The 56,954-nt window shown below is 45.0% G+C and carries 47 protein-coding genes and 1 tRNA gene; 18 read left to right on the top strand and 30 right to left on the bottom strand.

Annotation, left to right across the window (positions count from 1 at the left end; translation table 11 throughout):
• The first annotated feature begins 535 nt into the window (after positions 1-535).
• The gene (locus F0364_RS26160) at positions 536-2,983 is read left to right on the top strand and encodes a glycoside hydrolase family 3 N-terminal domain-containing protein (protein ID WP_153800772.1); all 2,448 of its coding nucleotides are present in this window, start codon (positions 536-538) and stop codon (positions 2,981-2,983) included.
• A 342-nt stretch (positions 2,984-3,325) separates the two neighbouring features.
• Complete coding sequence (locus F0364_RS26155; protein ID WP_153800771.1) at positions 3,326-3,619, top strand: hypothetical protein; 294 nt, start codon at positions 3,326-3,328, stop codon at positions 3,617-3,619.
• Between the two features lie 332 nt (positions 3,620-3,951).
• Here F0364_RS26155 and F0364_RS26150 read toward each other — a convergent pair.
• Positions 3,952-4,038 (bottom strand) — tRNA-Leu (locus tag F0364_RS26150).
• 92 nt (positions 4,039-4,130) lie between these two features.
• Entirely contained in the window at positions 4,131-5,144 is a 1,014-nt protein-coding gene (locus F0364_RS26145) for a LuxE/PaaK family acyltransferase (RefSeq protein WP_235921296.1), read from the bottom strand.
• On the opposite strand from F0364_RS26145, the gene F0364_RS26140 reads away from it, so the two are divergent.
• Positions 5,143-5,610: a hypothetical protein gene (locus tag F0364_RS26140; protein ID WP_153800770.1), complete on the top strand. Its 468-nt coding sequence runs from the start codon at positions 5,143-5,145 to the stop codon at positions 5,608-5,610. The genes F0364_RS26145 and F0364_RS26140 overlap by 2 nt on opposite strands.
• A 159-nt stretch (positions 5,611-5,769) precedes the next feature.
• On the opposite strand, the gene F0364_RS26135 is transcribed toward F0364_RS26140, so the two are convergent.
• Both F0364_RS26135 and F0364_RS26130 read right to left on the bottom strand, forming a co-directional pair.
• Complete coding sequence (locus tag F0364_RS26135) at positions 5,770-6,216, bottom strand: GNAT family N-acetyltransferase (RefSeq protein ID WP_153800769.1); 447 nt, start codon at positions 6,214-6,216, stop codon at positions 5,770-5,772.
• A gap of 1 nt (position 6,217) precedes the next feature.
• Positions 6,218-6,637, bottom strand: coding sequence for an OsmC family protein (locus F0364_RS26130; protein WP_153800768.1), 420 nt, complete (start codon positions 6,635-6,637; stop codon positions 6,218-6,220).
• A 79-nt stretch (positions 6,638-6,716) separates the two neighbouring features.
• Here F0364_RS26130 and F0364_RS26125 point away from each other — a divergent pair, with 79 nt between their 5' ends.
• On the top strand, positions 6,717-7,058 hold the full coding sequence (locus F0364_RS26125) for a tRNA-binding protein (protein ID WP_153800767.1): 342 nt from the start codon (positions 6,717-6,719) through the stop codon (positions 7,056-7,058).
• A gap of 169 nt (positions 7,059-7,227) precedes the next feature.
• Positions 7,228-7,725, top strand: coding sequence for a methylated-DNA--[protein]-cysteine S-methyltransferase (locus tag F0364_RS26120; protein ID WP_153800766.1), 498 nt, complete (start codon positions 7,228-7,230; stop codon positions 7,723-7,725).
• Here F0364_RS26120 and F0364_RS26115 read toward each other — a convergent pair.
• Entirely contained in the window at positions 7,722-8,849 is a 1,128-nt protein-coding gene (locus tag F0364_RS26115; protein ID WP_235921295.1) for an agmatine deiminase family protein, read from the bottom strand. The genes F0364_RS26120 and F0364_RS26115 overlap by 4 nt on opposite strands.
• 48 nt (positions 8,850-8,897) lie before the next feature.
• Here F0364_RS26115 and F0364_RS29355 point away from each other — a divergent pair, with 48 nt between their 5' ends.
• Entirely contained in the window at positions 8,898-9,029 is a 132-nt protein-coding gene (locus tag F0364_RS29355) for a hypothetical protein (RefSeq protein ID WP_262885419.1), read from the top strand.
• Between the two features lie 117 nt (positions 9,030-9,146).
• Here F0364_RS29355 and F0364_RS26110 read toward each other — a convergent pair whose 3' ends face one another.
• From F0364_RS26110 to F0364_RS26090, 5 genes are all read right to left on the bottom strand, one after another.
• Positions 9,147-10,022: a carbon-nitrogen hydrolase gene (locus tag F0364_RS26110; protein WP_153800765.1), complete on the bottom strand. Its 876-nt coding sequence runs from the start codon at positions 10,020-10,022 to the stop codon at positions 9,147-9,149.
• 189 nt (positions 10,023-10,211) lie between these two features.
• The gene (locus F0364_RS26105) at positions 10,212-10,679 is read right to left on the bottom strand and encodes a hypothetical protein (protein ID WP_153800764.1); all 468 of its coding nucleotides are present in this window, start codon (positions 10,677-10,679) and stop codon (positions 10,212-10,214) included.
• 353 nt (positions 10,680-11,032) lie between these two features.
• Positions 11,033-12,100 (bottom strand): fatty acid desaturase family protein, encoded by a 1,068-nt coding sequence (locus F0364_RS26100; RefSeq protein WP_153800763.1) that lies wholly within the window; start codon positions 12,098-12,100, stop codon positions 11,033-11,035.
• A 78-nt stretch (positions 12,101-12,178) separates the two neighbouring features.
• On the bottom strand, positions 12,179-12,907 hold the full coding sequence (gene bshB1, locus F0364_RS26095; protein WP_153800762.1) for a bacillithiol biosynthesis deacetylase BshB1: 729 nt from the start codon (positions 12,905-12,907) through the stop codon (positions 12,179-12,181).
• A 132-nt stretch (positions 12,908-13,039) separates the two neighbouring features.
• Positions 13,040-13,678 carry a DUF4294 domain-containing protein gene (locus F0364_RS26090; protein ID WP_153800761.1) on the bottom strand — a complete coding sequence of 213 codons (639 nt, stop codon included), beginning with the start codon at positions 13,676-13,678 and terminating at the stop codon, positions 13,040-13,042.
• Between the two features lie 38 nt (positions 13,679-13,716).
• On the opposite strand from F0364_RS26090, the gene F0364_RS26085 reads away from it, so the two are divergent.
• Positions 13,717-13,950 (top strand): hypothetical protein, encoded by a 234-nt coding sequence (locus tag F0364_RS26085; RefSeq protein ID WP_153800760.1) that lies wholly within the window; start codon positions 13,717-13,719, stop codon positions 13,948-13,950.
• Positions 13,947-14,186 carry a hypothetical protein gene (locus tag F0364_RS26080; RefSeq protein WP_153800759.1) on the top strand — a complete coding sequence of 80 codons (240 nt, stop codon included), beginning with the start codon at positions 13,947-13,949 and terminating at the stop codon, positions 14,184-14,186. Before F0364_RS26085 ends, F0364_RS26080 begins: the two co-directional genes overlap by 4 nt.
• A 287-nt stretch (positions 14,187-14,473) precedes the next feature.
• Here F0364_RS26080 and F0364_RS26075 read toward each other — a convergent pair whose 3' ends face one another.
• Together F0364_RS26075 and F0364_RS26070 are read right to left on the bottom strand one after the other, a co-directional pair.
• Positions 14,474-16,732 (bottom strand): PKD domain-containing protein, encoded by a 2,259-nt coding sequence (locus F0364_RS26075; RefSeq protein WP_235921298.1) that lies wholly within the window; start codon positions 16,730-16,732, stop codon positions 14,474-14,476.
• A 679-nt stretch (positions 16,733-17,411) separates the two neighbouring features.
• Complete coding sequence (locus F0364_RS26070; protein WP_153800757.1) at positions 17,412-19,112, bottom strand: GMC family oxidoreductase N-terminal domain-containing protein; 1,701 nt, start codon at positions 19,110-19,112, stop codon at positions 17,412-17,414.
• A gap of 492 nt (positions 19,113-19,604) precedes the next feature.
• Here F0364_RS26070 and F0364_RS26065 point away from each other — a divergent pair, with 492 nt between their 5' ends.
• Both F0364_RS26065 and F0364_RS26060 read left to right on the top strand, forming a co-directional pair.
• The gene (locus F0364_RS26065; RefSeq protein WP_153800756.1) at positions 19,605-20,675 is read left to right on the top strand and encodes a DUF2652 domain-containing protein; all 1,071 of its coding nucleotides are present in this window, start codon (positions 19,605-19,607) and stop codon (positions 20,673-20,675) included.
• A gap of 205 nt (positions 20,676-20,880) precedes the next feature.
• Positions 20,881-23,286, top strand: a complete 2,406-nt coding sequence (locus F0364_RS26060; protein WP_153800755.1) for a 3-hydroxyacyl-CoA dehydrogenase/enoyl-CoA hydratase family protein — start codon at positions 20,881-20,883, stop codon at positions 23,284-23,286.
• Between the two features lie 81 nt (positions 23,287-23,367).
• On the opposite strand, the gene F0364_RS26055 is transcribed toward F0364_RS26060, so the two are convergent.
• The 4 genes from F0364_RS26055 to F0364_RS26040 all read right to left on the bottom strand — a co-directional run bounded on the left by F0364_RS26055 (position 23,368) and on the right by F0364_RS26040 (position 26,616).
• Positions 23,368-23,619: a hypothetical protein gene (locus tag F0364_RS26055; RefSeq protein WP_153800754.1), complete on the bottom strand. Its 252-nt coding sequence runs from the start codon at positions 23,617-23,619 to the stop codon at positions 23,368-23,370.
• Positions 23,620-23,953: 334 nt separating this feature from the next.
• On the bottom strand, positions 23,954-25,225 hold the full coding sequence (locus tag F0364_RS26050; protein ID WP_153800753.1) for an alpha-amylase family glycosyl hydrolase: 1,272 nt from the start codon (positions 25,223-25,225) through the stop codon (positions 23,954-23,956).
• Positions 25,226-25,561: 336 nt separating this feature from the next.
• Complete coding sequence (gene aat / locus F0364_RS26045; RefSeq protein ID WP_153800752.1) at positions 25,562-26,206, bottom strand: leucyl/phenylalanyl-tRNA--protein transferase; 645 nt, start codon at positions 26,204-26,206, stop codon at positions 25,562-25,564.
• Between the two features lie 113 nt (positions 26,207-26,319).
• Positions 26,320-26,616: an ATP-dependent Clp protease adaptor ClpS gene (locus tag F0364_RS26040; RefSeq protein WP_153800751.1), complete on the bottom strand. Its 297-nt coding sequence runs from the start codon at positions 26,614-26,616 to the stop codon at positions 26,320-26,322.
• Positions 26,617-26,954: 338 nt separating this feature from the next.
• Here F0364_RS26040 and F0364_RS26035 point away from each other — a divergent pair, with 338 nt between their 5' ends.
• Complete coding sequence (locus tag F0364_RS26035) at positions 26,955-27,896, top strand: SPFH domain-containing protein (protein WP_153800750.1); 942 nt, start codon at positions 26,955-26,957, stop codon at positions 27,894-27,896.
• Positions 27,897-27,922: 26 nt separating this feature from the next.
• On the opposite strand, the gene F0364_RS26030 is transcribed toward F0364_RS26035, so the two are convergent.
• The 4 genes from F0364_RS26030 to F0364_RS26015 form a co-directional block, all read right to left on the bottom strand.
• Positions 27,923-28,288, bottom strand: a complete 366-nt coding sequence (locus F0364_RS26030) for a response regulator (protein ID WP_153800749.1) — start codon at positions 28,286-28,288, stop codon at positions 27,923-27,925.
• 3 nt (positions 28,289-28,291) lie between these two features.
• Positions 28,292-31,429 (bottom strand): PAS domain-containing protein, encoded by a 3,138-nt coding sequence (locus F0364_RS26025; RefSeq protein ID WP_153800748.1) that lies wholly within the window; start codon positions 31,427-31,429, stop codon positions 28,292-28,294.
• A 308-nt stretch (positions 31,430-31,737) separates the two neighbouring features.
• Positions 31,738-33,297, bottom strand: a complete 1,560-nt coding sequence (locus tag F0364_RS26020; protein ID WP_153800747.1) for a hypothetical protein — start codon at positions 33,295-33,297, stop codon at positions 31,738-31,740.
• Positions 33,298-33,508: 211 nt separating this feature from the next.
• Complete coding sequence (locus tag F0364_RS26015) at positions 33,509-34,282, bottom strand: hypothetical protein (RefSeq protein ID WP_153800746.1); 774 nt, start codon at positions 34,280-34,282, stop codon at positions 33,509-33,511.
• Positions 34,283-34,587: 305 nt separating this feature from the next.
• Here F0364_RS26015 and proS point away from each other — a divergent pair, with 305 nt between their 5' ends.
• Complete coding sequence (proS, locus tag F0364_RS26010; protein ID WP_153800745.1) at positions 34,588-36,066, top strand: proline--tRNA ligase; 1,479 nt, start codon at positions 34,588-34,590, stop codon at positions 36,064-36,066.
• A 45-nt stretch (positions 36,067-36,111) separates the two neighbouring features.
• On the opposite strand, the gene F0364_RS26005 is transcribed toward proS, so the two are convergent.
• The 3 genes from F0364_RS26005 to F0364_RS25995 all read right to left on the bottom strand — a co-directional run bounded on the left by F0364_RS26005 (position 36,112) and on the right by F0364_RS25995 (position 39,301).
• Positions 36,112-36,558 carry a DoxX family protein gene (locus tag F0364_RS26005; RefSeq protein WP_153800744.1) on the bottom strand — a complete coding sequence of 149 codons (447 nt, stop codon included), beginning with the start codon at positions 36,556-36,558 and terminating at the stop codon, positions 36,112-36,114.
• A gap of 15 nt (positions 36,559-36,573) precedes the next feature.
• Positions 36,574-37,665, bottom strand: coding sequence for an LptF/LptG family permease (locus F0364_RS26000; RefSeq protein WP_153800743.1), 1,092 nt, complete (start codon positions 37,663-37,665; stop codon positions 36,574-36,576).
• A gap of 199 nt (positions 37,666-37,864) precedes the next feature.
• Positions 37,865-39,301 carry a Gfo/Idh/MocA family protein gene (locus F0364_RS25995; protein ID WP_153800742.1) on the bottom strand — a complete coding sequence of 479 codons (1,437 nt, stop codon included), beginning with the start codon at positions 39,299-39,301 and terminating at the stop codon, positions 37,865-37,867.
• Positions 39,302-39,660: 359 nt separating this feature from the next.
• On the opposite strand from F0364_RS25995, the gene F0364_RS25990 reads away from it, so the two are divergent.
• Positions 39,661-40,425 (top strand): class I SAM-dependent methyltransferase, encoded by a 765-nt coding sequence (locus F0364_RS25990; protein WP_153800741.1) that lies wholly within the window; start codon positions 39,661-39,663, stop codon positions 40,423-40,425.
• Between the two features lie 23 nt (positions 40,426-40,448).
• On the opposite strand, the gene F0364_RS25985 is transcribed toward F0364_RS25990, so the two are convergent.
• Complete coding sequence (locus F0364_RS25985; protein ID WP_153800740.1) at positions 40,449-41,681, bottom strand: spore maturation protein; 1,233 nt, start codon at positions 41,679-41,681, stop codon at positions 40,449-40,451.
• A gap of 412 nt (positions 41,682-42,093) precedes the next feature.
• Here F0364_RS25985 and F0364_RS25980 point away from each other — a divergent pair, with 412 nt between their 5' ends.
• The 3 genes from F0364_RS25980 to F0364_RS25970 all read left to right on the top strand — a co-directional run bounded on the left by F0364_RS25980 (position 42,094) and on the right by F0364_RS25970 (position 46,087).
• Positions 42,094-42,477, top strand: a complete 384-nt coding sequence (locus tag F0364_RS25980) for a BlaI/MecI/CopY family transcriptional regulator (protein ID WP_153800739.1) — start codon at positions 42,094-42,096, stop codon at positions 42,475-42,477.
• A gap of 6 nt (positions 42,478-42,483) precedes the next feature.
• Entirely contained in the window at positions 42,484-44,679 is a 2,196-nt protein-coding gene (locus tag F0364_RS25975; protein WP_153800738.1) for a M56 family metallopeptidase, read from the top strand.
• 217 nt (positions 44,680-44,896) lie between these two features.
• A complete protein-coding gene (locus F0364_RS25970; protein ID WP_153800737.1) occupies positions 44,897-46,087 on the top strand; it encodes a pyridoxal phosphate-dependent aminotransferase in 1,191 nt (396 codons plus the stop codon).
• 78 nt (positions 46,088-46,165) lie between these two features.
• Here the strand turns inward: F0364_RS25970 and F0364_RS25965 are convergent, their stop codons facing one another.
• On the bottom strand, positions 46,166-46,441 hold the full coding sequence (locus F0364_RS25965; protein ID WP_153800736.1) for a YtxH domain-containing protein: 276 nt from the start codon (positions 46,439-46,441) through the stop codon (positions 46,166-46,168).
• 112 nt (positions 46,442-46,553) lie between these two features.
• On the opposite strand from F0364_RS25965, the gene F0364_RS25960 reads away from it, so the two are divergent.
• A complete protein-coding gene (locus F0364_RS25960) occupies positions 46,554-47,501 on the top strand; it encodes a class I SAM-dependent methyltransferase (protein WP_153800735.1) in 948 nt (315 codons plus the stop codon).
• Positions 47,502-47,743: 242 nt separating this feature from the next.
• On the opposite strand, the gene F0364_RS25955 is transcribed toward F0364_RS25960, so the two are convergent.
• The 5 genes from F0364_RS25955 to F0364_RS25935 all read right to left on the bottom strand — a co-directional run bounded on the left by F0364_RS25955 (position 47,744) and on the right by F0364_RS25935 (position 54,138).
• Positions 47,744-49,009: a toll/interleukin-1 receptor domain-containing protein gene (locus F0364_RS25955; RefSeq protein ID WP_207632889.1), complete on the bottom strand. Its 1,266-nt coding sequence runs from the start codon at positions 49,007-49,009 to the stop codon at positions 47,744-47,746.
• Between the two features lie 139 nt (positions 49,010-49,148).
• Positions 49,149-50,444, bottom strand: coding sequence for an MFS transporter (locus F0364_RS25950; RefSeq protein WP_153800733.1), 1,296 nt, complete (start codon positions 50,442-50,444; stop codon positions 49,149-49,151).
• A 219-nt stretch (positions 50,445-50,663) separates the two neighbouring features.
• Positions 50,664-51,323 carry a bifunctional 4-hydroxy-2-oxoglutarate aldolase/2-dehydro-3-deoxy-phosphogluconate aldolase gene (locus tag F0364_RS25945; protein WP_153800732.1) on the bottom strand — a complete coding sequence of 220 codons (660 nt, stop codon included), beginning with the start codon at positions 51,321-51,323 and terminating at the stop codon, positions 50,664-50,666.
• Between the two features lie 41 nt (positions 51,324-51,364).
• Positions 51,365-52,393 carry a sugar kinase gene (locus F0364_RS25940; protein WP_153800731.1) on the bottom strand — a complete coding sequence of 343 codons (1,029 nt, stop codon included), beginning with the start codon at positions 52,391-52,393 and terminating at the stop codon, positions 51,365-51,367.
• 227 nt (positions 52,394-52,620) lie between these two features.
• Positions 52,621-54,138 carry a tagaturonate reductase gene (locus F0364_RS25935; RefSeq protein WP_153800730.1) on the bottom strand — a complete coding sequence of 506 codons (1,518 nt, stop codon included), beginning with the start codon at positions 54,136-54,138 and terminating at the stop codon, positions 52,621-52,623.
• Positions 54,139-54,740: 602 nt separating this feature from the next.
• Between F0364_RS25935 and F0364_RS25930 the strand changes: the two genes are divergently transcribed.
• Entirely contained in the window at positions 54,741-56,288 is a 1,548-nt protein-coding gene (locus tag F0364_RS25930) for a Do family serine endopeptidase (protein WP_153800729.1), read from the top strand.
• Positions 56,289-56,954 lie beyond the last annotated feature (666 nt).

Here is a 56,954-nt window from a genome sequence, read left to right as displayed (position 1 = left end):
GTACAATCCATCATGCAATTTTAAGTGCACACAGGCCAATGAAGATGAAAGGTGCTGAAGCGAGCCTATAAAAACATGGTTTTTTGTTCTAATTTTGGGAACAAAAACAATGGCCTACAGGGCTGCTTTGTAATTTAAAATATAAAGGGACGGCACTCTTGTAATAAGACTTGACGTACAATCTGCCACGACTCTCCGGAGTACACAGGCATAGGCAACTCACTGTAAAAGGTGACATGGCTTGCAGAGGAAGAATCAATTATTTAAAATCCACGTATCCATTTATTGTTGTTTTAGCTGCTGCCAGAAAAAATCATTATTTTTTTGGAGATGATTATGTTTTGCTACCACAGTGGTTTTAGCAGGCTAAAGCCTTGCTAAAACCACAATCTTCAGAGGAAGAGTGCGACGCAAGTAAAGCCTCATCCCTGTTCCTCCTGCCGGGCCCATAATACTTTTCACCATTGCACACAAAAGAGAATTTTGTACTTACTTTGACCGCATTACCACCCATAAGAATAATCACAAACACCAAATGAAGCATCGCTCAAGCATCAAAAAAGCACTATTTCTTTTCAGTTCAGCATTAATTGTTAGTCCCGTAATAACGCAGGCAAAATTCAGTCCTTCAGATACAGCTTCCGTACAACAAACGTACAGTGCGCCGCCGCTCTACAAAAACCCGTCAGCTACCACAGACGAGCGTGTGGCAGACCTGCTGGGCCGCATGACCATTGAAGAAAAAATCGGCCAGCTATCCACCCTGTTGGGCTGGGATATGTACGACAAAAAAGAAGGTACAGTTACAGTTAGTGAAAAATTTACAACAGCGCTTCAACAAAATCATATTGGCATGCTATGGGCAACGCTGCGTGCAGACCCGTGGACAAAGAAAACACTGACTACCGGGCTTAATCCCCGCCTGGCTGCGATTGCTACCAACGCCATTCAAAAATACGCGGTAGAGCAAACACGCCTTGGCATACCCATGATGCTGGCAGAAGAATGCCCTCACGGCCACATGGCCATCGGCACCACCGTGTTCCCCACGTCTATTGGCCAAAGCAGCACGTGGAACCCGGCACTGATACAGCAGATGGCCGCCGTTATTGCAAAGGAGGCAAGGCTGCAGGGCGCACATATTGGGTATGGCCCCATACTTGACCTGGCAAGGGAACTGCGCTGGTCCCGCATGGAAGAAACTTACGGCGAAGACCCGGTGCTTAACGGCGTTATGGGAAAAGCAGTTGTACAGGGCTTGCAGGGCAGCGATATAAACAGCGGCGTGAATGTTATATCTACCCTTAAGCATTTTGCAGCCTACGGTATACCGGAAGGCGGCCACAACGGCGGCAATGTAAACATTGGCCAGCGGGAGCTGCTGCAATACTACATGCCGCCATTTAAAGAAGCTGTTAATGCAGGTGCGTTATCGGTAATGTCTTCTTATAATTCCATTGACGGTGTACCCTGCACGGGCAGCAAATACCTGATGGATGAATTGCTGCGCAAACAATGGGGCTTTAAGGGCTTTGTGGTATCAGACCTTGGCAGCATCGAAGGCATCAGGAACAATCATTACGTAGCTGAAACACCGGCTGATGCCGCGGCAATGGCCCTGAATGCCGGGGTTGATGCAGACCTTGGGGGCAATGGTTTTGGCAAGGCACTAACCGCCGCCATACAGGAAAACAAAGTTGATACGGCAGCGCTTAACCAGGCTGTTGGCCGGGTACTGCGCCTAAAGTTTAACATGGGGCTTTTTGAACATCCTTATGTAGATGTAGAGAAAGCAAGTACCCAAGTAAACACACAACAGCACAAAGCGTTGGCTGCGCAGGTGGCCCGGGAAGCAATTGTTTTGCTGAAGAATGAAAAAGCTACTTTACCGTTAAGCAAAGGCCTTAAAAAAGTAGCAGTGATAGGCCCTAACGCCGACAACATGTATAACCAGCTTGGCGACTATACTGCACCCCAGCCCGATAGCAATGTTACCACGGTGCTGGAAGGCATACGCAAAAAACTGGGCAACACTACGCAGGTAACTTATGTAAAGGGTTGCGCCATACGCGATACCGCCAACGCCAACATAGCAGAAGCTGTAAAAGCCGCACGCCAGAGCGATGTAGTTATTGTGGTGCTCGGCGGCAGCAGCGCCAGGGATTTTGAAACGGAGTTCAGCAATACCGGCGCTGCTAATGTAAGTAAACAACAAAAAGCAAAAGTTAGTGATATGGAAAGCGGCGAGGGCTTCGACAGAATTTCGCTTGACCTGCTGGGCCGCCAGTTAGAGCTGCTGCAAAAGGTAGCGGCAACCGGCAAACCCGTTGTACTGGTTATGATTGAGGGCAGGCCGCTTAACATAAACTGGGCAGCAGAACATATACCAGCCATCATAAACGCATGGTACCCCGGTCAGGAAGGTGGCAATGCTATAGCGGATGTGCTGTTTGGAGATTACAACCCTGCAGGCAGGTTACCGGTTTCTATACCCAAATCTGTTGGCCAGCTTCCTGTTTATTATGATTATAAGCGCCCTTACAAACATGACTATGTAGAAAGCGACGCCAGGCCCCTGTACCCCTTTGGACACGGCCTTAGCTACAGCAGCTTTACTTACAGCAATATGCAGGCAACGCTAAACGAAAATGCGGATAATCTTTCTATCAATGTGTCACTTAACATAAACAACAGTAGCAAAACAACTGGCGATGAGGTAGTGCAATTGTATGTAACCGATGAGTATAGTTCTGTAGTAACGCCGGTAAAACAATTAAAGGCTTTTAGCCGTGTTGAAATAAAGGCTGGCGAAAGTAAGTCTGTGTCGTTTACCTTAACCAGTAACGATTTAAAGCTGCTTAACAACAACATGCAGTGGGTGGTTGAACCCGGTAACTTTATCATCATGGCCGGCGCTTCGTCAGAAGATATAAGATTGAAACAAACTGTACGGGTTAGCAAACTGTACCAGGTAAAAGAATAAACTAAAGCAACCGGTTTTGCTGTGGTGTTGAAGTTGGTATTTTGGGGGTGTCCCTCGTACCTCGGGCCGGGCAGAACTACGTTCGCAACCTTCGTCAAAGCAACATTTAGTTGCTTTTCCTCGGTTGTGCTCATACTCCGGCACAAAGCCCTGCTGCGATGGCCTCACCGGGGTAACCGCTTCAATCCCTCACCCATAGGTGCAGCACACTGCGCTTTTTGCAGGCAGTTGCATACACACAAGCACCGTTGGCCGAATTTACGGCTGCTGCAAACCAAACAACTCATAAATTAACCTAAAAACCAATGATGCCGGCGTAGCGTCAGTTCAACCAGAAAGTAAATGAAAAAAATCCCAAAGCTTTTAATACTACTTATACCCGGCATTATACTAACATTTGGCGTATGCCTGTTTGTGATAATTGCCGAACCTGATGAAATAGACACAGAAGCATTCCTTTATATATGGAGTATAGCCTCTTTTTTGGCGGGCCTTGTTTACTTGTTGGCCGCGTTGTTGTCGGTATTGTTGATTATTCTGTCAGCGTGGCGAAAAGCATTTTTGTATGCCGGGTTAATCATGATAGGGCTGTGCGTTATACTATTCAAACTGGCCTCAGTGCTTTGGGACAATTGAGTAAAATAAAAACCGCACCCGGGAACAGGCGCGGCACTCAACGTATTGCTATGAATAAAACTGTTTTGCTGTTATAATGGCTTCTATAAAGGTGCCAGAATTTTTAGCATTGAAAATCAATGACTTAATTTTTTATTGATCCCAGCAACTGTTCACTATCGGGCAAAAAGATGTTCGGTTTTAAAACAGTAAGCGCAGTAGCCGTGTATAAAGTGACGTGAATGAGGTATCAAGGTTATGCAGAAAGGCAACAACAGGATAAAACTTAGGGCACTATCACGTAATACCCAAAAACAAGAAAGCCTGCAGATAAACTTGCAGGCTTTCTTTGTTGGTGCCCAGAACTGGATTCGAACCAGCACATCCTTGCGGACGCTGCGACCTGAACACAGTGCGTCTACCAATTTCGCCATCTGGGCAGACAAACGGTTTTGTATTTTACTACATTGGCCGTTTTCAGGAGCGCAAATATAGAATAAGCTTTGATATTAAAAAATAGATTTTCAAAAACTTATACAACCAACAGGCTACAGCCACGTATATCACTATTGTCCATACGCCCCCACACTTCAAAGCTGCCATCCTCATGTACAATGCCCACATCGTCGGTAGCAATAAAGGCGCAGCTATCAGCATTGGCAAGGTCAATTATGTTCAATATGCCTGTGCCGGTGTTTTTAACAGTTAAAGGGTCTTCTTCATCCCGAACCAGTACCTTCATCCACGGCGGGCAAACAAACCTGCCTGCGCCACGGGAATAAGCCTGGCTAAGCAATTCTGTCATCCCATATTCGGAATGTATGGTACTTACGCCAAAACTGTTACCAAGAATTTCATGTACTTCCTGGCGGGTTTGTTCACGCCGCCGCCCCTTCATGCCACCGGTTTCCATTATAATGGTATGGTTTAGCTGCAGCTTGTGGCTTTCGGCAAAGTCCAGCAAAGCGAAAGTTACACCTATCAGCAATGTAGGCTGCCCCTGCGCTTCCAGTTGTTGCAGCAAACCAGCAAGCTCTTCCAGTTGGTTTAAGTAGAATCCGCTGGACGAATGGCCGGAAAGCCCGATCATTTTGTTGACCATGTAAACAAGCGAAGAACCTGCACGTTCCAGGTAAGCAGGCAATAAGCCGATTATGCAATAATTGCTGGTGCTGCCATACACTCTTTCAAATGCGGTGACAAAACTTTTTTCGTATAGTGCCGTATCTTTTACCAAATGCCTGCTGGTACTGCTTTGGGTGGTACCGCTGCTGGTAAATACCACGGATGGCTCAAAACTGCCGGTGGTAATGTTGTGGGTTTTAAAAAAAGAAATAGGCAAAAAAGCAATCTCAGGCAGGCTGTTTACGTTATCCGGGGTGTTGCCGATGGCGTTGCACCAATCCCGGTAGACCTTATTGTTATTAAACTGGTAATTAAAAAGTTGGAAAGCAGCGTTATTGAAATTAAAGCTATCCTGAAAAATATTGTTAACATCAAAGACCGGCGGCTGAGACTGATGGTTTGTTTTATATAAATTTGACATGAAACTTCTTGAAATGAAAGCAAAAGTATTGATACCGGTGGTTATAATAACGATAGCAGTGGCCGCATGTTCCAAAGATAAGTTTACGGCAAAGCCGCAGCTTGAATTAAAAAGCGTAAGCACAACAACTCTTGTGAAAGAACAGATACTTCAATTCGTCTTCAGAGTAACAGACAAAGATGGAGACTTACAGGATACAATTTTTGTACAGCGTATATCTAAAGTATGTCCAGAATTAAGGACTGATGATCCCGAAAGATGGCCGATGCCAAAATTTACGCCAAGAAATAACCTTGATGCAGAAATAACCATTACATATGGGTATAAATCATCTACATTTCCTCCACCGGTTATTGACGGCTGTGTTCAAAAAAACGACACAAGCTATTTCAGGTTCTGGATTAAGGATACCAAGCAGAATGTAAGTGATACTGTTTCATCACAGGAAATTGCATTCATAAATTAGCCACCGTTTCTTAAGTCAAGATTGTAATGCTCTATTGCGCTGTGTCACCACCGCGCCAGGGATTGCAGCGGATACCCCGGTGAGGCCTTGTGTACAGGCTTGTGCCGGAGTAGCAGCGGAAAGCCCGGTGCCTTCGGCAGGCGCCCTTATCATTATTTTTTACTGGATGTTCAACACGTAAAAGAAATCGCTTTCTTTTACCCAGCCATTCTTCTCGTATAAACGTTGGGCTGTAGTATTGTTTGCGGAGGTTTGCAGCATCAGCCATTTGCTGCTGGTGGTTTTGGCAAAATCTTTAGCGGCATTGAGCAATGCGGTACCTGCGCCCTTGCCCCGTACGGACTGATGCACGTATAAATCGTTAAGCAGCCAGGTGCGTTGCATACTTACAGAGCTAAAGATGGGGTACAACTGTACAAAGCCAATAGCCTGGCCACCGGTAAAAGCAAGAAAGATTACAGAATCGGCATTCTGTAATCTTTCGGCTATAAAAGTTTCGGCGCCTGTTAAATCGGGCTGCTGGCTGTAAAAAGAGCGGTATAAATCGAAAAGTTTTGCAGCTTCGGCAACATCTTCTATGCTGGCTTTTCTTACAGTAACGGCCATATTAATTTTCCAGTGTTGCTTCTACGGAGATGGTTGCATTGATAGCTTTGCTGATGGGGCAGTTAAGCTCGGCATCTTTAACGCATTCGTCAAACTTGGCCTTGTCAATGCCAGGCACTTTAGCCTTTACAGTTAAATGAGATTCTGTAATGGTGCTTGAAGCTGTATCCAATGTTACGTGAGATGTTGTTTCCAGCGTTTCGGGCGTAAAGCCGGCGCCACCTAATACAAAAGCCAGCTTCATAGTAAAACAACCTGCATGCGATGCTGCGAGCAATTCTTCAGGATTAGTACCAACACCATCTGCAAACCTTGAATTAAATGAATACTGTGTTTGGTTTAGCGTGGTGCTTTGCGTAGTTAAATTTCCGTTGCCTTCTTTGCCAGAGCCGTTCCATACGGCAGTTGCATGACGTTTCATAAGTTTAATTTTAAGATTGTAAATTACTTTTGAAAAGAGGGATGAAGTTGACAATAAAATTTGACAATAGAAAATTAATATGGAACAGCAATTGATTAGCTGGGGCGATTTTGAAAAGATTGAAGTACGCACCGGAACCATTATTGAAGTGAATGATTTTGCCAATGCCCGTAAGCCCGCTTACCAGCTTACGGTTGATTTTGGGCCGCTGGGCATAAAAAAATCTTCTGCACAAATAACGCATCATTACAACAAGGAAAGCCTTTTAAACAGGCAGGTGGTGGCTGTAGTAAACTTTCCCATAAAACAGATAGCCAATTTTTTCAGCGAATGTTTGGTATTGGGTGTGTACGATGAAAATAATCAGGTAATTTTATTGCAACCGGAACGAAAGGTTGCCAATGGAATGAAGATTGGGTAATGAATATCGAACAAGGAACAAGGAATGGTGAATGAAGAAGTAAACTGGCGGTTTACGTTCACTTACGATTCACGAAATGAATTTGGAATAAAAAACAGAACGCCTTCATTCACCATTCACTACTCACCATTCACCCACTGGCGCCTTAAAGCTTTCTTTTACCCCTGGCATGAGCGAACTTTATTATACGTACTACCAAAGCCCGATAGGACTGCTTAAAATTGGCGGTACAGACCATTACATTTCTGAACTTAGTTTTATTGATAACCCGGACCAGGTTACACATGGAGAGCCGGGTATAAGCGAGGTAATGCACCAATGCACCGAAGAACTGATTGAATTTTTTAACGGGAAGCGCAGGCAGTTTGATATACCCGTGCACCAGCCAGGCACACAGTTTCAGCAAAATGTATGGGGGGAACTTATCAATATACCTTTTGGCAAAACCATGAGCTACCTGGAACTATCCACCAAAATTGGCGACCCCAAAGCCATAAGGGCGGTGGCCGCAACCAATGGCAAAAACAAAATTGCATTGATTGTACCCTGCCACCGTGTAATTGGCAGCGACAAAACACTGGTGGGCTACGCTGGTGGCGTATGGCGAAAGAAATGGCTGCTACAGCATGAATTCAGGATAGCCAATGGCATACAAACCCTTTTTTAAACAGCAGGCTCCTGCTGGCTTAAACAGTGAAAGCTTCCCAGGCCCCAGATAATATCTGTTGAATCTATACCCACCACTTCACGATTGGTAAAACAGCCGGCAATTATCTCCAGTGCCTTATCATCTTTTTTACTTCTGAATGTAGGCACAATTACATGCCTGTTGCTTATGTAAAAGTTACCGTAAGAGGCGGGTAACCGCTGGCCATCATACTCAACGGTGTCAGGCATAGGCAATTCTATAATGTTTAACTGTTTACCATTAAGCAGCCTCATGGCCCGCAATTGCTTAAGGTTGGTTTGCAGAATTTCGTAATTGTCATCGGCCTTATCGTCTTCAATAACCGTTATCACCGTGTCTTCGTTCACAAAACGTACGGTGTCATCTATATGGCCGTCGGTATCGTCACCAATAATGCCGTCATCCACCCAAAGCACCTGGTCAACTCCATAAAAATTAAACAGGTATTCTTCAATCTGCTGCTGGTTTAAATGCGGGTTACGGTTTTTGTTAAGCAAACATGATTTTGATGTAAGCAAAGTACCAGCCCCGTTAAAATCAACAGACCCTCCCTCCATTACAATACCGGGATGAAAAACGGGTATGCCGTAAGCATTCGCAATTAAAGTAGGTATTACATCATCAAGATCGTATGGCGGATATTTGCCACCCCAGGCATTGTAGCCCCAGTCAACAATTACTTTTTTGTTTTCAATGGCAACAGGGTTTACCAAAAAAGCCGGGCCATGGTCGCGGCACCAGGCATCATTGGTAGGGTGCTTAAAAAACCGCACTTTATCCATATTAACACCCGCTTTCTCCAGGTGGCCGGCGGCAAAGGCCTGCATGGCATCGTTAGCCACATTAATGTGTACAAACTCACTTTCTGCCAGGTATTTTACAAACAGGCTGTAGTTGGGGTATATCGCATCAATTTTGCCCGGCCAGCTTGCTTCTTTGTGAGGCCAGCTTAACCAGGTTGCGGTATGTGGCGCAAACTCCGCCGGAAAATAATATCCCAGGCTTTTAGGCGTGGCGGCAAGCCCCGTTGTATGCAAATCGGTAAGATGAAAATTCTTAGGGTCGTTAAAGTTGGTTAATGAATTCTTTGATGTGTATTCCACAAAAGCAAGTTTTAATTTTTTACAATTGCACAATGCAAAGTACGAAGCTTGAAGTACGAAGTACCTGTTTACCGTTACGCTTTTATTCCGGCAGATGCTTTTCTAAAACTATTTGCGCCAAAAATTGACCATTCACAATTCACCATTGACGTTTATGATACCAGCGACATATCCCTGTAGCATCATCGTTGCGTCGCAATCCGTTCATCGTCCGGTTATAATGGCGGCTTTTCAGCCCCGGGTAGGTAGAGACGCGATGCATCGCGTCTCCACAATGCATCGCGTCTCCACAATGCATTATTCCTGGTCAATAAATCTTTTGGTGATTTGCTGATAAGAATCAATGCGCCTGTCACGCAGGAACGGCCAGTGTGTTCTGTAGCTATCCGTTTTATCCGTATCAATATCTACAACAGCAATTTCTTCCTCTTCGTGAGATGCCTTGTAAATAAGCTTGCCAAATGGATTTGCTACAAACGAACCTCCCCAGAATTTCATGGCGCCGTTTTGCTCAAAACCAACGCGGTTTACACTCACCACATGCAGCCCGTTGGCTACGGCATGGCTGCGCTGTATGGTTTGCCAGGCATTGTATTGCTCATCATTGGTATCTGCATCCTGGCTGGTAGCCCAACCGATGGCGGTGGGGTAAAAGAGTATCTCGGCGCCCATCAGCGCTGTAATGCGTGAAGCTTCGGGGTACCATTGGTCCCAGCATATCAGCACACCTATAGTGGCGAATTTTGTTTTGAAAACTTTGTAACCCAGGTCTCCGGGTGTAAAATAAAATTTCTCGTAGTATGCAGGGTCGTCCGGTATGTGCATTTTGCGGTACTTACCCAGATACGAACCATCGGCATCCAGCACGGCAGTGGTATTGTGGTAAATACCCTGGGTGCGCTTTTCAAATAAAGAAGCGATGATAACCACACCCAGTTCCGCGGCTACTTTGCTTAATGTATCAGTAGAGGGGCCTGGTATAGCTTCGGCCAGTTTAAAATTGTCGTAATCTTCCACATCACAGAAATACAGTGAAGTGAACAATTCCTGTAAACAAACAATCTGTGCGCCTTTGGCTGCGGCTTCCCTTACTTTGGCTACAGCCTTATCAAGGTTAGCCTGCTTATCAGCAGAGCAGCTCATTTGAACCAGTCCAACTTTAACTTTCGGCATGCTTAAAAAATTTTAAGCTGCAAAAATAGATTTTTTAGAACTGTTGAGCACAGTTTATAACAGGCTAACCCTAAAAGATAACAAGCTGATAACGCGGCAGCAAAAAGCCGCGGCACAGCACGTTAAACAAGAAGGCGTTTCAAATTTTAGAGGACTTTATCCTTACCGGAACGGAAGACTGTGCGGTAACTACTTATCGTCGTCATCATCGTCTGCTTCGTCTTTATGTTTGTAAAACCATTGTACGGTGGCTACGGCATCATCCCAGGTAAATTTACCATCGCCCAGCTTTTCCAGCAGCAAAGCGGCCAGCCCGTGGTAAAATACTTTGCGTACATCTTTTTCTGAGCCGCCTATTTTAGCCAGGGCGCATTGCATAATAGCGTTGTCATCTCCGGCATTGGCACATTCATTGGTTGCAGCCAGTGTTTTAATCAGCTTGGGCAGCCACTCTTTCAGCTTCTCTCTTATGTTGTCATCCAGGTCGCCGGGAATAATTTTGGACAGTACATCCCCCGCAATACCTTCGTTATAATTCTTTGCATTGTTCACCACATCAATAATAACTGGCAGCAGCTTCTTGCTTTCGTCGTCCAGCTTGTTAAACAGCTTTTTTACAGCTTTCCAAATACCGGCAAAAAAAGAACCGATTGACATAACATTCGTTTTAGATGGTTAACATAATGGCAGGGGGTAGTAAGCAAACAACCCAGGTAAGATAAAAATTGTTTTACCCAATTGCAAGCAACCGCAAACTATTGCCGCAAAGGAATTATTGAAAGGCCGGCATGTGATATTAAGCGGTATGTAACTTATGAGAAGGATGAGGCAGCGCAAATAACAATTCATAGCCCGCAATGCTGTGGGGTGCGGGCTTAGTTGCTCAGTAAAGATATAGAGTACAAGTGAGTGACACAACCAAAGCCTAATAGTAGCAATAAAGCTAAGGCCAAAAAAAATGCATTACTTACGTAATGCATTCGGTTAATAATATGAGTGATAAGTAATACTTAAGCCCTTCCCATCTGGCGCAAAAAAGCAATGTGCGAAAATACGGCCTGGTGCATGCGGGGATACTCAACATACACAATGCCATACTCCTGGCAAGCCTGCTTGATTATTTTGCTGATAGCAGGATAATGTATGTGAGAAATTTTGGGAAACAAATGATGCTCAATCTGAAAATTAAGTCCGCCCACGAACCAGGAAATAAAGCGGTTTTTTGTAGCAAAATTGGCGGTGGTTTTTAACTGGTGGATGGCCCACTCGTCTTCCAGCTTTCCTGTATTCCCATCAGGAATAGGAAATTCAGTATGTTCCACCGTATGCGCCAACTGGAATACAATACTTAGCACAAACCCTGCTACCACAGTAAATACGCTATAGCCGATAAGCCAGTTTACAAACCCAAGTTTAACAATGGGTATAATTATGAATATGGAATAGTGCACCAGTTTAAAAGCCCAAAAACTTATATGATCGGCTACATCCATTTTCTTTAAAGGCATCTCTCCCACTTTACCTGAAAAATACTTTTTGTAATCACTAACCGTGCTCCAGTACAAATGTAAAATGGCATAGAACATCCAGAAATACCAATGCTGATAACGGTGCATCTTGTATTTTTTTTGTGTAGAAGCCATACGTAAAAAAGGTTTGGCATCTATATCATCATCAATCCCATCAATATTGGTATAAGCATGGTGAATGATGTTATGTTTAACATTCCATATAAAATGGCTGGCACCCAAAAATTCGGCTGTAATGGCTGCACCTTTGTTAACAAGCTTACTATTGCTGAAACTGCCGTGCCCGCCGTCGTGCATAACGTTAAAGCCAATTGCCGCTGTAAGAAGGCCCAGCAAAATGCAGAGCAGAATAGATACCAATACCCCTGGTGTAAAGAAAACCAACTGTATGTATGTATAAGTTAAAGCCAGTACCAGGAAAGTGGCTTTCCAGAACAAGCGGTAACCACCGGTTTGCTCTTTTCCACTTGAGGCGAAATACTGGTTAATCCTGTTCTTCAGTTCTACATGAAAAGGTTTTTTTACATGTGCGAATTTTGGCGTTTGCATAATAATTCTAAAGTATGAGATGCGAAATTTAATTAAATAAAAATAAGAAAACCAGCGATATACATGATTAATAAAACTTTAAGTTGTTTCCTGTATAAAGCTGTCGAACGTTCGTACGCCTATCATCTTCGTTGTAATATACCCTTCCGCGTACTTAACGCCTATTCTTTTTCCGAACATTAATGCCCGGGCTTTGATTACTTCAAGAAAGTCAGGGTTGGAAATATAAGTGGCCGGTTCGCTGGTATCGAGTGTGTTAAACTGTGTGCCATAGCAAAGAACCGCTTGTATTTTTTTATCCAGGTGGCTGGAAATATCGTACACAAAATCCGGCTTCAGGTAACGGTCCTGTATATAATGGAAAACGTACTTAGGCCGCCACTGTTCCTGTAAATTGCCCGCAAAGGTAGTCTCTATTTTCCGTAACCCGGAAAGAAATGCTGCGTCAGACACCAACTTGCTGCTCCGCCCATGATCCGGGTGCCGGTCTTCAGGCGCATTACAAAGCACTATTTCAGGCTTGTACTTACGTATAACAGCAATTACCTTTCTTATGTTCACTTCGTTGTTGGCAAAAAATCCGTCTGCCATCTCCAGGTTTTCCCTGCCATAAAGCCCCATCACTTCAGCCGCGGCGGCGGCCTCTACCTTGCGAATAGCCGCAGAGCCCCTGGTTCCCAGCTCTCCCTGGGTTAAATCAACCACTACCACTTTTTTTCCCTCCGCAACAGCCGCTATCAAAGTTCCTGCACAACCTAATTCCACGTCATCCGGGTGAACGCCAAATGCCAAAATATCTACCTTCATAAAATGTAAATTGGCTGCAAAAGTAGGCTCAAAAAATAATTGTTCAATGTTCAGTTGTTTAATGTTTGGCGCTTATACATATTGCTACGTCACTCATGTAAGCAGCTAAAATATTAACAATTAACATGGAGGTTACCTGGAAGTATAGCCATACATCCGCTCTACATCTTTTACTATCGTTTCCATATCGCGGTCTTTACCATTGGCTTCATAATTCTGGCGCAGGTTAGATCCAAAAACCAAAGCAATGGTTTGCCAGAATGCGGCATTGAAAGTGCCTTTGTATTCCTCAATTATTTCGTAACAGTTGTTGCCGGTTTCCCTGTAAATCAGCTTCATCAGTACTTTGCCCTGGTAAACGGATAACTGCTGCAGCTTATCAGCAAATTGTTTTTTCAGGTCTTTTTCCCTTGAGCGGATAATGGCTTTCCGCTTTTTCTTGTCTGTAACATTTACCAGTTGCGCATTAATTTCATTAATAGTGCGGGATGCCGCTTTTGCATAGGGATAGGTTACATATACGGCATTTCTAAGCCGGGTCCACTCCACATGGCGCTTTTTGTATTTGCCGTAAAGTTTTGTGTAAAGGTTAACAGGATCTAGCCAGGAGCATGGTATTGTATCCCCATTGGCTTCAACGCAGGCGCCCACCCTAATGGTATCATAAGGGCCGGTTCCGTTTTGAGCGGCTGAATCAAATGAAGACAACAGCACACAAAACACCACCGCTGTTAAATAAGAAATGATATTTTTAAAAGCCGTAAAGGGCATTGTGTAAATTTAGAAATATAACAAACATAAATACTCCGGTGAAAAAAAAGTGGCCTTTTCTATATGTTATTGTTTTGATAAAGATTTTCCCGGCATGTAAACAGCCGGTTAACATAGATGAGGAAATACTGCGGTATAACCAACGGCTTGATTCCGTTGCCGGCGCCCGTATTGACTCTGCCTATAAAAAAATAAAAGACGACTGCGATACCGCAAGGCTTTACAGGCTACCGGTGCTTATTGATTCACTTCTGAAAACAAGCGCCCCATGAATAAGATATACCTGGCATGCCTTTGCGTTTTGTTGTGTAACTGTACCCAAAAGCAGGATGCCATGCAACTTGAAACATTAAAGGGTAAAGCAAAACTTGAGGCGGAGCAAAAAGTAAACAGGGTTATTAAAGAGTTGCGTGAAGATTGTGACTCTACACTTTTAGAACTGGCAACGCAAAAAGCTGACTCAATTAGACGGGCCGGCCATAACAGGAAGAATCCCCGGCGGAAATAAATTTCCAGCCATTTAATTTAGATACCAGCGGCATACTTTCATGGCATCATCGTTGCGTCGCAATCCATTCATCGCCTGGTTTTTATGGCGACATTTAAGCGTAGGTTCTGAGCCACTGCAAGCACCAGCCAATAAAAAACAGCCAGGCTTTGCAGCGTGGCTGTTAAGTTCTTCAAAATTATATTGGAAATTCTTTGCGCTAAGTTCAGGAAACTATTTGTTGAAAAGCCAGGTGCAGCATATGGGCTTATCCCATTTCCACACCCGGCAATTCATCCATCTCAATACTAATTACCAAGTTTTAAGAATTTACCGGTTTGGCGTTTATCGCCTACTATGATTTCATAGTAATAAATACCCGGTGTAAGTTTCGACACATCTACCCTGCTTTGCAGGCTGCGGCTGCCCTTGGTGGCACCATTGTTAATAATGGCAGGCTTGCCGGAAATATCCAATATTCTTACAGTTACTTTTCCTTCAGTTTCGTCATCCAGGTTAATGTTAATGAAATCCCTTGCCGGCACAGGCCAAACTTTTACAGAAGGCAAAGCAGTGACAGACTTTTCCACAGGCGCCGCTTCCACGGTTTCGATGGTTGCAGTGTTAGCACCGGATGCTGTTGTTACCCTTGCCGACGCTTTGTTTACTGTAAAAGTAAACTGCGTTGTACTTGTTACACCTTTATCATCTTTAACTGTTAACTGGAAGGTGCGTGTACCCTGTGACAGGTTGTAGATTTTAAACGTTGACCCATAAGGATAACCATAGGCATAGCCGCCGGAACCTTTCACAAACTTCCAGGCGTAAGACTTTATATTTCCTATGCTGGATGTACCGCTCAATGTAAGAGAGTTGGTTGGCAATGTAATGGATGATACACCTGTAATAACCGCGGTTGTGGTGCTGGTTGTATTGTTAACAACCACAGTGGTTGTAGCTGTACCGGTAGCCCCATCATCATCTGTTACTGTTAGCTTAAAGGCGTAAGTGCCTGCTGCCAGGTTAGAGGCTGTAGCCTTAGAAGTGGCGGCATTGGCTAAGGCATATCCTGCAGGGCCGGATGTACATGTCCAACCGTAGGTCTTTATTGAACCATCATTGTCTTTAGAAGCGGTACCATCCAATGTAACGGAATTGCTGGGCAATGTTAAGCTGCTGGCAGACGGTGTAGCGGCAGCTATAGGTGCTGCATTGGTGGCAGAGTTAACTACCACGCTTACAGTTGCAGTTGCTGTAGCGCTTTTATCATCTGTAACCGTTAATTTAAAAGAGTATGTACCAGCCGAAAGATTGGAAGCCGTTGCTTTTGACGTAGCGGCATTGGTTAAGCTGTAACCAGCCGGGCCGGATACATAGCTCCAGGCATAGGTTTTAATGCTGCCATCGCTGTCTGTTGAACCGCTGCCATCCAGCGTTACTGAATTAGTGGGTAACGTAATAGTACTTGCTGAAGCCTTGGCAGATACTACGGGTGCCTTATTTGCAGCGGCATTTACAACCACGCTTACCGTGGCTGTAGCTGTTGTTCCCTTATCATCCGTTACTGTTAGCTTAAATGAATAAGTGCCCGCTGACAGGTTGGAAGCTGTGGCTTTTGAAGTAGCAGCATTGGTTAAGCTGTAGCCAGCCGGGCCGGATACATAGCTCCATGCATAGCTTTTAATGCTGCCGTCGCTGTCTGTTGAGCCACTGCCATCCAGCGTTACTGAATTAGTGGGCAGCGTAATAGTACTTGCTGAAGCCTTGGCGGAGGCTACAGGTGCTTTATTGGTTGTGGTTGTGGTGCCTCTTGTATACTGCAGCATCCATTCATACACATTCAGCCCCCCATACTTCCAGGTGGGATCGTAAGTGGCAGACCATGCATCATGACCGGAAACCTCAAAAATATTAAGTTTTGACTTTGGGCTTATAGCAGTTGCATTAAGCTTATTGTACCATGCAATGCTTGTAGTATTGATATTAACGGTAGGGTCATTCCTATTATGGGTTATCATAACAGGCAGGTTTGAAGCTGCTACCTTGGCCGCATAATTATCGCCTGCCGGCAGGTTACCGCAAACCACCAGCATAGCTGCCAGTTTCTTGCCATTATTAGCATCCATAGAAGGATAAAACCACGCAGTACCGCCACCATGGCTTAAACCGGTAAGGTAAATCCTGGAAGCATCAACCCTGTACTTTGTTTTACAATAATTAATCAGGTTGTTGATAGCCGTTGTAGTTCTGGTGGTGTTGGTAAACTGGGGTGATATTACAATGAAAGAATGTGTTGCTCCGTTAACGGTAAAAGACTTTGGAAATGTGCCGTTGTTGATCAACTTAGGAGGCCCGTTTTTCAACACCTTCTGAAGGTCTGTTGTGGAGCCGGAACCTATTTCTCCTATTCCATGAAAAAACAGCAAAAGAGGGTAGTTTTTTGTAGTTGTTTTATAGTCTGCGGGAAGGTATTCCCAATAGCCCTTAATATTATCGGCTACGCTGGCGGTAACGGCTGTGTGTGTTTGGCCAAACACACTATCGGCCGATAAAAATAACACGATCATCAAAGACAAAAGCTTTGAGGCAGGCGCAATAAATGGCCTGATCACAGAATGATTAAGATTTTTCATTGGACTAACGAGGATGAAAGATTAAAAATGGGGTTACACTGTTAACGCAATAGATAAGTTTTTAATGATTCACTTGTTAGTAACGGAGGTGGAGAATACTGTAAACGGTACCGCATATTTGTAGCAGTACACTTTTGGAGTGTAGAATATTTTACCATAATCGGGGGTTTTGCTGAGATAAGAGAAAAACGTGCCAAACTGTTAAAAATCAGGAGGAAAAATGAAAGATTTCAATTTATTAAACGAGTTACACTTCAATAACTCACAAATCGGAATACCTTCTGTAGTATAATGATTTTATGTATGTGTTGCCAGGCAGCATTGGTTAGACCCACACCATACCCTTGAATAAATGTCGGCATACAAAGCTGTATAGTACAGCATCAGAGGCACTATTGAGTTGCAGCCTACACATAAATCATTCTTCACAATATAAAGCCGGCCTGGATATCTACCCGGGGCTGAAAAGCTGCCCAATGAACCGAACGATGAACGTAGTGCGACGCAACAGGTGATGCCATGAAATACTACTGCCGGTCACCAAAAAATAGATTGCTATCTCCCGGGTATAAAAGCTACAGCTTGCCAATCTTTCATCCAGCCGGACCGCTGCTTAAATATTCCCCTTCTTTAACTCCCCTACCGCGTAATCACAAGCCCTTGCCGTTAGGGCCATGTAAGTAAGGCTGGGGTTAAGGCAGGCGCCGCTGGTCATACAACTGCCATCGGTAATAAAAACATTGGGCACTTCGTGCATTTGGTTGTGGGCATTAAGTACGCTGGTGGCTGCATCATGGCCCATGCGTGCAATACCCATTTCATGATTAGCGTTGCCGGGGTAGCTCATGCTTCCGTTTACTTTTATGTTGGTATAACCCGCGGCAGTTAGCATTTCTTTGGCGCTGGTAATCATATCCTGGTGCATGCTCTTTTCATTGTCGCGAAAGCTGCAATCCATTACCAGTTGCGGGCGGCCAAAGGCATCTTTTTTATTAGGATGTAGCGTAACCAGGTTATCGCTATAAGGCAGGCATTCGCCAAAAGCGTACAGGTTTACGTGCCAGGCGCCGGGCTCTGTCATTGCCTCCTTAAGGTTGGCGCCAATGCCCATATCTCCGGGTGCATGGCCACGGTATGCCACACCGCCAAAGTGATAGCCACGGAGGAAATCATGCGTTTTGCCTGTTACATTCTGAAACCGGGGAATGTAAATATTGGTGGGTCTACGGCCATAATAATAGCTGTCTTCAAAACCGGCAACATCGGCAGTAATGCTAAGGCCTTTGTGGTGGTCCATCAGGTTACGGCCCACCTGGCCGCTGCCATTGCCCAGTCCACCAGGAAAACGCTTGCTTGTGCTGTTTAGCAGTATAAACGCCGTAGCCATGGTGGCCGCATTTAAAAATATAACACGGGCATAAAATTCCTTTGTTTGCCTGGTTTCTGTATCTATAATTTCTACGCCGGTGGCACGTTGGCTGTGTTCGTCATAGATTACTTTATTCACCAGTGCATTTGGCCTTAGGGTAAGGTTGCCGGTAGCATGCGCAGCGGGCAGTGTACTGGCATTGGTGCTAAAGTAAGCGCCGAAAGGGCAGCCGCGGTGGCACAAGTCCCGGGCCTGGCATTGGCTTCGGCCCTTTACCGGTTTAGTAAGGTTAGCGCTGCGGCCAATAATTACTTTTCTGTCTGTATAATGTTTTTCGATGCGTTGCTTAAAATCTTTCTCCACACAGTTCATTTCAAACGGTGGCTGAAACTGGCCATCGGGCAGGTGTGGTATGCCATCGTTGTTGCCGCTAACGCCTATATAGCGCTCCACGTAATCATACCAGGGCGCTATGTCTTTATAGCGTATGGGCCAGTCAATACCATAGCCATCTTTGGCATTGGCTTCAAAGTCAAGGTCGCTCCAGCGGTAGCATGCACGTGCCCACAACAGGGAGCGGCCACCTACGGTATCGCCGCGTATCCAGTCAAAGCGTTTGGCTTCTTCGTAGGGGTTCTCAAGATCGTTTATGTAAAAATGTTTGCTGTCTTCCTTAAATGAGTAGTGGCGGCTTTGTACGGGGTGGCTTTCTATATCGGCCTTGCTTAATTTCAGGTGGTGCGTAAACTCCCAGGGATTTTTGGTAGCTGTGGGATAATTGGGATGCTCCACGGGGCGGCCACGTTCCAGCAGCAGCACTTTCAGTCCTTTTTCGCAAAGTTCCTTGGCGGCCCACCCCCCGCTGATGCCCGATCCTACTACAATAGCGTCATACGTGTTTTGTGCTTTGGCTTTTGTGTTCAGGTTAGTACTGTCTATAGGCATGGTATTTCCCGGCTTGTGTTACAAATATTGGCAATTTAAGGCATCCGGGGCAATGGCAGGTGCTGTATTTGGTGGAAGGGGGTAACGAATTCATTTATATACAATTCTTTAAAACAGGCTGACTGTACTTTAATAACCAATATTTTTTTGGGGGTGTCCTCGTTCCTTGGGCCGGGCAGAACTGCGTTTGCAACCATCGTCAAAGCAACAGTTGGTTGCTTTTTCTCGTTTGTGCTCATACTCTGGCACAGATGCTGACACACAAACCCTCACCGGGGTATCCGCTTCAATCCCTCATCCCAAGATGAAACCTGCTGTTTTTTTGGAAACAGGTTGCGGTAAATAATTATTGTTATTGCCACCGCGATAGCTTCTTTAATGGCCTTGAGCATAACTATGCACAAAGTACATTCTCTGTTACTTCTCCGCAGCTAATCTCATCTTTGTTTCAGTCAATTTGTTAGTACCTTAGTCTTCTTATCCTTTCCTGCTATGCCTGAGACTAACGCCACCATTCTGATACCCGATATCAGCGGGTTTACTGAGTTTATGACCAGTACAGAACTAAGCCACGCTTCCCTCGCTATCAATATGCTGATAGAAGCTATACTAAAAGCCGTTGGCGACGAATACCATGTATCGGAAATTGAAGGCGATGCCGTATTGCTGATTAAAAAAGGGGCTGCTCCTTCTCAGCAGGAGATACTGGATACCTGCCTGGCCATATTTAATGCTTTTCATTTTCAACGGAGTTGGATGCAGGATTATACTGTATGCCCCTGTGGCGCCTGCCAGGCGCTGGTTAAGCTTTCTCTTAAGTTTGTAGCCCATCACGGGCCGCTGGCCGAAATAAAAGTGGGTGGCTTTGTTAAGCAATCAGGCAAAGAAATGATTGTTGCACACCGGCTGCTTAAAAATAGCATCAACAACGATGAATACCTGCTGGTAACAGAACAACTGCTGCAAAATGTTACAGGCGCAACAGCCCTGCCGGAAACAGGCTGGGCCACGGCTTCGGAGGAATATGCTTCAATAGGCAAAGTAGATTACCGTTTTATGCTGCTGAATGAGAAAAGAAAACAAGCGCCCCTCCCGCCCAAACCAGCCACTGATTATTATACAGACGACACGCCTTACCTGGAACTGGATATAGCCGCCGACTTTTTTACGGTGTATATGACTGTGATGAACATTCCTGGTCGTGCCGCATGGGCGCCGGGCCTTCAAAAAGTGGAGCAGGATATGCCTGCTGTGGTAATTGGCAGCATCCATCACTGCCAGTTTGATGACTACCATACTGTAGTATCCCCGCTGCGCATGCTGATGACCGATGACAGCATCACTTTTGCAGAAAGCTGCCATATAAAAGAACTTAATTTGCACCTGGTACACGAATTCATCTGCAAAAAGCTGGATGAAAATACCTGTAGGTTGGTCTGCCGCTGTATGAATGCCGGCAACGAAACTTTATCCCCTGGTACACAGGCCATGCTTTGGGACAAGCTGAACCAAATGGCCCTGCAATTAAAAGACTATTGTGAAAAACCTGCAACCGTAGCTTAATCGGGCATACATAATTACGAATACCTGTAACGCCAACTGCGCCTCAAAACATGCTTGCCCAGCGGCCCGTATTAATATTATTTTCCAAATTGCAGGCAATCATTAAAAATATTACCTTCGGCTAAATTAGTTGCATAACTAACTAATTTTATAATGGAAGGTGTTTTGCAACAATCCATTCGTCCTACAGATCAAAGCTTATTATATGAAACGTACGATTAAGAAAGTCGCTGTGCTGGGCAGCGGTGTAATGGGTCCCCGGATTGCCTGCCATTTTGCAGGCATTGGAGTACAGGTTTTATTGCTGGATATTGTACCCAAAGACACACCCGCCGATGCGCCTGCCTCCACAAAAAACAAAATTGTAAACGATGCCCTTGCAGCGGCTATAAAAAGCAGCCCCTCCCCTGTTTATCACAAGGATGTAATTAAGAAAATAACCACCGGCAACTTTACCGACAATATGAAAGATATTGGTAGCTGCGACTGGATAATAGAAGTGGTGGTTGAGCGACTGGACATCAAGCAGCAGGTCTACGAAACAGTTGAACAATACCGCAAGCCAGGCACTTTAATTACCTCCAACACATCAGGCATACCCATTAATATGCTGGCGCAGGGCCGTAGCGAAGATTTCAGGAAACATTTTTGCGGCACCCATTTTTTCAATCCCCCACGCTACCTGCGGTTGCTGGAAATTATTCCCACTGTTGATACGGATACCGCTGTAGTTGACTTCCTGCTGCACTACGGCGATGTTTTCCTGGGTAAAACAACCGTACTGGCAAAAGACACGCCGGCCTTTATTGCTAACCGTATCGGCGTATTTGGTATTATGGCCATTTTTAACAGCATGGAAAAACTGGGCCTTAGTATTGATGAAGTTGACGCATTAACAGGCCCGGTTATCGGCAGGCCGAAGTCGGCAACATTCAGAACTGCTGATGTGGTAGGCATTGACACGCTTGTTAAAGTTGCCAGGGGAGTTGCAGATAACTGTCCGCAGGATGAAGCCAAAGAAATATTTACCATACCGGCGTGGCTGGATAAAATTGTGGAGAAAAAATGGCTGGGCGACAAAACCGGACAAGGCTTTTTTAAAAAAATAAAACTGCCGCTTGCACAAGGCAGCCCGGAAGAACAAAAGAAAGACAAGGAAATACAGGTGCTTGACCTGAAAATTCTGGAATACACAGCCAGAAGTAAACCCAGGTTTGCCACGCTGGAAACAGCCAAACCCATAGATGATTTAAAAACAAGGCTTAAAGCCCTGGTGGCAGGCACTGATAAAGCTGGCGAATTTTACAGGCATTTTCACTATGCGCTTTTCTCTTATATTTCTCACCGTGTACCAGAAATAAGTGATGAACTGTACCGCGTTGACGATGCCATGATGGCTGGCTTTGGCTGGGAAATAGGCGCCTTTGAAAGCTGGGATGTGCTGGGTGTTGAAAACACGTACAAGAAGATGCTTGACTCTGGTTACAAGGTTGCCGGCTGGATAAAAGAAATGCTTGATGCGGGCAACAGCTCTTTTTACAAAGTTGACAGCGAAAAGCGGCTATACTATGATGTGGCTTCCAAATCTTATAAAGCAATTCCCGGGGCAGATTCTTTTATTATACTGGACAACTACAAAGAAAAAATTATATGGAAAAACAGCAATGCCGCCCTGTACGATATTGGCGATGATGTAGTGGCCCTGCAGTGGAACACCAAGATGAACAGTATTGGCAGCGAAGTGCTGGAGGCGGTAAACAGAAGCATCGGTATTGCCGAAGAAAAGTTTAAGGGTCTGGTTATAGCCAATGATGGCGCCAATTTCAGCGCAGGCGCTAACGTGGGCATGATATTCATGTTTGCGGTAGAGCAGGAGTACGACGAACTTGATGTAGCCATTCGTTATTTCCAGAATACCATGATGCGGGTGCGCTACTCATCCGTTCCGGTAGTGGTAGCGCCGCATGGCCTGGCGCTTGGTGGTGGCTGCGAAATGGGCCTGCATGCCGACAAAATATTTGCCGCGGCGGAAACTTATATCGGCCTTGTGGAACTCGGCCTGGGCGTGATACCCGGCGGTGGTGGCACTAAAGAATTTGTATTGCGGGCCGCTGACGAAATGCACGAAGATGAGCCAGATACCATTACCTTAAAAAACCGATTTCTAACTATCGCCACCGCTAAAGTAGCCACCTCAGCCTTTGAAGCTTACGATCTGGGCATTTTGCGTAAAGGCCACGATGAAGTAGTAATCAACCAGGGCCGCCGCATTGCCGAAGCCAAAAATGCGGTGCTGGACATATTCAACCAGGGGTATGTGCAACCTGTACAGCGTACCGATATAAAAGTATTAGGCCGCTCTGCACTGGGCGCCTTATATGCAGGCATCAACAGTATGTGGCGGGCTAATTACGCTACAGACCATGATGCACTGGTAGCCCGTAAACTTGCGTATGTTATGTGTGGCGGCGATTTAAGTGAACCTACGCTGGTTAGCGAACAATACCTGCTTAACCTTGAAAGGGAAGCTTTTTTAAGTCTTTGTGGCGAAAGAAAAACGCTGGAAAGGATACAGGGAGTGCTTAAAACAGGCAGACCAGTAAGAAATTAAACTCAGCTAAATTCTAAATGGCGGGCAAAAACAGCCTGCCATTTTTTTGTTTATCACTGCCCGCCGCTTTTTTCGTTCGTATCAGGCGCTATAATTTTCTTTGTTTAAAAAGGGCAGATCCTGCGCTTCTATTAACATGCCCAACTGTGCGGCCTGGTCTGTTTCCCCCTTTCCCGGCTCAATCCAGTGCTGTACTCCATTCTCATCCGTATCCAACGCCAGGTGTTTATTACCCTCGGGCAGGTGCAGCACAAAAACCATATCGTGGTAATCACCTTTTACTTCTACTGTAACTGCCGTATTATTCCAGGGAATTTGAAATTTATTTTCCATGTCTGTAAGGTTGCAATCTGAATGCCAAAGGTCTGGCTATTCTATTAAATAAAAAAGCCCAAGAGTAAGAATACCCGGGCCGTTGCTAACCTATGAAAAACACCGGGGTAAAATTATTCAATCCTGCAATGGTGCAATAAAATCAAAGCTTAATAACAGCTTAAAACAGGTTTTAAAAATCACTATATTTTTAGGCTGTTTTTAAGATTACCCCAACTTGCATTTCATACAAACGTTTGCATGTCTTTCCTAACAACAAACATTTTATCTTGTACGCTTAACCTGTTTCAAACAGGGTACTTAAAGTGTTTCCTGTGCCTGTCTCCCACTTTTACTATTCTTTTTTTGTAATGTAGTACACAAGGTGTTCTCCAGGCTTTAAGCTATAATTGAATGTGCGTTTTATATCGCATGGCACATGGGTAAAAAGTTCTGTGTATTTACCGGTTAAAGCGGGGTGATCAATGGACCCCTCTGCCACTTCTCCGCTCGTATTAAGCACAACCAGTACTTTATCTGCCTGCCTGCGGCACAAGTAAGCCAATACTTTTTCATGAGTACTTTGCAATAATAAAACAGAAGCATTTTCCTGTAGTGCTTTATTGCTCTTTCGCAGGCTTAGCAGGGTTTTATAAAAATCATGCAGTTCCACTGGCCCCTCCCAGTCAATAGCATCTTTCTCAAAAAAAGCAAGCCGCTTATAGTTTGGTTTTTCCTGTCCGGAATAAATTAGCGGTATGCCGGGCCAGGTACAGGTAAACACCGCCTGGGCCTTAGCGGCAACACCATACTTCTCATACTCCGTGCCCCAATAGGTGTTTTCATCATGGTTACTGGTAAAGAGCAGCTTCCGGGCGCCGGCAGGGTATTGGGCATAATTCGTTATTACTGCTTTAACATCATCCAGTTTCGCTTCTCCTTTCATGTATTTCTCCAGCATACGCATCCATTCCCAAGAGTACGTTATATCAAACACTTCATGATAGGCTGGTATTTCACATTCTGCCAACCATAGCAGCGGCTTAATGGCATCGCATTCGCTTCTTGCTTCCAGCCAGAAATCTACGGGAACAGTCCGGGCCATATCGCAGCGAAAGCCATCAATGTCATATTCCCGTACCCAGAATTGCATAGCTTCAATCATGGCCTGCCGCAGTTCGGGCAGGTCATAATTCAGGTCAATCACATCCACCCAGCCATACAGGCCGGTAAAATTGCCGGCGTCATCTTTACGGTACCGATGGGCAAACTGTTTTGTCCACTGGTGGTCATATCCGGTATGGTTGGCTACCCAGTCAATCATTACTTTCATGCCAAGTAAATGTGCTGTTCGTATCAACTCTTTAAAATCGTCCGGCGTTCCATACAAAGGGTCTATGTCCACATAAGAGCTGGCGGCGTAGTAACTTCCGTAGGTGCCCTGCCGCTTCTCTACGCTAATGGGTGTAAGGGGCATCAGCCAAAGCACATCAATACCCATATCGTGCAGCCGGGGTATATGTTGTATAAAAGCCGTAAGGGTTCCTTCTTTGGTGTATTGCCGTACGTTAACTTCATAAATGTTGGTACCGTTTCCCCATGGCACAATCGGAAAAGCAATGCTCATACAAACAATTTTTAATCAACAGGTAAGGCAAGTATTATACCAGCGGATAATGTTAAGCTCCGCTTAACAGAAGTTATTTATGAACCCGGCGACAGTAACCGGCATCAGGCATCGTTGCGTCGCACTCTTGTACGCCACAGCTTTACGCGGCAACCAATCCGGCAGCCCGCAGCATTGTGGTGCACATCCGGCAATCCCATCTACTTTATCAATTTTTCGTGGCGATATAATTTATCAACATGCTTATTTTTATCCCCACACTATTGAACTATCTTCTATGGTAAAACCGTAACCAACCGTGGGGCTTTAAAAACAGTTGCAAGACTTGAAACAGGTTTAGATGTTATTCCTTAGTATTTCGCAAAACTCAGCTCTTGTAATCATTTTTGCGCCCAGGCTTTCCAAGTGGGGGGTATATACCTGGCAGTCTATAAGACATACCCCCTGCTGTTGAAGATTGTTGGCAAATTGTATAAATGCGTATTTACTGGCGTTGCTCACCCGGCTGAACATGCTTTCACCAAAAAATATGTTACCTAACCTTATACCATAAAGTCCACCCGCAAGTTCATTGTTCTGCCATGCCTCGGCGCTGAAAGCATAGCCATCTTTATGAAGGTTGGTATAGGCAATTTCAATATCATCGTTTATCCAGGTGCCGTCCTGCTCTCTGCGCCGGCTTGTGCGGCAGGCATGTATCACCTGCCCGAATGCTTCATTTATGCTGAAGCGGAATGCTTGCCGCTTTATTAATACCTGCATGCTTTTGCTTACCCGTATATCAGCGGGCAACAAAATAAACCGCGGGTTTGGGCACCACCAAAGCGGCACATCACCATCGTACCATGGAAAAATGCCCTTTCTGTACGCAGCCAGCAGCCTTTGCTGAGACAAATCTCCGCCAATGGCCAAAAGCCCGTCTTCCATTGCTTCTTCAACAGGAGGAAACCAGGTCGAACTATCTAAGGCATATAATGGCATGTAGCACCGGGTGTATAAATAGTGATTAGTAGTTATGCAACGGGAAAATACCGGTTTTCGCAGTGCGGATAAAAGTTTAACTGTGGTTTTGTAACAGGAGGCAGCCTTCAGGCTTATTTATTTACCGCCACTTCTATAGTAGCGCCGATGCCCCTTTCGGTAATGGCATCGCACATGGGCTTAAGGGTTTCGTAATCCCCTTGCTTTACAGCATATTTACCCTGAAAATGTATAATATAGGCGCATTGTTCTGCTTGTTCTTCGGAATGGCCGCAAACATCAACCAGTGTTTCAATCACCCATTCAAATGTATTCACCTCATCATTCCACACTACAAGGTTAAACGGTTCCACAGTTTCCGTTAAAACACCCACCATTTCGTCTTCATTAATCTTTGTTTGTGCACTCATGCTGCAAAGTTAATTACCACCTTGTAAAAATCTGCTATAAAAATCAAAACTCTTGGGCGGGGGGGTGGTGAATGGTGAATAGTGAATCGTGAATGGGGATATCCCTTCGTTATTCAACATTCCTTGTTCCTTGTTCAATATTCTCTACCTGGGTCTGAAAAGCTGCCCAATGAACCGAACGATGAACGTAATGCGACGCAACCGGGTCGCCACAGGGCGTTGCTGCCCGTCACCAAAAAATTTTCTAATACTCCTAAAATAATAGGCCGCCTGTTTTGAAGATTGACCGCTGATATTTGCGGCTTTATTCTATCTTACACAAAAAATCTACTCTTTCTATGGAACTGTTTCAATCTTACTGGTGGCTGCTGCTGATACTCTTCATCCTTTTCAGTGGGCTGGTAACCGTTAACCAGGGCACTATCGGCGTTATTACCATGTTTGGCAAATACCAGCGCATACTGCGGCCCGGCCTTAACTTTAAAATACCTGTTATTGAGCAAATTTATAAACGCGTAAGCATACAAAACAGGTCTGTGGAGCTTGAATTTCAGGCGGTAACGCAGGACCAGGCTAACGTATATTTTAAAAGCATGCTGTTGTATGCTGTTATGAACGCGGATGAGGAAACCGTTAAGAAAGTGGCTTTTAAATTCATTAATGACAAGGATTTAATGCAGGCGCTGGTAAGAACCATTGAAGGCAACATACGCTCTTTTGTAGCTACCAAAAAGCAGGCTGAAATATTGCTGCTGCGCCGTGAAATTGTAGAGAGTGTAAAAGCTGAAGTGGACCATGTGTTGGAAGACTGGGGCTACCACCTGCTTGACCTGCAGATTAATGATATTACGTTTGACAAACAGATTATGGAAAGTATGAGCAAGGTGGTGGCGAGCAACAACCTGAAAGCCGCAGCAGAGAATGAAGGACAGGCTTTGCTGATTACCAAAACAAAATCCGCAGAAGCGGAAGGCAATGCCATTAAGATTGCAGCGGAAGCAGAACGTGAAGCGGCAAGGCTAAGAGGCCAGGGGGTTGCACTGTTTAGGGAAGAAGTGGCAAGGGGTATGAGCCAGGCCGCCGAGCAAATGAAACAGGCTAACCTTGACACCAACGTCATTCTTTTCAGCATGTGGACGGAAGCCATAAAGAACTTTGCAGAAGCTGGTAAAGGCAATATTATTTTCCTGGATGGCAGCAGCGAGGGCATGCAACGTACGATGCAGCAGATATTATCCCTGCTTAAAATGACGGGTGATAAATCAATTGGCAACAACTGAGAACGAGTTGGGAAGAGATAAGCTGTTTACATTGCTGCCGCGGTGTATTTTTCAGCAAGGGCAATTACATCTTTTATATCAAAAGGTTTGGGAAGTATATCATCGGCGCCGCAGCCTGTAGCTATTTCCTGTATGTTGCGGTTTGCGGATATTAAAACCACCGGCCTTCTGGGCAGGGATGCATTGGTTTTTATCTTTTTACAGATTTCACTGCCGTCGCTCCCTGACATACTGATGTCCAGTAATATCAGATCGGGGACTTCTGTCAGCGTTTCCAAAGAGCGGCCATCGGGAGAAGTGATTACTTCGTACCCTTTATCATTGAGTATAATAGATATCAGCTCCAGTATGAAAGGATCATCATCTGCAACATATACTTTCTTTTTTGTCATGCTTCAATCATTATTTAAAGGAAGGCTGAAACTAAAAGTTGAACCTTTTCCTTTGTTACTCTTTACGGAAATTTTTCCGTTTTGCCTTTTCATAATTTCCGCGGAAATATACAAGCCCAACCCCAGGCCGGGAAAGGTGTTGGCTTCCCCTTCAAACTCCCTGTAAAAGCGCTCAAAAACGAATTTCTGGTTTTCTTGTGTTATGCCTATGCCAAAATCGGTAACATCGCAAACCAGTTGACCATCCATTTTTTTTACCATCACAACTATACGCTCCTGGCCGGGGGAATATTTTATGGCATTGGTTAACAGGTTAATCAGTACCTGTCCCAGCCTGTCCCTGTCAGCCGTGACCATAAGGTCTTGATCAAGTTCATTAATTTCAATTTTTTTGTCGGTTGTTACCTGCATTACATCGGCCACTTCGTGCACCAGTTCGCCAAAGTTAAACTTAGTGGTATGAAATTTAAGCTTGCCACCTTCAATACGGGTTACATCCAGCAGATCCTGTATCAGTTTGTTTAGTTTATTTACCTGTATAACCATTTTGGCCAGCAGGGTAACAGACATTTCATCTTTAAACTCCGAAGCCCGCTCATGCAAAAATTGTGCAAAACCTTTGATAGATGTAAGCGGCGTTCTTAGCTCATGCGAAATAATGCCGATAAATTCATCTTTACGGGCCTGCTCGTTCCTGGCTTCTGTTATATCAACAATGGTGCCCAGCATGCGCACCGGCCTGCCGTCGTTGCCATATATAACCCGCCCCTGTGTTCTTACCCATCGTGTGGAATTATCAGGACGCAGCAGCCTTGCCTCATAGAAATAAATGCCCGTTTCCATGGCCTTCTCAAAAGCTTTCTCCACCACATTATGTAAGTCATCCGGGTGAAAATGGGCCCTCAGTTTTTTAAAATCAATTTCATCTCCTTGTTTGTAACCAAATATTCCGGGAAGGCGGGAGCTGTATATCAATTCCCTGTTGGCCAGGTTTAAATCCCAGGAGCCGGTTTCTGTATAATCCAGCGCCATATTAAGCCGCTCCTCACTTTCCTGTATGCGCTGCATAGCCAGCTTACCGGTAGTTATGTTCATGGTTACCCCTGCCATTTTCAATGGCTTTCCTGCTTCATCGTAAGTAGCTACGCCGGATGCCCTTATCCAATGTATGCTGCCGTCGGGCCATCTTATACGGTATTCTGAATTATACACTTTGTGCTCTTTAATGGCCTGTGCTACAAGCTGCTGTACATACTCCCTGTCATCGGGTAAAATTATGTCCATTAAATCTGGGAAGTTAAAAACAGCGTGGGGCGACAGACCGTAGTTAGCCTTGCATTGTGCCGTGCATTGCATTGTGCCGGTGGCAAGTTCCAGGTCGTAAGAGCCTAACTGGCCAGCTTCCAGCGCCATAGCCAGGCGCTGATTGGTTTGCTGCAGCCGGTATTCATTTTCCTCTATTTCTTTGCGGGCTTCTACCTGGCTGGTAACGTTATATCCCATCACCAATATATCCGCACTGCCATCGGCATCCAAACCTTCTAACCTTTTAAAAACAACATCAAGGTACACTTGCTTGGGTTTGCCGTTTTCTATAAACCAGGCTATGTTTTCCTTTCCTTCGTATATTTCACCGGTATCGTAAACATGCTTTAAAACCGGAAGAAAAGGCTGGCTTGCCAATTCCGGCAAGGCCTCTGCCAGGGGTTTTCCAATCACATTCTTATCCTTACCCCATAAAGCAATGGCAGCATCGTTCACAAGTTCTATCACATAATCCGGACCGTGCAGTAAAGCGGTTGGCGCAGCCGCTTCATTTACCAGGCTGCGGAATTTTTTTTCACTCACCTCCAGCTTTTTCTGCGCTACAATTTGCTTTGTGATATCCGTAGCTGTGTTCAGTACACCATATACCTTGCCTTGCTGGTCTTTTAAAGGGGTATAGGTAAAGTTGAAATAGAAAGTCTGCAGTACCCCATTGTACATCAGGTCAACTCTGTCGCCATCAGTATGATAAGGGATACCGGTTGTATAAACATCATCAAGTAATTGGTAAAACGGTTGTCCTTCCAGTTCGGGCAACGCTTCCCTGAATGTTTTGCCAATAACTGAAGCATCCCTGTTCCAGGTGCGCAGTATAGATTCATTCACGGTTTTTATCACCATATCCCGTCCTTCATAAATACCAATGGGCACAGGTGAGGCGTTGATGTAATCCCAAAAGCGTTGTTCATTATGCGCCAGCGCTTCTCTTGCAAATATCATATTGGTAACATCGTAAGCCACCACAAGAATACCTGAAACATCACCGTTGGCGTTGCGCATGGGCTGGTACACAAAATTGAAATAGGCTTTTTCTTTTTTGCCGTAACGGTTAAGGGTAACTTCAAACTCCATTCCCTGGTAAGACTGCCCCGTATTATAAACATTCCTTAGCAGGTGCTCTATGCTCTCTTTTACTTCGGGCAGGCCGGCAAAAAGCGGCTCACCCACAAATCCTTTTTCAGCCTTATCAACAATCTGCAGGTAGGTTTCATTGGCGCTTTCAACTATAAAATCCGGCCCCGATAAAATAGCAATGCCTACCGGCGCCTGCTCAATCATACCCCTGAACTGCTCTTCGCTGCGTGCCAGTTGCTTAAGAGACAGTACTTTCTGCGTAGTTTCAGAACAGGTAACAAATACGCCGGCCGGCTTACCTGTTTCATCATGCACTGGGCTGTAACTAAAGGTCCAGTAAACGTCTTCCAGTTTGCCATTGCGATAGATAGGTATCAGTTGGTCTTCACTCCATGTTGCCTCTCCGCCGGACAATACCTGGTCAATCAAAGGCTTAATAATATGCCATATTTCCGGCCAAACATCCTCCCCCCTGCTGCCCATAGCCCCGGGATGTTTGCCAACAGTGCCCAGGCTGGGGCGGTAAGCATCGTTATAAAAACAAATGAGATGCGGCCCCCAGAAAAGAAACATCGGGAATTTTGAATGCAGCAATATGCTTAGCGTAGTACGAAGGCTTTGGGGCCAGCCACTTATAGGGCCAAGCAAATTTTCCGCCCAGTTGATAGATGCTATCAACTCCGCCATTTCCCCACCGCCTTTTAAAAAATTTTCCCGTTGTGCCGGTAAGTGATTATCCATTAAAACCTGGTGTTTTATAGTAGTGCTGCGCAGTAAGCAAATTACCGCTATTTACATGCAATGCTAAATATTTTTTGCCCCGCAAATTATGCCCTTAAAAACATGTAACTAAAAAGAATGCCAGTATTTTTTGGTACCAGCGGTATTGCTACTATGAGGCTTTGGTTGTGTCACTCACTTGTACGTTCTGTTCTTTACTCAGCAATGTGTAAAATATTCCCATCAATAAACAGCCAACAGTGCGGCATAAAAAAACGCCTGCAAAGCAGGCGCCTAAGCAACTGGTTGAGGTTTGGATAGCAAAATTTTTACAACTTAAACCCTACCGTCATCAGCACATTGCTGCGGTTGTTTGTACCCTGGGCAAACGTATTGGCCTTATCAGTTAATCGGTAAGGAAAGTAAACATCTTTATTGCTGCTGTACACATAAGTTAAATCCACAAAAAAGCCCCGGTTGCGGTAGCCGATACCGCCACTGCCCATAAGACGGCTTGCTTTTAACTCTCCATCTTTATAGGGGCTGCCATAATAAGCGCCGCCCAGCCTGACCATAAACGTATTGAACTTCAATTCGCCACCCAGCCTGAAGTTTACAGCGCCTTTGTTGTATTGCTTAATGGCTTCGTTCAGGCCGTCAAAATAGTCGTTGGAATTATAGCTGTCATCTGTTACGCTGTACCTGGAACCGCGGTAGTTAACAAACTCTACATCGGCGGTTATAAAGCCTTTCTGCTGCTGGGTGGATGCGCCTGTAATGATATAGGTGCCACTGGCTATTAAACGGTAAGGTGTTAACTGCGCATACTGGCTTTTAGATACGCTGGCATCGCCATTGTAATATTCCCTTATTATTTCGTCGCTGTTAACGTCGGCTGTGGGATTATTGGCATAACCCTCTGTATTGGTTTGCAGGCGGGCATTTATCTGGTCGTTAAAAATAATGTAGGATGGCGTGTGTATTGCAAAGCCCAGCCTTACGCTGTTATCCACTTTATAGATAAGCCCCAATTTGGCATTAAGGCCAATGCCTGTTGATTTATACCTTTCGGTAAAAGTAAAATAATCAAAGTCGTTATCGGTGTCTCCGGTGGGATCGTACTCGCTGTAAGTAAGCGTTTTGGAATAATACACAAAGGGAATATTGATACTGCCGCCAAGGTACAGCCTGTCATTTTTATTGCCCGCAAAGCCAAGGGATATTTCGTGATAGCCCCCCGTTGTTTGTTCGTTATAATCCTGCAGCGTACCCGCGCCGTTTTTAAATACCTGGCTAAAATAATTTTCGCCGCCGGTGCCGGGTATGGTATCTATCAGGTAAGACTTATAAGCCAAAGAAGAGCCAAAGGGGAACCTACTCAACGCATCTGTTTCATTCCTTACTCCGTTGTATTCCAGCTCTTCAATCCATTGCTCGGTATAAGAACTAAAATCGTTAAAGCCGGCAAAGCGTGTATTGTTATTGTAGCTGGCCAGTTGGGTAATGGAAATTGAAAAAGCGGTACTCGTCCAGCTAGTATTACCCCCGTAAGAAGTACCACCTACAAAACCGGTGGTTCCATAAGCAAAGGCGCTTTTGGAATTGGTGGATTTTTCGTCCCTGTAATTAAAGTTGTTGCTATTTAAAAACAAGCCGGGAGTAAAAACAAATTCCCTGGTTTTGTAAAGGCCTATACCTGCGGGGTTTACATTAGCTGCACTTAAATCTCCCCCCAGCGAACCCATCGCACCACCGATGGCCATGCTTCTTGCTGTTCCATTAGGTATAAACCAGGCGCTTTTTAATGCCTGGTCGGGACTGGGATATTGTGAATAAGCGTTGATGGCTACGACTGTTGCTATAATACCGGTAAGTGTAATTTTTTTCATACAATCATTTGCTCGTTAAGGCATACAGTACTGCCCTGGAAAATTATTCTCAAAAATTATTCCTTATCTGTGTTTTACAAAACTGACTTCGGTAATAATGATGCTACAGAGATGAATTGCCAATAGCAAAACATGAACACATTTAGGTAGCTATATAAAAAACAATCATCAATAAGCTTTCACCTATTGATGATTGAAAAAATTTTAGCGGTTAACGTGGAGGCCTGCCAGGGTTACCGGAACTTCTTGAAGGCGCCGGTGCGCTGCTGCCCCTGCTGCCACTTGAAGAAGACGGTGAATAAGACCTGGTACTGTTGTTATTATTGTAATTTGAATTACGGTTATTGTTATTGTCGTATGTACGGTAAGTACGGCGGTTGTTATTGTTGTAATCGTAATTTCTGAAGTTGCTGTTACGTTTGTTATTGTAGCTATTATAATTTGCGTTGCTGTAAGTTCTGTTCTTGTAGGCATTCAGGTAATTGGTGTTCCTGAAAGTGCTGATACGCGGGTTTTTGTAAGTTACCACGGTATAACAGGGTGCATACCATCCGCCGCCGCCCCATGCATAACTGTAACCCAAACCACCATAACCCCAGTTGTACCCTACATATGGGCTGTACCCCCAACCCAGGCTGTAGCCCATCGGACGGTAGAAATATGGATTAAAAGAATAGAACATGGAGGACCTGGAAACAGCACAGCCGTAGCCAAAATCGTAACGGCTGTCGTACCAGTAATCAAAATCGTCAATGGCGTTCCACCTGCTCCTGTTAGCTACTTTCATACGCAGGTACTGATCGTCGTTGGTGGTCATGTACTCTTCGTAGCGGTCGTCGGTGCTACGGTTATCCGCATACCTGGCTTCTGCCCGTGGAGCAGCAGGAGAATAATACACATCGTCAGGAGTTTGCGCCGTTCTGTAAGCAGAAGAGCAACTCGCCATAACCGCGGCCACGCAAATAAGGGAAAGTATATTTTTCATGGTAATGAAGTTATAAAGTTTCTAATGCTAAGTTACATACATTTGCACCCCATGCATTAAAAAATATCTGTAACAAATATCTTTTAATCTTAGCAAACATATTTGATTATCAATGTTAATGATAGACTAAAACTAACGCCCGTTTGCTGCATGGCAATAACATTAAATTTTGACCGGACACCTGGCCTAATACCCGCGTAAAAGTCGCCATGAAAACCGAACGTACAAGTGAGTGACACAACCGGCGATGCCATGAAATACCAAAGCCCGGTCACAAAAGTTAAAGAAAAATCTGGATACGCTTTATGAGCAAAGAGATTACATCAAGAGAGCAGGATTATTCACAATGGTACAACGACCTTGTTATTAAGGGCGGCCTGGCCGATTACAGCGCCGTACGTGGCTGCATGGTAATTAAACCCTACGGTTACGCTCTGTGGGAAAATATGCAGGCTACACTGGACAGGATGTTTAAAGACACCGGCCACCAGAACGCCTACTTTCCGCTGTTTGTACCCAAAAGCCTGTTTGAAGCCGAAGAGAAAAACGCGGAAGGCTTTGCAAAAGAGTGCGCTGTGGTAACACATTACCGGCTGAAGGCAGACCCCGCCAATAAAGGAAAACTAATTGTAGACCCCGAGGCCAGGCTGGAAGAAGAACTGGTAGTAAGGCCAACCAGCGAAGCTATTATATGGAACACTTATAAGGGCTGGATACAATCTTACCGCGACCTGCCCATACTGGTTAACCAATGGGCCAACGTGGTACGCTGGGAAATGCGCACCCGCCTTTTTTTGCGTACCGCGGAGTTTTTATGGCAGGAAGGCCATACGGCCCACGCCACCAAAGACGAAGCGGTAGCCGAGGCGGAGCAAATGCTGCATGTATATGCCGATTTTGCTGAAAACTGGATGGCAGTGCCTGTTATAAAAGGTGTAAAATCTCCTAATGAACGTTTTGCCGGAGCCGAAGACACTTACTGTATTGAAGCTTTGATGCAGGATGGCAAAGCGCTGCAAGCCGGCACCTCGCATTTTTTAGGGCAAAACTTTGCCAAAGCCTTTGATGTAAAATTCAGCGATAAACAAAACAAACTGGATTACGTTTGGGCCACAAGCTGGGGTGTAAGCACCCGGCTTATCGGGGCACTGGTAATGGCACACAGTGATGACGACGGGTTGATATTGCCCCCGAAAATTGCACCTGTACAGGTAGTAATAGTGCCTATATACAAAGGTGAAGATCAGAAAGCCAAAATTGATGTAAAGGTGAAGGATATAGTGCAGGCGCTGAAAGCATCAGGTGTTTCTGTTAAGTATGACGACAGTGACAACCAGCGCCCGGGATGGAAGTTTGCACAATACGAAATGCAGGGTGTGCCTGTACGTATTGCCATTGGCGCCAGGGACCTGGAGAACAATGTGGCCGAAGTAGCCCGCAGGGATACCAAATTAAAGGAGAGCTATAGCCTGGATGGCCTGGCAGATAAGGTAAAACTGTTACTGGAAGATATTCAGCAAAACATCTATAACAAGGCGCTGCAATACAGGGATTCACATATCACTACCGCAGATACCTGGGATGAATTTGTAAAACTGCTGGATGAAAAAGGAGGTTTTATTTCCGCACATTGGGATGGCACAGCAGAAACAGAAGATAAGATTAAGGAGCTTACCAAAGCCACCATACGCTGTATACCGCTTAACAATGCAGCAGAAGAAGGCAAATGCATATTAACCGGCAACGCATCCACACAAAGGGTGCTGTTTGCGAGAGCATATTAAACTTTACGGCGGATGGGAAGTTGTTTTCCATCCGCCATTTGATGCTTACCAGCTAAAATAATACACCCAGGCTATAAAAAACACCTGCAAAGGCACCCTGAACCACAAATAGGCAGGCCCAGCGCCGTTATACGTTGCCTTTTCATAATCCACATGTTTTACAGCGGCATAAATGTTAGCCGGCAGCATTAGTATAAAAAATGCAATTAGAACCAAAGCGGTGGCATGCCGGTATGATGGGAATAACAGCATTGCGCCTGCTGCAACTTCTATAATGCCGGTTACATACACAATCACTTTCTTAAATGGAACTGGAGGCGGTATCATCATGGCCATGCCATCTGTAAACTTAAAGTGCCCCAGGGCGGTAAAGCAAAGCATAGCGCACATGGCAATATTGCCTGGCATATCCATCGCCCACACACCTTTAACGTAAGCATTTACAAGCAGGCTGGATACAAACACGGCTAACAGAACAATAAGAGGCTTCATAAACTGAACAGGATTTTACTTTGGCGCTTTCCTGTAAAAGTATAACGCTACAAATGCAAAAATGAAGTTAGGGACCCAGGCAGCTATAATGGGAGGAAGATTTCCCTTAACTGAGAACATACTGGAAAAACGGTCAGTGATAATAAAACCCGCGGCCGCAATAAAACCAATGGCCAGGTGTGCACCGCTGCCCCCCCTTACCTTTCTTGCAGAAACCACCGCGCCAATAATGGTTAAGATAATCACCGCCACCGGTGTGGCATCGCGGCGGTAACGCTCAATCTTTAAGGCATTCACTGTTTCGGCGCCACGCAGTTCTTCCAGCCTTATAAACTCTTTCAGTTCCGGCGTGGTAAGCTTATCTTTCGCAAATTCATCTTTCTGCAAATCAAACGGGCGGAAATTGAAATTCATCATGCTGTCCCGCTGCATGGTAACTTTTTCATTAAGCCCGTCAATAACCCGGGTAAATACATTGTTCAGTTGCCATTTGCGTTTGGCAGTATCCCATGTAATTCTTTCTGCACGCAGGTTATATGTAACCTGATTGCCCTTGATGCGGTGCATAAAAAACGGGCCGCCGCTTTTGCCCATGGTGTCGTAGTAATGAATGCCGGCATAAGTAAATGAATCCACACGTAAATAAATATTGGAAGTCCTGTCCAGCAAGGGGTTATAAGAAGAGTTGGCGTTTACATATTTGGTTTCAAAATAGGTGCGCTTTTCTTCTGCCCGTGGTATTACATATTGATTGGAAAACCACAGTAACGCGGCCAGCGCAATGCCGCCAATCCAGTAAGGAACAAGAAAGCGGTTAAAGCTGGTACCACTGGCCAGTATGGCTACTACCTCGCTCCTACCGGCCATTTTTGAAGTAAAAAATATAACCGCGATAAATACAAACAACGGAAACAACAGTGCTATAATGTGGGGTATAAAAGCCAGGAAATAGTCGGTAACAATCTTGTAGAAACTCCAGCCGCTTTTTACGAAGTCGTCGGTTTTTTCACTGGTATCAATTACCACAGAGATAATGGTAAACAGGAAAATGGAAAAGAAAAATGTGCTGAAAAATTTCTTCAGTATATACCAGTCTAACTTCTTCATACTTGCCTTTCAGGCGGCGTTTAAATTTGCCAAATGTATAATAAAACTTGTTGTGGTGTTGTGAAAGATACCATTGGTTGAAACGGTTATACCACTAACACGTTACCCGCCATTCTTAAAAGAAAACTTGCAGCGGGTGCCATAAAAATACAGGGCAAACAGGCAAGTGTTTGCCCTGTAAAATATTGTCTGGCGGTAATTACAGCTCCAGCTTCCAGCTACCGCGGTAAGCTCTTTTTACAAACTGGTTGGCAGGTTCAAAATTGGTGATACGCATGTTCTCCCCGTCCCACAGCAACTTTTTACGCCCCGGGTAGTGAATTTCGCCCTTGCTGTTTTTTTCCTGGTAGTTATAGCTGCGCACTGCAAGGTTACCCATCAACACGGTTTCTGTAAGCGGGCCCGACTTATCGAAAGAAGAGCTTGTATAAGTACCAAACCCCTTTTTACATGCTTTTACCCACTGCTGCTGGTGCCCGTCTGAGCCACCTTCCACAAAAGGATATTTAGACGCCGGCAAAGTAGTTTCCTTCATTAATTTAGTAGGCAGTAACGTAGCATTACGGCCAAACAGGCCTGCCATTAATTTTCCTTTAGTGCCCTCGAAAATAATTCCGCCGTCCCACTCTCCCATCGGCTCATCCGGTAGCAATTCTTCGGGCCTTTTTGGTTTAATACCGCCATCATACCAAATCATTTCAACCGGCGGCATAGAACCCCTTGCCGGAAACTGGATATGCGTTTTGGATGAAGGCGGATAGCTGTCGTTGTAAATTTCTTCTTTAAAAAAACCGGAATATACTGAGCCGACGCTTGTCTCAACAGCCACAGGATATTTTAGCTGCAGGGCCCGGTAAGGCACATCAATAAAATGGCAGCCCATATCGCCAAGGGAGCCTGTTCCAAAATCACTCCAACCACGCCAGATGGCAGGCAGGTAAGTGGGGTTAAAATCACGGTAAGGCGCGGTGCCCAGCCAAAGGTCCCAATCCACTTCTTTGGGCACGGCAAATTTGCCGGTCGGCGTAGGTATGCCCTGGGGCCAGGTAGGCCTGTTGGTCCATACATGCACGGTATGCACATCTCCTATTACACCTTCCTGTACCCATGTTTCTATCAGCCGGGTATCGTCGCCGCTGCTGCCCTGGTTACCCATTTGCGTAACCACCTTGTATTTTTCAGCAGCCTGTGTTAAAATGCGGGCCTCGTAAATATCATGGGTAAGCGGTTTTTCGCAGTATATATGTTTTCCCAATTGCATGGCTGCAACTACCGCTACGGCATGGGTATGGTCGGGCGGACTTACAATTACCGCGTCAATATTTTTGTTTTCTTTTTCCAGCATTACCCTGAAATCGCGGTAATAAGTGGCTTTCGCGTATTTCTTACGGCTGTTGGCAGCCTGGCGGTCATCCACATCGCAAAGAGCAACAATATTGTCGCTGCCGTTGTTCCAGGAGTTGGCAAGGTTTACTTCAGCCTTACCGCCCGCCCCAATAGCGGCAATATTTAACTTATCGCTTGGCGCAATATATCCTTTGCCCAGCACATGCCTTGGCACAATAAAAAAGCCCGCCGATGCAAGTGTGGTGTTCCTTAAAAAATGCCTGCGTGAATGTTGTTTATCAAGCTTCATTAGTAGTAGAGTTAATCGTTAGATAATATGACAAACATAAATGTAGCAGATTTTTTTTATGGGGACGGACAGTATTGCTACTATGAGGCTTCCGTTGTGTCACTCACTTGTACGCTTTGTCCGCTATGCAGCATTGGGCAGCAGGCTGTAACTGTTCAGTGTTCTTTTGTTTAAAGTTCAATGTTGGCTGCCGGGTAGTTAAACCAGTGCCGTATTAGAGCAGTATATGCAAGTGTATATACCAACTCCATCTGTACCATCCTTTTCTTGTGTGTTTTAAGCAGACTTTCAGGTAGCGGCATTTTTTTTCTTGCTACTTTGCAACTTTATAATCAGGTACCAATATTCCAGCATTGTCTATGAGTTCCGGCATCATCAGTTCATTAAAAAATAAATTTCACCCGGCTAAAATCAAGCGCCGTTTTCTGCACTATGCCATGAAAGGTAAGGCCGTGCAATGCCCCTGTTGCGGCTCATCCTACGTAACTTTTTTGCCGGCAGGGTTGGAGAAAAGGGCCAATGCCAGGTGCATCAACTGCGATTCGCTGGAGCGCCAACGCACACTATGGCTGTATCTTAATGACCAGCAGGATTTATTAATGCCCGGCTTTAAAATGCTGCATATTGCGCCGGAGAAACAGTTTTACAAACGCTTCTCCGTTAGCAACGGCATCCAATACTATCCCGGCGATCTTTTTCCTTTAAAGTACCGGCACATACCCAACATGTACAAGGTGGATGTTACCGATGTACAGTTTGGCGATGCCTTCTTTGACTGTGTTATGTGCAACCACGTGCTGGAGCATGTACCCAATGACAGCAAAGCCATGCAGGAATTTTACCGCATTCTAAAACCCGGCGGCTGGGCCATACTGAATGTGCCCATTGATATGAACCGGGAAAAAACTTTTGAAGACTTTACAGTAACCGATCCCAAAAAACGATTGGAATTGTTCGGGCAAGATGACCATGTAAGGCTTTATGGCAGCGATTATGTAACGAGACTACAGGCGGCGGGTTTTAGTGTGGAAGTAATTGATTATGTAAAAAAATTCAGTCACAATGAACAGTTCAGGTATGGCCTTAAACCAGTAGAACTGATTTTCTTGTGCAGGAAAAAGTAGCTTAAGCTTACTAAGCATACTCCCTACCTGAAAAACTGGTAGCAAATAATAATCGCCGCTATCACGCCAATGATATCCGCCAGCATACCCGCCCAAACGGAGTAGCGTACCTTTTTAATGCCTACGCTGCCAAAATACAAGGCAAGAATATAAAAAGTGGTATCTGTAGAGCCGTATAACGAGCTGGCAGTTTTACCAACAAAACTATCCGGCCCATAAGTTTTTAAAGTTTCCAGCATTAGTCCCCGGGCGCCGCTGCCACTGAAAGGACGCATAATGGCGATAGGTAAAGTAGGGGTAAAGTCTGTATTTACACCGGTTAAACCAATCAGCCAGGTTAAGCCCTGTTCAATATAACCCAATGCGCCGCAATCCCTGAATACCCTTATCGCCACCAGCATACCCACCAGGTAAGGAATGATTTTCAACACTACATCAAAACCATTCTTTGCGCCATCTATAAACGCATCAAACACAGAAACCTTTTTATACACGCCGCCAACAATAATGGCGATAATGATCACCAACAATATCAGGTTACCTGAAATTTTACTGAATACTTCCCGCTGTTCATTTGACATAGTGCCTACGAACCAAAGAATGCTTAACACAAAGGCAAGCAATGCAGCCAGCCAGCCTACAAGCACCATATCCCACTTAATTCTTTGCCAGATACCCACTATAACTATAGACGCCAATGTAGCACAGATGGTGCCCAGCACGCAGGGCAGAAAAATGCTTGCAGGTTCTGTTGAACCAGCAGCAATACGGTAAGTAATGATAGATAATGGAATTAAAGTTAACCCGCTTGTATGCAGCACCAGGAACATGATTTGTGCATTGCTGGCTGTTTCTTTTTCAGGGTTAAGGCTTTGCAGGCTCTGCATCGCTTTTAATCCAAAAGGCGTGGCAGCATTGTCAAGCCCCAGCATGTTGGCGCTAAAGTTCATTACCATCTCCCCCATGGCGGGGTGTTTATCCGGTACACCGGGAAACAGGCGGCGCATAAAAGGGTTAAGCCAACGGGCCAAAAGTTTAATGGCGCCAGCTTTTTCGGCAATATTCATCAGCCCAAGGAAGAATACCATGGTACCCGCCAGCGGAAAAGCCACATCAATCACCGAGGATTTTGCAGAATCGAAAATGCCATCCACCAGGGTTTTAAAGATCTCCGTATCGTGAAAGAAAATAAGCTTAATACAGGCAATAACAAAAGCTACCAGGAAAAATGCAACCCAAACAATGTTTAATGCCATGCGCTATTGTGTTGAATATTTTTGGATGTAGCGGCAGCCACCTTACTGCCGTTACATCCAAAAATAGCGGGTAAATTTTTAATTGATTAAAAAACTGTTTCCGACAATAAGCATGATGCACCATGGCGAATAGAATTACCGGACGTACAAGAGTGCGACGCAACGGCAGTCCAATGCTTGTCCTCCTGCCGGGCCCATAAAAATTCCTGCTCTAGCTTATACTGTAATGAACAATAAAGAACCTAACAGCATGCAGCCCATACTATACAAACCCAAACACCACCAAAACGGCCTGGTACAGGTCTCCGCTCATCCCTGGCATGCCCCTTTCAAGTTAATTTTTTTTGAAAATCTTTTCAGTAATAGGAGATTACGAAAGTTTTACTACATTTGATACGAAACAATTCGTAAAATGAGCACAGCAAAACATATTAAACCAACGGAAAGCGAACTGGAAATTTTGCAGGTTTTATGGGAAAAAGGGAAGGCCACCGTTAGAGAAGTACACGAAGAATTAAGTGTATATAAAGACAGCGGTTACACCACCACCCTTAAACTGATGCAGATAATGTATGATAAGGGCCTGGTTGCAAGGGACGACAGCAGCAAAACGCATATCTACGAAGCCCTGGTTAGCCGTGACAGCACCCAAAAACAGATGGTTGGCAAAATGGTTACATCGCTTTTTGGAGGTTCTACTTCTCAACTGGTTATGCAGGCCCTTGGCAGCACCCCCCCCAGCCAGCAGGAACTGGATGAAATTCAAAAACTTTTGGATAACCTGAAAAACAAATAACCGCTTATGCAGGCGCTTTCCCATTCCGCTTTTTTACAGGCACTTGGGTATGCCATTGTTAACAGCCTTTGGCAAATGGCATTGTTGTGGATAGTGGTGGTGCTTTTAAACAGTATATTCTCCTTTACATCTCACATAAGGTATAAAATAGCACTTGGGGCACAGTTTGCCGGGTTTACCTGGTTTACTGTAACCCTGCAATATTATTATGCTGCCTGTGCCGCGGCTATGGTAGAAATAAAAGAACTGGCATTAAACAATGCCCCGCAATTTATACAACCTGAAGCTACTAACTTTAACACCAGGCTTTGGGCTACCATGCTTAAAACGGAACAGTTGCTGCCTTATCTTTCTGTGGCTTACCTGTTGCTGTTGTGCTTTTTGGTTTCCAGGTGGTTTAGCGGTTACAGGCAAACGCAACTGATAAGGAAAACAGGCCTGCAAAAAATTGATGTAGAGTGGAAAGTGTTTGTACAGCGCATGGGCGACTACCTGGGCATTGAGAAGAAAGTGCGGATTTTTGCTTCTACTATTGTAAAAAGCCCCCTTACCATCGGCTTTTTGAAACCCGTTATATTGATACCGGTTGCCAGTGTAAACCACCTTACCGTGCAACAACTTGAAGCCGTGATACTGCATGAACTTGCCCATATAAAAAGGGCCGATTACCTTATCAACCTTGTTCAGTGCATTATAGAGATAGCTTTGTTCTTTAACCCCTTTAGCCAGCTAATAAGCCGGTTTATAAAGAAAGAACGGGAGCATAGCTGCGATGACTGGGTATTGCAATTTCAATACAACCCCACTATGTACGCGGAAGCTTTGCTGCAACTGGCCTACATGAATGCCAGACCCGGTATGGCCATGAATGCAGCGGGCCACAGCAAAGGCGATTTACTTTCCCGTGTACGCCGCATGCTAAACCAAAAAGAGAAGACTTTTACCTATAAACACCAGTTGTTCGCCTTTTTGCTTATGACTTTTATACTAACCTCTATAGCCTGGTTTAACCCCGCCGGCAAAAGGCAGAATACAGCAGAAAATACGGCCAGCCCTAATACACTTCAACCTGTTGTGGCAGAGCCCATCACTGCTAAGGTAGATAACCCGCTGTTTAACCCTGCTTTCTTCCTGAACGAATCGCTGAACGAAGAAATAAAGAAAGCCAGTGAAACTTTTACAAAACATACCACCGAAATAGTTACCAAAAGCATCAGTGCCGCCAATGAATCGTTGGCAGCCACGGTTCCGGCAGCTATGGAAGCCGTAAGCCATGTGGACTTAAGCCAGGTAGAAAATGCCAGGGAATTACAGGAAGAACTGGCCAAAGCAAATGCAGAAATAAGCAAACTAAATCTAAGCACCCTTATTGACACGCTTACCATCAACACTGCCATTAGAAACGAAATGGCAAAACTGCAAATGGATATTGACCAGCAGAAGCTGAATGGCGATATACAGAAAGCCAAAGCTGAATTATCCAAACTGGGTTTGCTGCAATTGGTTAGCAAGGAAGACAGGGAGAAGATGAAAAAATCTGTAGCTGATGCGCTTAAGCAGGTTGAAAACCTGAACTGGAACTTCGAATGGAGCGATAAAACCCTGCCTGCCGCGCCAAAAGCTGCCCCTCAGCCCAGGCAACCGGCCGGCGCAGTATCTGTTAACAGTAGTTTTAAAAGAGTTTCACCGGTTGTAAGGCTGCGCAACGGCGCCGCAAGGCAGCCTGCACCGGCAATTGCAGGCACCCCATCTACAGGCAGGGTGACAATACCTGATGGTGCTGTAATAATTGCTGATGACGACAATAGTTTGGAGCTTAACGTACCCAATGGCGAAGAAGGAGATGCGGCGGAAGATGAATCAGATGACATTACCAGTCATGATGCGCCTGTAACATGGGTTACCGATGATAAGAATGGCGGCAATAAACAGCAATGGGTATCTAATGCCAACATGTATTTTGCACCTGAATATAAGTCTTCTTATAATCTTCAATACAACGTTACTGCTGATGCGTTAACCAAAGCCATTACCCGCATCAGCGCTACTGCCACTACCAAGGAACAAAAAATTAAGCTTGAACAAAAGCTGAAACACATTTTCAGGAATGTGAAAAACTACAAAATAACCGAACGCACAAAAAATTGCGGCAAGTGCGAAGAAAAGAAAACCGTGGTTATGGAGATAGTTGTATATGAGTAAGTAAGGTTTTTACCAAGTACTTTTTTTAATGCCTTTAGCTACAGGCCTGGCTTTGGGCCAGCCGATATGTTTGTTTTACATCTAACTCCGGCATACCGCATTTTATACTTATCTCTTGTATCTAATACCGTACACCAAACATTTCGCATTATACCTACTTCATACTTTGCATTGCCATTATACTTACTTTTGCTGCCCAAAATACATTTAACACACTATGTCACTATCTTCTCTCCTGCAAAGGTTCAGCGAGCCTGAAACTTTGAAAATGGCCAAACTGGGCCGCGAATTACGAGCCAAGGGTATTGATGTGATTGATCTTAGCCTTGGCGAGCCAGACTTCGATACGCCACAACATATTAAAGATGCCGCGGTTAAGGCCATCGCCGACAACTGGAGCCACTACACACCCGTTCCTGGTTTCCTGGATTTAAGGGAAGCTGTTTGTGCAAAACTTAAACGCGATAACAACCTGGACTATAAGCCGGAAAACATAGTTGCCTCCACCGGCGCCAAGCAAAGCCTGGCCAATGCCATATTGGCCATAGTTGATGAAGGCGAAGAAGTAATAATACCTACCCCCTACTGGGTTACCTACAGCGAGCTGGTTAAAATAGCCCGTGGTATTGTGGTAGAAGTGCATACCAGCCTGGAAAGCGGCTTTAAAATAACGCCCGAACAACTGGAAGCAGCCATCACAGATAAAACAAAGCTTTTCCTGTTTTCATCTCCCTGCAACCCTTCCGGCGCTGTTTACAGCAAAGAAGAACTGCAGGCACTGGCTGAAGTATTTAAGAAATACCCCAATATCTACATCATATCCGACGAGATCTACGAATACATCAATTTTGTTGGCAAGCATGAGAGCATTGCGCAGTTTGACTACCTGAAAGACCGCATTATCCTTATTAACGGTTTAAGCAAGGGCTTTGCTATGACGGGCTGGCGCCTGGGCTATATTGCAGCCAATGCAGAGGTAGCCAAAGCCAATGAAAAAATACAGGGCCAGCTTACCAGCGGCACCTGCTCTATTACGCAAAAGGCTGGCGTGGTTGCCCTTACGGCAGACCTGAAGCCATCTTTCGACATGACGGAAGAATTTGCACGCAGAAGGGTAAAAACACTGGAACTGGTAAAAGATATTCCCGGTTTAAAATGCTTTGAACCTGAAGGCGCTTTTTACATTTTCCCCGATGTTAGCTATTACTATGGCAAAAGCGATGGAGAAAACACCATTAATAATTCAGCGGATTTCTCCATGTACCTGTTAAACACGGCGCATGTATCCTCTGTAATGGGCGATGCATTTGGAGAACCCAAATGTGTTCGTTTTTCCTTTGCCAACAGCATGGGCAATATTGAAAAAGCCTGGGCAAGAATTAAGGATGCTTTGGCTAAACTGAAATAGTGAGTGGTGAGACGGATATAATAAAAGGCCCTGCAGGTTTGTTTACCTGCAGGGCCTTTTGCATAGCATGCAATCGTTTTATGGCGTTACCGGCTTTTCGGCAGGCGTTGCAGGTTTTTCTTCCTCATCGCCGGTAAGGTCATCAATTTTATCAGAAATTTTCTCTTTTAAATCCGCTGCTTTTTCTTTGGTGGCATCCCAAATATCTTCTGCCTTATCCTCTACCTTGTCCCAAACCTCTTCAGCTTTATCTTCCACTTTTTCCCATACATCTTCAGCCTTCTCCTTAAGGTCAGATAATTTGTCCTTTACTTTATCCAGGAAGCTTTCTTCCTTTTTTATTTCTTCGCCCATAATAAGAGTTTTTACAGTTAAAAAAAATGATTGAGCTATAAGATACATATTTTCGCCAAAGTATAAAACAGGGTCTGATTAATTAATTATTACCGCATGTTGTGGCATTAGTATGGATAACGGCAAATTGCAAATGTTTCAAAACAGGCTGCTTAAAGTGTACAGGCACAAAAGCAAACTGGCCCGGCGGCAACAGGTTAGCTGCTACCGGGTGTACGATCATGACCTGCCTGAATTTCCCTTTTGCATAGAACTTTACGGAGATAAACTTTACCTGGCAGAATACCTGCGGCGGCATGGCATGACAGATGAAGAACACGAAGAATGGCTGGATAACTGCCTCGCACTTATCGGCGGACTGTTAGAAATGTCGGTTGCAAACATGTATGTGCGCCAACGCAAACGAATGAGCCATCGCACCCAGGACCAATATGAAAAGCTTGACGAAGAGAAAGTTTTTTTCACCGTTGAGGAAAGCGGCCTTAAATTCCTGGTAAACCTTACTGATTACCTGGATACCGGCCTGTTCCTGGACCACCGCATTACCCGCCAGATGGTGAGGGATGAAGCTAAAAACAAACGTGTCCTCAACCTGTTTTGCTACACCGGCTCCTTTTCAGTGTACGCCGCGGCTGGGGAAGCCGCGGAAATAACCTCTGTTGATTTGTCCAAAACCTATCTTAACTGGGCTTCGGACAATTACAAACTAAACGCCTTTGATGAACGCAGGCACCATATAACTCATGCTGATGTAAAACAGTATCTCAAAACATTACAACCAGCCAGTTTCGATTTGGTAATCATGGACCCGCCCACTTTCAGCAACAGCAAACGCATGAAGGATTTCCTTGACATTCAGCGTGACCATGCAGAGTTACTGAATGACGTATTAAAAGCGGTAACCTCCAACGGCATCATTTACTTCAGCACCAACTTTACCCGCTTTGTTCTTGACGAAACAAGCATTAAAGCGTCATCAATAAAAGATATTACCAAAGCCACAACTCCGTTTGATTTTGAAGGCAAACTGAAAAGGTATTGCTATAAGTTAATCAAATAGCATCGTACACCCCACATCTAACATGCCACATTAAACATCTAACATATTACAGGTACTTCGTATTTCAAACTTCGCACTTGCTTTTGGGGGTGTCCCCAAGCTGCGCAAGGGGCCGGGCTTTCCGCTATTACTCCGGCACAAAAGCTTGGCTGCGATGGCCTCACCGGGGTAACCGCTGCAATCCCTCACCCTAAAGTGCATCAGCGTGTGTATTTTACAGTCAGGCTTAACCGTCAGCACTTTTATTGCTTACCGGTATAATAGAAAATAATTTCATGGCGAAAAAAGCCATCGCTTAGCGCCCTCGTGTACTCAATACGGTATTCCGGGGAAAGATACATGTAAACGGGAGGCCTGTTGGATGCGCTGTTCTTGACTAAGCCATGTTTTACTTTTTGGCTGTTGGTTCTAAAGGTGTTAAGAATAATTTCGTTGAATGTTTTGTAAGTTTCCTCTTCATGGTCATCCGGCCCTTTTGCAATAAACTTTATTGCCCATGCATTGCCATTGGGAAAGATACCGGCTGCAAAAGCGGTATGATCCTTAATGGTAATTTTTGCCCTGTAACCACCTGGCATTCTATTAGAGGGCACTCCCTTTATATCAGCAAAATTATTTTTAGCTTCCGTAAACATCGCTGATAACGCCTCTGAAAAATTTTCAAACTGCCTGAAGTTATTTTTTTGATCACCAGGCTCACTGGCGCCGGATGTATCCGCCGCTTCGTTGACTGGCGCAGCAGTTACCGAGTCAGTATTAGGCATGCTGTGCAATGTATCGGGCTGGGGCTGCGTTTGATCGGCGTGATTGACAATAGCTTGCTGAGTATCAACCAATGCTGTGGTATCTGGCAAAAGGCTGTTTAATGAATCAATGCTTGCCGTAGCCAGTTGGTCTGATGGCTGTCTGCCGGAAAATACCAGGTAAATAACGGGCAACAGTAATAAGGTTAGGGCCGCAATAACCAGCTTGCGTTTACTTTTGGGTTTTGCCGCATCAGGGGTTTCTTCAAAAGGACCCGTACTGTTTTCAACACTGGCTGGCTGCGCTGAATACAATTCATTGACAGTGGATTTAGCAGTTGCCTCTTCCGGTTTGGGCTCAGCAGCCGATGGCCCGGTTGTGTTACCCGGCGCCAGTTCCTTCATCAGCTTGTTTAAGGCTTTGTTGTAGTCACCGGTAAAATCTACATACTGAAAACGTTTTAACCTGAAAGGGATGTTGCAGGTAATGGCAATAACAGGTATAATAATTTTGTTGCTTTCTATGGCATAGCTTACTTCATCCAGTACATTGTTTGAAGCAACAGCGGCGGGGGAAAGCACTACGAGCAGGCCTTCAGCGCTGGTAAGCGCATCTTCTACTGATTTATCCCAGCGTTCGCCAGCACGAATGTGCAACTGATCCATCCATACATTTACATCGCGGTCAATAAGATCGTTGGCAAGCTTTAAAGCAAAGTCGGAGTCTTTCCGGTTATAGCTAAAAAACAGCTTTGTATTTTTCACAGCTACTGTTTCCCGGTAATTTAATAATAAAAAACAGAAAATGCAATAGGCAAGTACAGGTACGAACGATGAAGTACGAAGTACCGTATATCTGTGAGCCATTAAATGAAAGAGTGGTTGCGTTAACCGTAGCAGGCTCCTATTCTATCCTTTTCATCCGGGGCACCAGCAGGTGCATAATAACCCAGGCAAGAATGTAAGCGCCCCCGCATATAGCAAACATGATGTAATAAGCTGTTTCAATTTGGCCGATAGAACGATAATGCACAAACAGGTCTTTTTGTACAAATGCGGAAAGAAAAATAGCGCCTACGGAACCAAACATACCCCCGATACCTGTAACTGAAGCTGTTGATTTTTTGGGGAACATATCTGAAACAGTGGTAAATATATTGGCACTCCAGGCCTGGTGGGCAGAAGCAGCTATACCGATTATGATAACCGCCAGCCACATGTTAACCTGCCCTAACACCTGTGCAAAAATGATAGGGACAACACAGAAAGCATAAATAAGCATCGACGTTTTCCGGGCCTTAAATACCGGCCAGCCGTTCTTGATAAAGTTTAAGGGTAACCATCCTCCGCCAATGCTTCCAAAGGTTGACATGGTATATACCAACGCTGTTGGCAGTATTAACTGGGTATCTTTCAAACCGTACTGGCTTTCCAAAAAATCCGGGAGCCAGAATAAATAAAACCACCATATAGGATCGGTTAATGCCTTTCCTATTGCAAAAGCCCAGGTTTGCCTGTAGGTAAGCAATTTACCCCATGTAAGTTTAGCACCTGTTTGTTGCTGAACCTGCTGTTCGTCTACATCGCTATGTATGTAATCATATTCAGCCTTGGACAATCTTGCCTGTTTGGCAGGAATTTCATAATACCTGAACCAAAGTATCAGCCAGAAAAAGCCTAAGGCCCCGGTAACGATGAATGCCCACTCCCAGCCCCATGCTTTATTAATGTACGGCACGCTTAAAGGAGCCAGGATAGCGCCAATATTAGCGCCTGAGTTAAAAATACCGGTAGCGAATGCCCTCTCCTTTTTAGGGAACCATTCGGCAACTGTTTTAATAGCGGCAGGAAAATTTCCTGCTTCGCTAATGCCCAGGGCACCCCGTGCCACGCTAAAGCCGAATACGCTTGAAGCAAACGCATGCGCCACTGCAGACAAACTCCACAAACCTGTAGCAAGAGCATACCCTATTTTGGTGCCCAATTTGTCAACCACCCTGCCGGCGATAAGTAACCCAATAGCGTAAGCTACTTTAAAAGCAATTTCCACATTGGCATAGTCTCCATCATTCCAATGCAATTCGGCCGAAAGTGTAGATTTAAGAAAACTGATAACAGCCCTGTCTAAGTAATTTACAGTAGTGGCAAAGAAAAGAAGCCCACAGATTGTCCAGCGATATCTTCCAATGGTTTGTTGCATCGTTATCTGTTTAGGTAGCAGGTCACGTTTTATTACCAGTAACTCTTTAAAGCTTTTGATGAACCGCAGCCTGTGTCACCACCGCGCCAGGGATAGAAGCGGAAAGCCCGCTGAAGGCTTTGTGCCGGGCCTTGTGGCGGACTTGCAGCGGATAGCCCGGCCCGCCCTGTATTTTGGCGGGGGCGCCCTTACCTTAACCTTTTTTTTGCGGAGCAAAAATTACCGCACCCTGGCTACTATGGCCAGCGCCTGCCTGGTAAGGTTTTCTATGGCTGCATAGTCCCTTTTTTCAAGCAGCGCCTTGCTTACCAGCTTGCTGCCCAGCCCAACGGCTATTACACCGCTCTTAAACCAGGCGCCCATGTTTTCTTCGCTTACTTCCACACCACCGGTGGGCATAAACTGCAGGCGGGGAAAAACCTCTTTTACAGCGCTTACAAAGGCAGGGCCCAGCAGATTGCCGGGAAACAATTTTACCAGTTGCACGCCATGTTGCTCTGCCTGCATGATTTCTGACGGCGTCATACAACCGGGTACAAAAGGCAAGCCCGCATCTTTGGCCGCAGCCGCAACCTGTGTGCTGAAACCCGGGCTTATAATATAATCCGCACCGGCCTTTGCAAAGTCAGTTGCGGATGACGCATCTTTAATAGTACCGATACCCAACTGCAGGCCGGGCCACAATGCATCCCGCTGTGCTGAGAGATAGCTGAAATTGTCCAATGCCTGTGCACCGCGGTTGGTGTATTCAATGGTTTTAATACCGGCGCTGTATAATGCTGAAATAACAGCAGTACTTACGTCTTTATCATCGTGATAGAACAAAGGCAAAATACCCTGTTGCTTAATTAAGGCTGGTATATCTGCAGGTTGGCTCATAATAAGGTTATCGTTAGTGTTAGAAGAAATGGTTTTTTGTTTTACAACACGGCATCCTGCGCTTTTTGCAGATGGCTTAACACATCCTGCACGGTTTGGCTGGAAGTATCGCCCTTTTCGTGCAGCTTACCAAATGTTGCCGCGGCTGCAAAATTTACTATGTCTTGCAGTGCATTGTTATGGTACAGTCCATAAAGCAATCCGGCCATGAAACAGTCGCCGCTGCCCGCTTTATCTAACACTTTGGGGCTGTTAAACTCCGGCGATACAAATTGTTCCCCAGCGTTGTTAAGCGCCGCGAAATAATGGATGCCTTCACCTGCGTCGAACCTGAACGTGTTGGCCACCAGGCTGCATTTACTGAAACGCTGCATAATGGCGGCGGCTGTTTTTGAGGCATGGTCAAGATAAGCCTGCTTGCTTTTTTTATCGTGGATATGTTCATCAACAGGCATGCCCAGCAGTGTGTTGGCGCTCCATATATTACCCATGATAATATCGCAATATTCAGCCAGTTGGGGCATTACCTGCAGCGGGGTTTTTCCATACTTCCACAACCTGGCCCTGTAGTTTAAATCAACTGAAACCGTAACGCCTTTTTTTACCGCGGCGGCAAGCGCCTCTTCGCAAACGGCCACCACATTTTCGTTTAAAGCAGGGTTAATGGCCGTAAAGTGAAACCATTGGGCGCCATCAAAAACCTTATCCCAGTCTATCATGCCCGGCCTCAGTTGCGAGAATGAAGAGTAAGCTCTGTCGTAAATAACACCGGCGCCTTTTAAATCGCCACCCTGCGGTATGTAGTAAATGCCCGTTCTTTCGCCACTTAAATTGATAAGGCTTTCATCTATACCGGTTTGCCTCAGGTAACCGCGAAGGTGCTGTGTAACAGCGTTATCAGGCAAGGCGGTACAATAAGCAACCGGCACTTTCCAGTTGGCCAGGGATGTGGCCACATTCAATTCTGCACCACCCAAAAAAACAGGCATTATATTTTTGCTTATCCAGCTTCCGTCAGCATCGGGCGACAGGCGCAACAACAATTCCCCAAAACAGATTACTTTATTCATACGGTTAGTTGGTATAGTTATACATCAATAAAAATATTGCCTGCACAACTTATAGCAAAATATCGTTTGTTGGTGCACATTTCCCCCATCCCCTGAAGGGAGTAGCCCTTGCAGGGTAAAAACATTTTTATGGGCCCGGCAGCAGGAACAAGCATGAGGCTTCCGTTGCGTCGCACTCTTGTACGTCCGGTTTTTTATGGCGGCATTTAAGCGGGTACCAAAGCTGTTCACACCCCCTGCCCTGCTGTATCAACCGCGTCTATGCTATTACCTTTTACAAGCTGTTCAAGATGATGCGTTACAGCGTCGGCAAAACCGGGCAGCAAGGTTAAATCTGTACCCCATAAACTTTCATCGGCAAGGGTTTTACCAACCACTTCCGCAGGTGTATTACTTAACCAATACGCATGTAATGTTGCAGCTTTTTCATCCTGTATCCAATAACCTTCGCCGTTACGTTCGCCATAGTATTTACCATCTTCTTCCTGCACCGCTTTCATAAAAAGAAGGTAAGCCGCAAAACCCATAGCCATATAATTTGGCGGGTTACTGCTTATGCTGTAGCGCTTTAAAATAAGCGGTATGTTACGCATCTTCATTTTACCACTGTACTGCATGGTAATGCTAAGCCATTTGTGCTGTATGTAAGGGTTGCTGAAACGACTGATAACATCATCCGCAAAGGCAAGGGCTTCCGCTTCGCTGATATCGCTGCCCGTTATGCAGGGTGCTATTTCTTCTTTTGCCAGGTTGGTAATAAAGCTGCGCATGGCATCATTATTCATGGCATCGCTCACCAGGTTAAAGCCTGATAAGAACGCATAGCCACAACTGAATGTATGTGTGCCATTCAGCAGCCTCAGCTTAAGCTCCCTGAATTTATTGATGTTGTTGGTGATTACCACACCTGCATCGGCCTGGCTGAACGAAAGTATTTCCCGGGTCTCCTCCCTTTGTGTTTCTATGGCCCATAAACTGTAGGTTTCGCTCATAATACCCAGCTTATCCTCGTAGCCAAATAGTTGCTGTAATTGTTGTTGATCACCGGGGGATAGTGCCCCGGGCACAATCCTGTCAACAAGCGAATTACAGAAATCATTGGCTTCCGTTAGCCAGGCCATAAAATCCTCCTCAAGGCTGTTAATACGGGAAAGCTGTACAAGTATATCGCGGAGTTTAGCGCCATTGTCAACCAGTAACTCCGTAGGTATTATTACCATGCCACTGTCTTTACTGCCCGCAAAATGCTGGTAGCGCTTATACAAAAAAGCCAGCAGCTTACCGGGAAAAGAAACCGGGGGCTGTGCATCCACACGGTCTGATTCAAGTAATGTTATGCCTACTTCTGTAGTGTTGGATATAATGATTTTCATTCCGGGGTTGGTAGCGCACCGTAGTAATTCATCCCAATGCGTTATGGCGGATAGTGTTCTGCTTACCGAAGCATTTATGTTGTATTCCTCTTTCAGGTTGCCATTCTCAAACCCTTTAATGCAGTGCGTATAAAGGCTATCCTGCCTTGCAAATTCCTCAACATCAGCCCCGGTAGATTTTACCATAACTGCCCGGCCATTAAAGATGCCCTGCTTATTGGCTTTATCAATATAGTAGCAGGGCAACCCGCGAAGCAATACGCCGGTGCCAAACACAATAACCTTTTCCGGCAGGGAAAATATAGCGGTACCCGGAACAGAAAGATGCTGCCCTGAGCCAATAGATGAGATGCTGCTTTGTTGTAATTGCATGGTGATATTGACAAATTAGCGTTTAGTATAGCGAAATGGTGTTTACTTACAATGGTTTTTGAAAAGCGCTTTCAGCAACCTTTTACCAGCTTTAAACAACAATGCTACTTAGATAAAGCTTATAAATAACAGTGAAGAGTGGCTTTTTTTACGCAATCGTTTTCGGTTTGCCTTTTGCGCTATTGCCAATGCACCAAAGCATCTGATGTTTTTAAAACTGCAAGAGAAAGAAACTGTAATGTGGAAAGGTAGTTGAAAAAAGAACCAGGATAAGAATATCCCGGACATTGCTAACCTATGAAAAACATCAGTGCAAAATTGCTTCATCAGCCACCTGAACCCAATTAACATTCGCCTAAAACACATTAAACTTTGCTTTAAATCAACTTGTCAGTCGCATCAAAAAATTGATGACTGAATTACATCTGCTGCGTACCTTTAACGCAAGATTGGCAGAACTACGACATCCTTCGTCAAACTTATGTTAAAAGGAAATGGCCCTGGACGGGAAGACTAAACGGCTTCGTTTATTTGTTGTCCTTAAGGCATATTATTTGAGAAGAACAAGTAATAACTGAACAATTCAAAAAATTTTAAAGACAATGAAACTCAAAAGTATTTTTCTTGTAGTTGCAGTAAGCGTTGCTACTTCCGTTTTGAGTGTGTGGGGGTACAGCGAGTGGGTGCAGAAGCAACAGTATTCAGGAACCCAGGAACCCGGCAAACTTCCGGTAAACTATGCTGGTTTTTTTGATAAGAACAATCCCGCAGGACCGGTTGATTTTACCGCCGCTTCAACTTCAGCTACTCCCGCTGTAGTACACATAAAAACAAGAACTAAGGCCAAACAGGTAAGCAACAACCTGCCCAGGCAAAGAAACCCATTTTCAGATTTTTTTGGTGACGACGATCCCTTCTCCGATTTTTTTGGAGGCCCGCAATCCCAACGTGTAATTCCTGAGCAGCGTGCCAGTGGCAGCGGCGTATTCATCAGTAATGATGGCTACATTGTTACCAACAACCACGTAGTTGAAGGTGCTGATGAAATTAACGTTACACTTGCCAACCGCAAAACATACAAAGCCACTGTGGTTGGTTCAGACAACAATACAGATATAGCTGTAATTAAAGTGGAAGGCGCCAGCAATCTTCCTTACCTGGTATATGGCAACAGTGATGATGTGCGCCTTGGCCAATGGGTGCTTGCTGTAGGCTACCCGCTTAACCTGGATGTAACGGTTACTGCAGGCATCGTAAGTGCCAAAGCCCGTTCTATCGGCATCAACAAAGGCGACCGCCCTATTGAATCCTTTATACAAACAGATGCCGCGGTTAACCCCGGTAACAGCGGCGGCGCATTAATAAACACCAATGGAGAGTTGATAGGCATTAACTCAGCCATAGCCTCCCCTACTGGTTCTTATGCAGGTTACTCTTACGCCATACCTGTAAACCTGGTAAAGAAAATAGTAAACGACCTTATTAAGTTTGGCGCTGTACAAAGGGCTTACATCGGTATTTCCTATCCCAACGAACAGTTGCCCGATGAAAAGAAAAGAGAGTTGGGCATTAAAGAAGGTGATGGCGTATACGTTTCCGATGTGGCTTCAGACGGCTCCGCCAAACTGGCCGGCATTCAAAAAGGTGATTTTATTACCAAGATAAATGGCGTAACCATCAGCAGCGGCCCTGAATTGCAGGAGCAGGTGGCTCGCTACAAACCAGGTGACAAAATCAGCGTTACGTATGTTAGAAACGGCAAAGAAAACACTGCCAACATTACCCTTAAAAACAAGTCTGGCACTTATGCTGAAGTAAAAGCGGAATCAAGCCTGGACAAACTTGGCGCAGAACTGGCAACAGTAGATGCCGCTACCGCCAAAAAGAATGATATTGCTGGCGGTGTGGTAGTTAAAAAAATCGGCAACGGTGTATTAAAGAACACCCGCATGCAGGAAGGTTTTATTATTACCAGCGTTAACGGGCAGGAAGTAAAAACAGTGGATGAATTAAAGAGTATTCTGGCCAGTGCCCGTGGCAATGTGCGTGTGGAAGGTATTTATCCCGGTTACGAAGGAACCTATGGTTATCCTTTAAACCTGTCCGATGCCCCCCAGGGACAAGGCAGAAACGATGACGGAAGTAATTAATAACCCAATTACAGTATAAAAAAGGCCGGTTTTATTAACCGGCTTTTTTATTTAAACTAACCCTGCTTTAAAAGTTATTGAAACAAAGAATTTTATGGGCCCGGCAGCAGGAACAAATATGAGGCTTTGCTTGCGTCGCACTCTTGTACGTTCTGTTCGCTATGCAGCTTTTCCCACCCTATAGCTTTTGTTTCTGCCGCCTGCGGCGCCAGAAATTTTGCAGGGCATCTTGTCAATTGCCGATTTCCGGAATTTACATTTCTGGACAATCAACAGACCTGTAACCTGCAACTGGCAACCTTGCATCCTCCAAAACCGATGGCAAAGCTCCGTAGAAGCGATATGTTAGTAGCAAACATACAGTCACGACCTGTTTGTAAAGCCTCGTAGAGGCGGCATGTTAAACAGCCTCCTGCAACAGAACCTGTTAATCACACAACATGCTGTTTCCATCACCCTGCTTAACATATCGCACCTATGGCGCTCTTTGCAAACCGTATGTTTCCTTGTCTATTAACATAGCGCCTCTACGAGGCTTTGTGTTCAATGTCTTTTGTTTAAAGTTTAATGTTTGCGGCCCTGCCCGCAGTGAGGACCTGCACATTATCGCCCCTAAGAAAACCTCAACTACTTACACAATCAACAGACCGGCAACCAGCTACCTGC

It is taken from the genome of Foetidibacter luteolus (assembly GCF_009650435.1).
Lineage (GTDB): Bacteria > Bacteroidota > Bacteroidia > Chitinophagales > Chitinophagaceae > Foetidibacter > Foetidibacter luteolus.
Note: the sequence above shows the minus strand (reverse complement) of the source record. Positions and strands in the feature narration are given on the sequence as shown.

What these genes read in the sequence shown, in the direction of transcription:
- F0364_RS26160 (WP_153800772.1), top strand. Translation starts at nt 536, where the DNA reads ATGAAGCATCGCTCAAGCATCAAAAAAGCACTATTTCTTTTCAGTTCA.
- F0364_RS26155 (WP_153800771.1), top strand. Translation starts at nt 3,326, where the DNA reads ATGAAAAAAATCCCAAAGCTTTTAATACTACTTATACCCGGCATTATA.
- F0364_RS26140 (WP_153800770.1), top strand. Translation starts at nt 5,143, where the DNA reads ATGAAACTTCTTGAAATGAAAGCAAAAGTATTGATACCGGTGGTTATA.
- F0364_RS26145 (WP_235921296.1), bottom strand. Translation starts at nt 5,144, where the DNA reads ATGTCAAATTTATATAAAACAAACCATCAGTCTCAGCCGCCGGTCTTT.
- F0364_RS26135 (WP_153800769.1), bottom strand. Translation starts at nt 6,216, where the DNA reads ATGGCCGTTACTGTAAGAAAAGCCAGCATAGAAGATGTTGCCGAAGCT.
- F0364_RS26130 (WP_153800768.1), bottom strand. Translation starts at nt 6,637, where the DNA reads ATGAAACGTCATGCAACTGCCGTATGGAACGGCTCTGGCAAAGAAGGC.
- F0364_RS26125 (WP_153800767.1), top strand. Translation starts at nt 6,717, where the DNA reads ATGGAACAGCAATTGATTAGCTGGGGCGATTTTGAAAAGATTGAAGTA.
- F0364_RS26120 (WP_153800766.1), top strand. Translation starts at nt 7,228, where the DNA reads ATGAGCGAACTTTATTATACGTACTACCAAAGCCCGATAGGACTGCTT.
- F0364_RS26110 (WP_153800765.1), bottom strand. Translation starts at nt 10,022, where the DNA reads ATGCCGAAAGTTAAAGTTGGACTGGTTCAAATGAGCTGCTCTGCTGAT.
- F0364_RS26105 (WP_153800764.1), bottom strand. Translation starts at nt 10,679, where the DNA reads ATGTCAATCGGTTCTTTTTTTGCCGGTATTTGGAAAGCTGTAAAAAAG.
- F0364_RS26100 (WP_153800763.1), bottom strand. Translation starts at nt 12,100, where the DNA reads ATGCAAACGCCAAAATTCGCACATGTAAAAAAACCTTTTCATGTAGAA.
- bshB1 (WP_153800762.1), bottom strand. Translation starts at nt 12,907, where the DNA reads ATGAAGGTAGATATTTTGGCATTTGGCGTTCACCCGGATGACGTGGAA.
- F0364_RS26090 (WP_153800761.1), bottom strand. Translation starts at nt 13,678, where the DNA reads ATGCCCTTTACGGCTTTTAAAAATATCATTTCTTATTTAACAGCGGTG.
- F0364_RS26080 (WP_153800759.1), top strand. Translation starts at nt 13,947, where the DNA reads ATGAATAAGATATACCTGGCATGCCTTTGCGTTTTGTTGTGTAACTGT.
- F0364_RS26075 (WP_235921298.1), bottom strand. Translation starts at nt 16,732, where the DNA reads ATGATCGTGTTATTTTTATCGGCCGATAGTGTGTTTGGCCAAACACAC.
- F0364_RS26070 (WP_153800757.1), bottom strand. Translation starts at nt 19,112, where the DNA reads ATGCCTATAGACAGTACTAACCTGAACACAAAAGCCAAAGCACAAAAC.
- F0364_RS26065 (WP_153800756.1), top strand. Translation starts at nt 19,605, where the DNA reads ATGCCTGAGACTAACGCCACCATTCTGATACCCGATATCAGCGGGTTT.
- F0364_RS26060 (WP_153800755.1), top strand. Translation starts at nt 20,881, where the DNA reads ATGAAACGTACGATTAAGAAAGTCGCTGTGCTGGGCAGCGGTGTAATG.
- F0364_RS26055 (WP_153800754.1), bottom strand. Translation starts at nt 23,619, where the DNA reads ATGGAAAATAAATTTCAAATTCCCTGGAATAATACGGCAGTTACAGTA.
- F0364_RS26050 (WP_153800753.1), bottom strand. Translation starts at nt 25,225, where the DNA reads ATGAGCATTGCTTTTCCGATTGTGCCATGGGGAAACGGTACCAACATT.
- aat (WP_153800752.1), bottom strand. Translation starts at nt 26,206, where the DNA reads ATGCCATTATATGCCTTAGATAGTTCGACCTGGTTTCCTCCTGTTGAA.
- F0364_RS26040 (WP_153800751.1), bottom strand. Translation starts at nt 26,616, where the DNA reads ATGAGTGCACAAACAAAGATTAATGAAGACGAAATGGTGGGTGTTTTA.
- F0364_RS26035 (WP_153800750.1), top strand. Translation starts at nt 26,955, where the DNA reads ATGGAACTGTTTCAATCTTACTGGTGGCTGCTGCTGATACTCTTCATC.
- F0364_RS26030 (WP_153800749.1), bottom strand. Translation starts at nt 28,288, where the DNA reads ATGACAAAAAAGAAAGTATATGTTGCAGATGATGATCCTTTCATACTG.
- F0364_RS26025 (WP_153800748.1), bottom strand. Translation starts at nt 31,429, where the DNA reads ATGGATAATCACTTACCGGCACAACGGGAAAATTTTTTAAAAGGCGGT.
- F0364_RS26020 (WP_153800747.1), bottom strand. Translation starts at nt 33,297, where the DNA reads ATGAAAAAAATTACACTTACCGGTATTATAGCAACAGTCGTAGCCATC.
- F0364_RS26015 (WP_153800746.1), bottom strand. Translation starts at nt 34,282, where the DNA reads ATGAAAAATATACTTTCCCTTATTTGCGTGGCCGCGGTTATGGCGAGT.
- proS (WP_153800745.1), top strand. Translation starts at nt 34,588, where the DNA reads ATGAGCAAAGAGATTACATCAAGAGAGCAGGATTATTCACAATGGTAC.
- F0364_RS26005 (WP_153800744.1), bottom strand. Translation starts at nt 36,558, where the DNA reads ATGAAGCCTCTTATTGTTCTGTTAGCCGTGTTTGTATCCAGCCTGCTT.
- F0364_RS26000 (WP_153800743.1), bottom strand. Translation starts at nt 37,665, where the DNA reads ATGAAGAAGTTAGACTGGTATATACTGAAGAAATTTTTCAGCACATTT.
- F0364_RS25995 (WP_153800742.1), bottom strand. Translation starts at nt 39,301, where the DNA reads ATGAAGCTTGATAAACAACATTCACGCAGGCATTTTTTAAGGAACACC.
- F0364_RS25990 (WP_153800741.1), top strand. Translation starts at nt 39,661, where the DNA reads ATGAGTTCCGGCATCATCAGTTCATTAAAAAATAAATTTCACCCGGCT.
- F0364_RS25985 (WP_153800740.1), bottom strand. Translation starts at nt 41,681, where the DNA reads ATGGCATTAAACATTGTTTGGGTTGCATTTTTCCTGGTAGCTTTTGTT.
- F0364_RS25980 (WP_153800739.1), top strand. Translation starts at nt 42,094, where the DNA reads ATGAGCACAGCAAAACATATTAAACCAACGGAAAGCGAACTGGAAATT.
- F0364_RS25975 (WP_153800738.1), top strand. Translation starts at nt 42,484, where the DNA reads ATGCAGGCGCTTTCCCATTCCGCTTTTTTACAGGCACTTGGGTATGCC.
- F0364_RS25970 (WP_153800737.1), top strand. Translation starts at nt 44,897, where the DNA reads ATGTCACTATCTTCTCTCCTGCAAAGGTTCAGCGAGCCTGAAACTTTG.
- F0364_RS25965 (WP_153800736.1), bottom strand. Translation starts at nt 46,441, where the DNA reads ATGGGCGAAGAAATAAAAAAGGAAGAAAGCTTCCTGGATAAAGTAAAG.
- F0364_RS25960 (WP_153800735.1), top strand. Translation starts at nt 46,554, where the DNA reads ATGGATAACGGCAAATTGCAAATGTTTCAAAACAGGCTGCTTAAAGTG.
- F0364_RS25950 (WP_153800733.1), bottom strand. Translation starts at nt 50,444, where the DNA reads ATGCAACAAACCATTGGAAGATATCGCTGGACAATCTGTGGGCTTCTT.
- F0364_RS25945 (WP_153800732.1), bottom strand. Translation starts at nt 51,323, where the DNA reads ATGAGCCAACCTGCAGATATACCAGCCTTAATTAAGCAACAGGGTATT.
- F0364_RS25940 (WP_153800731.1), bottom strand. Translation starts at nt 52,393, where the DNA reads ATGAATAAAGTAATCTGTTTTGGGGAATTGTTGTTGCGCCTGTCGCCC.
- F0364_RS25935 (WP_153800730.1), bottom strand. Translation starts at nt 54,138, where the DNA reads ATGCAATTACAACAAAGCAGCATCTCATCTATTGGCTCAGGGCAGCAT.
- F0364_RS25930 (WP_153800729.1), top strand. Translation starts at nt 54,741, where the DNA reads ATGAAACTCAAAAGTATTTTTCTTGTAGTTGCAGTAAGCGTTGCTACT.